Here is a 54,266-nt window from a genome sequence, read left to right on the forward strand (position 1 = left end):
GACCTCGGCGAAGGCGGGCGGCACTTCGGCGGCCGGTTCGACGGGGCCGCCGGCCTTCTCGACGACGCGCTGGCAGAAGCCCTCGATGCGCGCGAAGGCCGACTCCGCCTCGCGCAGCGACTCCTCGCTGTACTCGATCATCGAGCGGTAGTGGGGGGTGCCCAGGTAGTAGCGCAGCACGATCGGACGCCACTGCTTGAGCATCTCCGAGACGAGCACCGAGTTGCCGAGCGACTTGGCCATCTTCTCGCCGGACATGGTGACCCAGGCGTTGTGGACCCAGTACTGCGCGAACTCGTCGCCGAAGGCCTTGGCCTGGGCGATCTCGTTCTCGTGGTGCGGGAAGATCAGGTCCAGGCCGCCGCCGTGGACGTCGAAGACGCGGCCGAGGTACTTGTGCGCCATCGCGGAGCACTCCAGGTGCCAGCCGGGACGGCCGCGGCCCCACGGGGTCTCCCAGTCGGGCTCGCCCGGCTTGGACGCCTTCCACATGGCGAAGTCGCGGGGGTCGCGCTTGCCGGTGATGCCTTCCTCAGTGGGCTGGCGCAGGTCGTCGATGTCCTGGTTGGAAAGCGACAGGTAGCCGGGGAAGGAGCGCACGTCGAAGTAGACGCTGCCGTCCGCTTCGTAGGCGTGACCGCGCTCGATCAGGCCGCGCATCATCTCGATCATCTCCGGCACGTGGCCGGTGGCGCGGGGCTCGTAGGTCGGCGGGAGGCAGCCGAGGGCGTCGTAGCCGTCGTTGAAGGCGCGCTCGTTCTCGTAACCGATGGACCACCAGGGACGGCCCTGCTCGGAGGCCTTCCTGATGATCTTGTCGTCGATGTCCGTGACGTTGCGGATGAAGGTGACGTCGTAGCCGCGGTAGGTGAACCAGCGGCGCATGATGTCGAAGTTCAGGTACGACCGGACGTGCCCGATGTGCGGGGCGGCCTGCACCGTGGCGCCACAGAGGTAGATCGAGACACAGCCCGGTGTGACGGGGTTGAAGTCGCGGATCTGCCGGGCGCTGGTGTCGTACAGGCGAATAGTCACGGCATCCAGAGTAGTGCGCCCGTAGCAGTGCCCCGCGACCCTTCGGCGACGCGGGGCCCTGTTTGCTGCCGGAGCGGCTCTGTTCGTGGCCGAAGTGGTGTCGGCGCGGGTGGCTCTAGGACGGGTCCACCCGGTAGACGAGGGCCGTTGCGATGGCGGCGAGGCCCTCGGCGCGGCCGGTGAGACCGAGACCGTCGGTGGTGGTGCCCGAGACCGACACGGGGGCGCCCGCGGCGGCCGCCAGCGCCTTCTGCGCCTCTTCGCGCCGCTTGCCGATCTTCGGTCGTACGCCGATCACCTGGATCGCGATGTTGCCGATCTCGAAGCCCTCGGCCCGGACGATGCGGGCGGCCTCCGCGAGGAGCGTGACGCCGGCGGCGCCGGACCACTCGGGGCGGGAGGTACCGAAGTGCGCGCCGAGGTCTCCGGCTCCGGCGGCCGAGAAGAGCGCGTCGCAGGCGGCGTGCGCGGCGACGTCGCCGTCGGAGTGTCCGGCGAGGCCGTCCTCGCCCTCCCACAGCAGGCCGGCGCACCACAGTTCGCGGCCCGCCTCGAAGGCGTGCACGTCGGTGCCGATGCCGACGAGCGGGAGCAGCGGGAGCGGGGCCGCGGGGGCTCCGGCGTCGGGGCTAGTAGGCATCGGTGGCCCTCCTGCGGGCGAGTACGGCCTCGGCGAGGACCAGGTCGAGCGGGCGGGTGACCTTGAAGGCCTCTTCGTGGCCGGGGACCGCCACGACGGTGACGCCGAGGCGTTCCACCATGCCGGCGTCGTCCGTGGCGCCCTCGCCCTCGACGCCGGGGCCGGGGCCGGCGGCGGAGGCACCGGCCGAGGTGAGGGCGAACTTCTCGTGGGCGCGGAGCAGCGTGGCGAGGTCGAAGCCCTGCGGGGTCTGGACGGCGCGCAGCCGGGCCCGCTCCGGGGTCGCGACGACGGGCTCCGGCTCGCCGGGCTTGCCGGGCTCGACCTCCTTGACGGTGTCGGCCAGCGCCAGGGCGGGGACCACGGCGGGCGCGCCGTCGCGGACGGCCTCGATGACGGCGTCGACGGTCTCGACGGGGACCAGCGGGCGGGCCGCGTCGTGGACGAGTACGGAGGTGACGTCCGCCGGGAGCGCCTCCAGGCCGGCGCGCACGGACCCCTGGCGGGTCTCGCGGCCCGGTACGACCAGCACCTCGGTCCGCTCCGGCAGCGGATGCTCGTCCAGCAGGCGGCGCACCTCGGGCGCGCCGTCCGACGGGGCGACCACCACCACGAGGGACACCGCGCGGGAGCGGGCCATGGCGCGGACGGCGTGGATCAGCATCGGCGTTCCGCCGAGGGTCCGCAGGGCCTTGGGGGCGCCGGGGCCGAGGCGTACCCCGCGCCCGGCGGCCGGGATCACTGCGGCGGTGCGGTGGGGGCGCGATTCGTCAGACATCAGTAGCTCCGAGCCAGGTTTGTGACTTCGGCCGACATGGGTATGGCGTTGGGGTGACTGCGGGTACGACACCTTCGCCCCTTCCGTGACGACCGGGCGAGCCGGTTGAGCGGGACGGGGGGGAGAGGCAGGGGTAGGGGCATACGGGTACAGACATGCCGCAGCGCCCGGCAACAAGTTTCCTTGTCATCGGGCACCGCGGCACAACTGTCTGCGAAGGGCCTGTACGACGGGATCCGTGGAGCTGGATCCGTCCGGCTCGTCGCGTACGGGTTCTCGCGTCAGGACGCGAGGACCTCGTCGAGGAGGGCCTCGGCCTTGTCCTCGTTGGTGTTTTCGGCGAGCGCGAGCTCGCTCACCAGGATCTGGCGCGCCTTCGCGAGCATGCGCTTCTCGCCCGCGGAAAGCCCGCGCTCACGCTCACGGCGCCACAGGTCGCGCACCACTTCTGCGACCTTGATGACGTCGCCAGAAGCGAGCTTCTCCAGATTTGCCTTGTAGCGCCGGGACCAGTTCGTCGGTTCTTCTGCATACGGTGCGCGGAGCACCTCGAAGACCCGGTCCAGCCCGTCCTGGCCGACTACGTCGCGAACACCGACGAACTCCGCATTGTCCGCAGGCACACGAACCGTCAGGTCGCCCTGGGCGACCTTGAGCACCAAGTAGGTCTTGTCCACGCCTTTGATCTGACGAGTCTCAATGGCCTCGATCAGCGCGGCCCCGTGATGGGGATAGACCACGGTGTCGCCAACCTTGAACGTCATGTGACAGGTACCCCTTCCGTGGCTATCCAGGGTAACACGAGAACTGACCGTTATGAATGGCGTTTTCGCAGGTCAGGGCACATCTCGGGGCTTGACAACAGCGACACGTACGTGCTGCGGAGGGCTTCCGGAAGGGGGTATTCGCAGGTCGGAGGCGCTGTGCGGACCGGACGAAACGACCACGGTACACCTGAGGGACGGGCCGTTCGATGTGATGTACGTCCCGTTTTGCCGGGTTCGAAGGCTGGAAACCGAACTACTCCGTTCGACTGGCGGGCACCCGTACGGAGCGGTTCCGGCCCAATCCGCGAATTGATCACCGGAGCAGCCCTCGGGGAATCCGGAAATTGATCAACGGGCGGCAGGCCGAGGGTCCGCGAACCGCGCACCGGTGATCTCCGCGCGATATGGGGAATTGGTGATCGCGCAGACCCGCACGGGGCAGGTCGGGCACTGCGGAGGGTCGGGTGCGGGGGCGGGGCGGCGGCTCGGTAACCTAAGCGCGCTGACACACCCTTAGGGCGGCTTTACCTCAGCCGTCCGACGGGGCACCTCCCCCAGCGCGAGCTGGGGTCGTCCACCTTCCGTCCGTACGTCCAAGGAGTTGCCGCCGCCGTGAGCCGCAGCCTTCGACGCGGCGCTCTCGCCGCTACCGCCATCGTGTTCTCGATCGCTTCGCTCTCCGCATGCGCTGCGGGCAACGACGCGCAGACTCTGGAGATCAAGCCGGACAACGCCGCCGTCACCAAGGGCAACATCAAGATCCAGAACGCACTGGTGATCACCCCGAGCTCGAAGGAGAAGAAGGGCCCGGCCGCCGTCTCGGCGACCGTCTTCAACTCCGGCGACACCCCGCAGACCCTTGACGGCATCACCCTCGCGGGTGGCAAGACCAAGGTGACGCTCAAGCCGGCCGAGGGCTCCGGCAAGATCACCGTCCCGGCCGGCGGCTCCGTGGTGCTGGGCGGCAAGGGCAACGCCTCCGCCGTGGTCGAGGGCGGCCGCGAGGCGGTCCAGGACGGCAACGTGCAGCAGGTCGTCTTCCAGCTGAGCAGCACGGGCGACGTGAAGCTCGACGCGTACGTCGTCCCCGGCGCCGGCATGTACGCCGCCTTCGGCCCGACCGAGGCCCCGGCCCCCGCCCCCGGCGCGGCCGGCGCGAGCCCCTCGGGCAGCCCGTCCGGGAGCCCCTCGGGCGCGCCGTCGGGCAGCCCGTCCGGCGCCGCGTCGGGCACGCCGTCCGGCGCCCCCTCCGGTTCGGCTTCGCACGCCGCCGGGCACTGAGCCCCGTAGGCAGACACACGCCGAAGGCCCCCGTCCGCTGCGGACGGGGGCCTTCGGCGTGTGTGCGACGCCCACGGCTGCGGCTTACGGCTCGAACTTGTAGCCCAGGCCGCGGACGGTGACCAGGTAGCGCGGCGCGCCCGGGTCCGGCTCGATCTTGGCGCGCAGGCGCTTGACGTGGACGTCGAGGGTCTTGGTGTCACCGACGTAGTCGGCGCCCCAGACCCGGTCGATCAGCTGCATACGGGTCAGGACCCGGCCCGCGTTGCGCAGGAGCATCTCCAGCAGGTCGAACTCCTTGAGCGGGAGGTCCACCTTCCCCCCGGCGACGGTGACCACGTGCCGGTCGACGTCCATCCGTACGGGCCCGGCCTCCAGGGCCGCCGGGGTGACCTCCTCCGGCTCGCCGCGGCGGCGCAGGACCGCGCGGATGCGGGCGACCAGCTCCCGCGAGGAGAAGGGCTTGGTGACGTAGTCGTCGGCTCCTATCTCCAGGCCGACGACCTTGTCGATCTCGCTGTCCTTGGCGGTCACCATGATCACCGGGACGTTGGAGCGGCCGCGCAGCTGCCGGCAGACCTCCGTGCCGGGCAGGCCGGGGAGCATCAGGTCGAGGAGGACGAGGTCGGCGCCGTTGCGCTCGAACTCGTCAAGCCCGTCGGGGCCGGTCGCGGCGATCGCGACCTCGAAGCCCTCCTTGCGGAGCATGTAGGACAGGGCGTCGCTGAAGGATTCCTCATCCTCGACGACGAGCACTCGGGTCACGGAAGGACCTCCGGGGCAGGGATGGCTGTTTCTGAGTCGAGCAGGGGTCGGGCGGGGACGGCCGGGGTGGCGGAGGGGGCGGGCGCGGCCGCTTCGGGAAGGCGCAGGGTGAAGGTGGAGCCCTGTCCCTCGGAGCTCCAGACCGACACCTCCCCGCCGTGCGAAGCCGCTACGTGCTTCACGATGGCGAGGCCCAGCCCGGTTCCTCCCGTGGCACGGGAGCGGGCGGGGTCGACGCGGTAGAAGCGCTCGAAGATGCGCTCGCGGTCCTTTTCCGGGATGCCGATGCCCTGGTCGGTCACGGCTATCTCGATCAGGTCCCCTCCCGGCGCGGCCACCCGGCGCGCGGCGATGCCCACGCGGGTGCGGGCCGGGCTGTAGTTGACGGCGTTCTCCACGAGGTTGCCGAGGGCCGCCGCGAGCTGGCCGCGGTTGCCCCAGACGCGCAGGTCGGCGGTGCCTCCGGCGGCCATGTGGATCTGCTTGGAGGTCGCGGTGTGTCGGCAGCGGTCGATGGCCTCGGCCACCAGGGTGTCCACGCGGACCGGCTCGGCGTCCTCCAGCGGGTCGTCGTTCTGTACCCGGGAGAGGTCGATGAGTTCCTGTACGAGGTTGATCAGGCGGGTGGCCTCGATCTGCATGCGGCCGGCGAAGCGGCTGACCGCCTCGGGGTCGTCGCTGGCGTCCATGACGGCCTCGGAGAGCAGGGAGATCGCCCCGACCGGGGTTTTCAGCTCGTGCGAGACGTTCGCGACGAAGTCGCGGCGGACCGCCTCGATCCGGCGGGCCTCCGTCAGGTCCTCGACCAGCAGCAGCACCAGGCGGGAGCCGAGCGGTGCGACGCGGGCGGAGACGGCGAGGGCCTCGCCGCGGCCGGTGCCGCGGCGGGGCAGGTCGAGCTCGATCTGGCGTATCTCCCCGTCCCGGCGGGTGTCGCGCGCCATGTGGAGCATCGGCTCCACGGCGAGCTTGCCGCCGCGGACCAGGCCGAGGGCGTAAGCCGCCGAGCTGGCCTTGACGACCGCGTCCCCCTCGTCGAGCACGACGGCGGAGGAGCGGAGCACGGAGAGGACGGTGTCCACTCCGGGCGGGAGCACCGCGTTGATGTCGGGGCGCATGGAGCTCCTAGTGGGGCGGGCTTGGTCGCGCTCGCTCCAGCGGAACGCCAGCATCGCGATCACACCGGTGCACAGCCCGGCGATCGCTGCAGCTGCGGCGACCGCCGCGTTCACGTCCATGCATCCAGGTTAAGCAGGCGTGACGACACTTCCACAGCCGTTCGGGTGGCAGCTCGAACACTCGTCGCCCAGAGTTCACCCTGACGACCGTGCTGATTCACTTGTGGTGCCGGAGTCGGACGCGTTCGCGGCCCACCGTGTCAACGTGGGGCCGGACGGCCACGCGGCCGCCGGAGCGTCTCACGGCTCCTGACAGCTCCTGATGAGCGAGCGGTGACGAGCGGTAAGCAGTAGCAGTAAGCGAGCAGGCAAGAGAGGGACACAATGCGCGACGCGTACCACGAGGAACTGGACTCGATCGGAGAAAGCCTGGTCGAGATGGCCCGGCTCGTCGGTTCCGCGATCGGGCGGGCCACGACGTCCATGCTCGACGCCGACCTCAAGCTGGCGGAGAGCGTCATCGCCGCCGACCAGAAGGTCGACGACCTCCAGCACGACCTGGAAGCCCGCGCCATCGCGCTGCTCGCCCGGCAGCAGCCGGTCGCGACCGACCTGCGCATCGTCGTGACCTCGCTGCGCATGAGCGCCGACCTGGAGCGCTCCGGCGACCTGGCGCAGCACGTGGCGAAGCTGGCGCGGCTGCGCTTCCCGGACACGGCGGTGCCGCGGGACCTGCACGCCACCATCCTGGAGATGGGGCAGCTGGCGCAGCGGCTGATGGCGAAGGCCGCCGAGGTCATCATCACGAAGGACGTCGACCTGGCGCTCCAGCTGGAGCAGGACGACGACGAGATGGACCAGCTGCACCGCACGCTGTTCCAGCACCTGATGGACGACCGCTGGAAGCACGGCATCGAGACGGCGGTCGACGTGACGCTGCTGGGCCGCTACTACGAGCGCTTCGCGGACCACGCGGTGTCGGTCGCGAAGCGGGTCGTCTACCTGGTGACGGGCGAGCACGCTGACGAGCTCCAGCCGCCGACCCAGGTCGAGGGCGTCTGAGCACGACGGGCACGGCGGTCACGTCGAACCCGCCGGCACGACGGGCACGGCGGCACGGCGGTCACGTCGAACCCGCCGGCACGTCGCGCGCGTCGGCACGGGCGCGCGCGTCGAGCTCCAATGCGCCGTTGACGCGCCGGAGTCACTAGGCGTGAATGGGGACGAAGGCACACCGCCCGCGCACCGCCTGCGAGGAGGATCCATGCCCGATTCCCCCGTCCCCGTCACCCCGGAGCACGAGCGGCCGCAGCCACCGCCGTCGCGGGAGCCGCTGCGCCTGCCACTGCTGGCAGCCTGCGGCTGCGGCTCGGGCTGCGGCTGCGGCTGCCAGGCCGGCGCGCCCTGCCAGTGCGGCGGCTGACCCGCCCCGTCCCACACGAAGGCCCCCCGGCCGCGGATCCCTCCGCGGCCGGGGGGCCGTTCCGTGCGTGGGGTTACTTCTTGCCCTGGTTCTTGACGGCCTCGATGGCGGCCGCGGCGGCGGTCGGGTCGAGGTAGGTGCCGCCCGGGGTGAGGGGCTTGAAGTCGGCGTCCAGCTCGTAGGAGAGCGGGATGCCGGTCGGGATGTTGAGGCCCGCGATGTCGGCGTCGGAGATGCCGTCCAGGTGCTTGACCAGGGCGCGCAGCGAGTTGCCGTGGGCGGCGACCAGGACGGTGCGGCCGGTCAGCAGGTCCGGGACGATGGCGTCGTACCAGTACGGGAGCATCCGCACGACGACGTCCTTGAGGCACTCCGTGCGCGGGCGCAGCTCCGGCGGGATCGTCGCGTAGCGCGGGTCGTCGGACTGCGAGAACTCCGTGCCGTCCTCGAGGGGCGGCGGCGGGGTGTCGTACGAGCGGCGCCACAGCATGAACTGCTCCTCGCCGAACTCGGCGAGCGTCTGGGCCTTGTCCTTGCCCTGGAGCGCACCGTAGTGGCGCTCGTTCAGGCGCCAGGAGCGGTGGACCGGGATCCAGTGGCGGTCGGCGGCCTCCAGCGCCAGCTGCGCGGTGCGGATCGCGCGCTTCTGGAGCGAGGTGTGCACGACATCGGGGAGCAGGCCGGCGTCCTTGAGCAGCTCACCGCCGCGGACCGCCTCCTTCTCGCCCTTCTCGTTGAGGTTGACGTCCACCCAGCCGGTGAACAGGTTCTTCGCGTTCCACTCGCTCTCGCCGTGGCGGAGGAGGATCAGCTTGTACGGTGCGTCGGCCATGCGTACGAGCCTAATGGACGGCCCGGGGCGCCTGCGCGCGGTGTCCACGGCCGCCTCGGGGTCCTCCCACACCTGACTTGATCCCCGCCGGATTGACGCTCGGCGTCAATTGGGTGGCGGCTCGACGGCGTGCGCTCGTAGGGTGCGGAGCGCTGGAGAGGCACTTACTTCCTGGGGGGAACCGCATGTCGGTGGGCCGTTTGACACGGGGGGCACGGGAGAGCGTGTCAGGGCTGCCGCGCGCCTTCTGGTGGCTGTGGACGAGCACGCTCGTCAACCGGCTCGGTGCCTTCGTGGCCACGTTCATGACCCTGTACCTGACCATCGACCGGGGCTACTCGGCCTCGTTCGCCGGTCTCGTGCTCGCCCTGCACGGACTCGGCGGCGTGCTGTCCTCGCTGGTCGCGGGCGTGCTGACGGACCGGCTGGGGCGCCGGCCGACGCTGCTCGGGGCCCAGCTGTCGACCGCGTTCTCGGTGGCGCTGCTCGGGTTCATGGAGCACCCGGCGGCGATCGCGGCGGTCGCGCTGCTCGTCGGCATGACCTCGAACGCCTCGCGCCCGGCGGTCACGGCGATGATGGCGGACATCGTCCGTCCCGAGGACCGGGTACGTGCCTTCGCGCTGAACTACTGGGCCATCAACCTCGGCTTCGGCGTCAGCGCGATGGCGGCCGGGCTGGTGGCGGAGTACAGCTACCTGGCCGGGTTCCTGGGCGAGGCGACGCTGACCCTGCTGTGCGCGGTGCTGGTGTTCGTGAAGCTCCCCGAGTCCCGGCCGGTGAGGGACGCGGCCGCGGGCGGGGACGAGGGTCCGGCGATCGGGCTCGGGACGGTGCTGCGCGACGGGCGGTTCATGGGGGTCGTCGGGCTGTCGTTCCTGATCTCGCTGATCTTCACGCAGGGGTCGGTGGGGCTGCCGGTGGCCATGGGCGCGGCCGGATTCTCGGCCGGGGACTACGGGCTGGTCATCGCGGCGAACGGGCTGCTGATCGTGCTGCTCCAGATCCCGGTCACGCGGTTCATCGAGCACCGGGACCCGCAGCGGCTGCTGGTGGTCTCGGCGCTGCTCGCCGGGTACGGGTTCGCGATGACGGCCTTCGCCGGGTCGCTGTGGGCGTACGCGGCCACGGTGTGCGTGTGGACGCTGGCGGAGATCGTGAACTCGCCGACGCAGATGGGGCTCGTGGCGCGGCTGTCGCCGGTGCACGGGCGGGGGCGCTACCAGGGGATGTACACGCTGTCCTGGGCGGTGGCCTCGCTGGTGGCGCCGCTGATGGCCGGTTACGTGATCGACCACCTGGGGGCCGGGTGGCTGTGGGGGGCGACCGGGGTGCTGGGGACGGTGGCCGGGCTGGGGTACTGGCTGCTGATGCGCAGGCTCCCCGAGGGTTCCCCGGCCCCCGTCCCGCCGGCCCGGCCGACGGACGAGGGCCCGGGTGCCGTGGTGCCGGGTGCCGTGGTCCCGGGTGCCGTGGTCCCGGCTCCCCCCGCCGCCGCCCCTGCTGCGCCGGACCCGGCCGTCGTCTGAACCGTCGCGGCTGGGGCCGGGCCGGGCGCGTCAGGCGGGCCGCGTCAGGTGCCGGAAGGCGTCCAGGTTGCGGGTGGACTCGCCGCGCGAGACGCGCCACTCGTACTCGCGCCGGATCGCGCTCGCGAAGCCCAGCTCCAGCAGCGTGTTGAACGCCCCGTCCGCCGCCTCCAGGACCGTGCCGAGCAGGCGGTCCAGGTCGGCGGGGGTGACCACGCTCAGCGGGAGCCGCGCCGTCAGGTAGACGTCACCGAGGCCGTCGACCGCGTACGCCATCCCGTACAGCTTGAGGTTGCGCTCCAGCAGCCAGCGGTGGACGCCCGCCTCGTTCTCGTCGGGGTGGCGGATGACGAAGGCGTTGACCGACAGGGAGTGCTTGCCGACCCGCAGCGAGCAGGTGGTGCTCAGCTTGCGCGTGCCGGGCAGCTGGACGACGTACGAGCCCGGTGACGGGCTCTCCCAGTCCAGTCCGGCGTCGGACAGGGTGCTCTCGACGATCGCGGCGGTGTCAGCGTCAGCCATGGTGGGAGCGTACGCGACGGCGATGATCATGCATCGCCGCGGTGTACACGTCCGCCGTGCCGCTCGCTGCCGTGTCCCAGCCGAAGAACTGCGCGTGCCGCGCGGCCTCGGCGCCCATCCGGTCCGTGAGCGAGGGTTCGTCCAGGAAGCGGCGCAGCTCCCTCGCGTAGTCCACCGGGTCGTGTCCGGGTACGAGGATGCCCGTCACGCCGTCGTTGACGGCGACCGGCAGGCCTCCGACCTCCGCCGCGAGCACCGGGGTACCGGTCGCCTGCGCTTCGATCGCGACGAGCCCGAAGGATTCGTTGTACGAGGGCATGACCAGCACCGACGCCGCCCGGAACCAGTCGGCGAGCCGGTCCTGCGCGACCGGCGGGTGGAAGTGGACGACGTCCGCGATGCCGAGTTTCGCGGCGAGCTTCTGCAACCCCTCGGGCTTGGCGAGGCCGCTGCCGCTGGGGCCTCCGACGACGGGCACGAAGAGCCGCGCGCGCAGCGACGGATCGCGGTCGACCAGCTCCGCGACCGCCCGCAGCAGGATGTCGGGGGCCTTGAGCGGCTGGATCCGGCCCGCGAAGAGGGGGATCACGGCGTCCTGCGGGAGCCCGAGGCGGGCGCGGGCGGCGGCCCGGCCGTCGCCGACCGTGAAGCGGTCGAGGTTGACGCCGGGGTGGACGACGGCGACCTTGCCGGGGTCGGCCTCGTAGTGCCGCACGAGCTCGTCGGCCTCCTCGGCGGTGTTGGCGATGAGCCGGTCGGCGGCCCTGACGATCTGGGTCTCGCCGATGACGCGGGCGGCGGGCTCGGGGGTGTCGCCCTCGGCGAGCGCCGCGTTCTTGACCTTGGCCATGGTGTGCATGGCGTGCACGAGCGGCACGCCCCAGCGTTCGGCGGCGAGCCAGCCGACGTGCCCGGAGAGCCAGTAGTGGGAGTGGACGAGGTCGTAGTAGCCGGGGCGGTGCCCGGCCCAGGCCTGCATCACGCCGTGGGTGAATGCGCACAGCTGGGCCGGCAGCTCCTCCTTGGCCAGGCCTTCGTACGGACCCGCGTCCACGTGCCGCACGAGGACCCCCGGGGCCAGCTCGACCCGGGGCGGCAGGCCACCGGTGGTGGCGCGGGTGAAGATCTCGACCTCGATGTTGATCGCGGCCAGGCGCTTGGCGAGCTCGACGATGTACACGTTCATGCCGCCGGCGTCACCCGTGCCGGGCTGGTGCAGGGGCGAGGTGTGCACGCTGAGCATGGCGACGCGGCGGGGCTTGCGGGAGTGGCCCACGGCCGGCAGGCGCAGGCGGGGCGGCTCGTGCCGGGTCGAGCGGGCGGCGGCGATGCGGCCGCTGATGCTGCCGCCGAGGCGGGACACGTACTGGCTCAAGGGAGCAGTTCCTCTCGCTCGGACGGCGCGCCGGAGCAGGCGCAGGGCATGACTCGCGGAGCGCGGAGGGCGCCCTGCAAGGAGTGCAACCCGGACGGGCGCGTCCCGCATTCCGGGGTGGACGGATTTCCCTCTCCCCAATCTCTTCGGGGACGCCTTTTCGGGACGTTCCGTCCCGGGGACGCTCGTCTCGGGGTCGCTCGTCGGGGCCGCTCGTCTCGGCGGGGCGGGGGCGCCCGGCGGGTTTTCCGCTCCCCCGCCTGCCCGCATACGCTCGGCGCATGGCTTCCCGCAGCACCCCACCGCCCCCCAGACGCCCCGTGGGCACGGTCACGCGCGGGACCACGAACCCGAACCGCCTGCGCCGCATGGACCGCTGGATCGCGGCCACGCACGGGGCCGCCCTGCGGCGCGCGGAGGCCCCGGTGGCGGTGGACCTCGGCTACGGGGCGGCACCCTGGACGGCGGTCGAGCTGCTGACCCGGCTGCGGGAGGCGGCGCCCGGGGTGCGGGTGGTCGGCATCGAGATCGAGCCGGCCCGGGTGGCGGGGGCGAAGCCGTACGAACGGGACGGGCTCAGCTTCCGGCACGGCGGCTTCGAGGTCCCGCTGGACGGCGGGGCGGCGCCGATGCTGATCCGCGCGGCGAACGTCCTGCGCCAGTACGACGAGGAGCAGGTCGAGGCGGTGTGGCGGCGGCTGTGCGCACGGCTGGCCCCGGGCGGGCTGCTCGTCGAGGGGACGTGCGACGAAATCGGGCGGCGGCACGTGTGGGTCGCACTCGGTCCGGAGGGGGCGCGCACGGTGACCTTCGCGACCCGGCTGGGCAACCTGGAGCGCCCCTCGGACCTGGCGGAGCGGCTGCCGAAGGCGCTGATCCACCGGAACGTGCCGGGTGAGCCGGTGCACGCGTTCCTGCGCGACTTCGACCGGGCGTGGGCGGCGGCGGCCCCGTACGCCTCGTACGGGGCGCGGCAGCGCTGGATCCGGACGGCGCGGGCGCTGGCCGTCGACTGGCCGCTGGCGGACGGGCCGGCGCGGTGGCGACAGGGGGAACTGACCGTGCGCTGGGAGGCGTTGCGCCCGACGGGGTGAACGCCGCGTATCCGGCGGTAAGGGGGTTATCCACAGAGGGTGTCGGAATTCACCGACTCGTGGCACCATCCCGAAAGCAGCAACAAGTTACTGATGAATAGTCAGATGTGATGTCGGGTGATGTCCCTTCTGACTGCAGGGGCATGGGGGGAACCATGGGGACCGTGAAGCGAGCGCGGCGGCGCGGCGCGTCCGCTCTCACTCTGCTGTGCGCGATGGCGGTACTGGCGGCCGCGCCGGCCCTCGGACTTCCGTCGACCGCGTACGCGGCGCCGGTCGCTCCGGGTGCGCCGGGTGCGCCCGTGGCGCCGGAGCCGCAGACCAAGTCCCTGGAGCAGGTCCACAAGGAGATAGAGGACCTGTACCGGCAGGCCGGGACGGCCACCGACGCGTACAACCAGGCGGAGAGCGAGACCAAGGCGCAGTCCGAACGGGTCGTGGAGCTCGCCAAGCTGATAGCGGCCGGCCGGGAGCGGATCACCTCGCTGAAGGACCGCGCGGGCGCCGCCGCCCGGGCCCAGTACCGCTCGGGAGGCCTTCCGCCGGGCGCGCGGCTGGCGTTGAGCGGCAGCCCGAGCCAGTACCTGGACGGCGCGGACCGGCTGCGGCAGGGCGAGAAGGCCACCGCGGACCTGCTCGCCGAGCTGAACCGCACCCAGAACGACCTCCAGCGGTACGCGAAGGACGCGAGCGAGCTGTGGCAGAAGCTGGAGGCGAACCGGGTCAAGCAGGAGACCTCGAAGAAGCAGATCGAGGAGAAGATCAAGGCGGCGCAGGAGCTTGAGAGCAAGCTGCAGGCCGAGGAGAAGGCCCGGCTGCTCCAGCTGGAACAGGACGCGCAGCGCCAGGCGCAGACGGCCTGGCTGTCGTCGGGCGTGTTGAAGGAGATCAACGGCACGGCGTCCGAGGCGGGCAAGAAGGCGATCCAGTTCGCCACCGCCCAGGTGGGGAAGCCGTACGTGTGGGGCGCGGTGGGGCCGCTCTCGTACGACTGCTCCGGCCTGACCTCGCAAGCCTGGCTGGCGGCGGGCCGGGGCATCCCGCGGACCTCGCAGGAACAGCTGCGGCTGCTGCCGAAGGTGCCGGTCAAGGACATGCGCCCGGGCGATCTGATCATCTACTTCGACGACGCCAGTCACGTCGCCATCTACGTCGGTGACGGCGCGATCATCCACGCCCCCCGCCCGGGCCGCACCGTCACCCTCGCGGGCGCGGGCTCCATGCCGATCAAGGCGGTAGTCCGCCCGGACGCGTAACCCCGGCGGGGCCGCCGCCCCCGGCGGATCACCCCACCCGGCGACCCCCGCCCCGGTATGGCCGATGTCCCGGCGGCCGCCGCGCCGGCGGGGCCGGTGTCTCGGTGGGCGGGACGGTGGGGGCGGGGTGGTGGTGACGTTCGTCATTTCGCGTCCGGGCTTTCCCCGCGATAACGGCATATGACGCGGGCTCTGTCCCGCGCCGCCGTTCCCCCGCCCGCACCGGCCAGCTAGGGTCGACCGCATGAGCGCACCCTCGGGGGGAGCGAAGGAACCGGAGACGATGCCCGCACCCGTACCGCGGCAGCGGGACACCCTTGTCACCACCCAGGTCGGCCAGGCAGCCCTGCCGGCCGCCCCCTCCCTGACCCTGCTGGTCATCGAGGACGACCCCGCCGGCGACCTCACCGTCCCGGAGATACTCCACGCCGACGGCCACCGCATCCGGCTCCGCACCGCCCGCAACCTCACCGAGGCGGCCCGGCTCCTCACCCCGGACGTGCAGTGCGTCCTGCTCGACCTCTCCCTCCCCCACCCCGGCGGCGCCGCCGACGACCCGCTCGCCACCCTCCGCGAGGTCCTGCGCATCGCCCCGCGCCACGCCGTCCTCGTCCTCACCGCCGAGGCGGACGCCGAACGCGCCGCCGAGGCCGTCCGCGTGGGGGCCCAGGACTTCCTCTTCCGCGACGAACTCGACGGCCGCCTCCTCAGCCGCGCCATCCGCTACGCCGTGGAACGCAAGCGCGCCGACGTCGCCCAGTACAAGCTCGCAGAATCGAAACTGCGCGCCCAGGAGAACGCCCGCCTCGAACGCGGGCTGCTGCCCAACCCGCTCCTGGACGGCTCCGACCTCCGCTTCGCGGCCCGCTACCGCCCCGGCCGCAGCCGCGCCCTGCTCGGCGGGGACTTCTACGACACCGTCCGCACCCCCGACGGCACCGTCCACGCCATGATCGGCGATGTCTGCGGACACGGCCCCGACGAAGCCGCCCTCGGCGTCGAGCTGCGCATCGCCTGGCGCGCCCTGACCCTCGCCGGCCTGTGCGGGGACGACCTGCTGGCCACCCTCCAGCAGGTGCTGGAGGTGGAGCGGCCCTGCGACGAGATCTTCGCGACGCTGTGCACGGTGGACATCTCGCCCGACGGCCGCCACGCCGGTCTGTGCCTGGCCGGCCACCCCGCCCCGCTCATCGTCCGGGCGGGCGGCTCGGCACGGCTCCTGCCGTACGAGAGCAGCGGCCCCGCGCTCGGCCTGCTGCCCAAGGCCCGCTGGCCCCGGCGCCAGGTCGAGCTGGGCGGCTCGTGGAGCCTGATGCTCTACACGGACGGCCTGATCGAAGGCCGCGTCGGCGAGGGCAGGGAGCGCCTCGGCCAGGACGGCATGGTCGAGATGATCAATCGCCACCTCGACGCCGGCCTGAGCGGCGAAGGCCTGCTGGAGGCCTCCGTCACCGAGGCCCGCCGGCTCAACGGCGGCGAGCTCACCGACGACGTCGCCGTGGTGCTGCTCTCGCGCGCCGAAGGCTGACCCGGCCGCTGCCGGTCGCTACCGCCCGCCGTTGTACGGTCCGTACGGCCCGTCGCTGCTGCTGCCGCCCCGGCGCCGGCCGTCGCCCGAGACCTGCTTGAGGGCCGGCCGGACGTCGACGAAGAAGACGATGGTGGCCACCAGGCCGGCGATCTGCAGGAACAGCATCCCGAGGAAGAAGTCCACGAGGACCGTGGCGCCGAGGATGACCAGCCAGAAGGTCTTGGTCTGCTTGTCCGCGGCCCGGTACGCGTCCTCGCGCGCGATCAGCGCGAGTACGAAGGCGGCGACGGCGAGCGCCAGCATGGCGTAGCCGAGCAGGGGGAGCACCCCGTTGTCGAAACCGTTCATCAACATCGCCCGACCGCCTCTTCCCGCGTACGCCGCCTGATACCGCCGATACCGCCTGCCTCCACGCTACTGGCAGAGCCGCCTTCACCCACGACAACGGACCGGACACCTTCCAGGTGCCCGGTCCGTCATCACCTCACCCGGTCCCGCGATCAGCTCTCGTCGGCGGGCGCGGTGGCGGGCTTCTTCGCCGGCGTCTTGCGGGCTGCGGGCTTCTTCCCGGCCGTCTTCTCCTCGTCGGCGGAGAAGCCCGCCGAGGAGGAGGACGCCGACGAGGCCTCGGGCCCGGACTGGGCCGGGACGTCCGGCTCCACCGCGGCGGCGATGTCGACGATCTCCTCGGAGACTTCGCCGCGCCAGGCCCGTACGGCCTGCTCACCGTGCTCGGCGACCTTGTCGTAGGTCTCCTTCGCCCGCACGGCGTACTCGGCGGCCACGCCGACGCCGCGCAGCGCCAGGTCCTGGGCGGTCTCGCCCAGCTTCTTCGGGTCGATCGCGCCGAAGACCTCGGCGACCTTGGCGGCGACGGCCTCCTGCGCCTCCCTGGCCTTGTCCTGCACGATCTTCGCGTCGGTGTTGCGCACCGCCTCGATGCGCGCGGGGGCCTCGGCGCGCAGCTGCTCGATCAGCCCGGGGACCTTCTTCGCCTGCTGCACGGCGAGGTCGGCGGTGCCGGCGGCGAAGTAGAGGGGGGTCGGGTCGGTGAGGGTCTTCTTCAGGTCATCGGCGATGGCCATGTGCTGGTCCTCCCGGATCACAGTCAGTTCGTGTGGGGCTTCTCGTCGTCGGCACCGGCCGGATCGGCCTCTTGAGCGTTCTCCTTGCGGAACGACTCGTAGATCTGGAGCAGCACCTGCTTCTGCCGCTCGTTTATGGACGGGTCGGCGAGGATGACGGCCCGCGTCTCCACCTCGTCGCGGTCCCGCTCGTCCAGGATCCCGGCCTGCACGTACAGCGTCTCCGCGGAGATCCGCAGCGCCTTGGCCAGCTGCTGGAGGATGTCCGCGCTCGGCTTGCGCAGCCCGCGCTCGATCTGGCTCAGGTACGGATTCGACACCCCCGCGGCGTCGGCCAGCTGCCGCAGCGAAAGCTGGGCCTGCCGCCGTTGCTCACGGAGGTACTCGCCGAGATTTCCGACGTTGAGCGATGCCATGCCCCCATGCTGCCGCACTGCGCTAACTATTGCAAGCAGCCGCTTGCAATAGCTCCCACTCAGCCGGCCCCGCCCGCCAGCCGCTGCGCCGCCCGCTCCCCGCGCCGGCCCACGGGCTCGACTCCCCAGGCCGCGCCGAGACCGGCCGCGGGCATGTCGACGTAGACCGACTCGTACGACCCGGCCGGGACGACGTACGTCTCGTGCCAGATCCCCACGGCACCCCGGCCGGCCCTCGCGCGGCGGTTGAACGCACTCCACGCGGGGCGGTGTTCGCCGCCTTGGTCCGAGGCGTAGGCGAGCAGCTTCTCGCGCGACTCCCAGTACTGCACCACGCCGAACACGCGGGGTCCGCCGGCCAGTCTCCGCAGGCCCAGCAGGCCGCTGCCGCCGTCGCGCGAGAGCTCCTTGAGCATGCGCGGCATCGCGGTCAGGACCGGCAGCCAGTGGCGGACGGCCCGCAGGCGGTTGATCCGCATCCCGATGAGGAAGACGACCACGTCGCCCTCCGCGGCGGCCGTGACCCGCCCGGATACCGGTGCAATAGCCATCAGATTCCCCGTCCCGTCTTGGATAGCGGCGCTACCCATGCTTGGATAGTGACACTGTCCGATGAAGGGTGCAAGAGCATGCGGCTGGCGGAGCTGAGCGAGCGCAGCGGTGTGTCCACCGCCACGATCAAGTACTACCTCCGCGAAGGGCTGCTCCAGCCCGGGCGCCGCGTCTCCGCCACCCAGGCCGAGTACGGGGAGGACCACCTGCGGCGACTGCGCCTGGTGCGGGCGCTGATCCAGATCGGCGGGGTTCCGGTCGCCTCCGCACGCGAGGTGATCGCCGCCGCGGAGGACGAGTCGCTGGACCACCACCTGCGGCTGGGCGCGGCGACCCGGGCGCTGCCCAGCGCCGGGGCCCTCGCCGAGGATGACCCGGCGGTGGAGACCGCGCGCCGCTCGGTGGGAGCGCTGCTGGAGCGGCTGGGCTGGTCCTGCGGGCCCGGCCCGGACGTGCTCGGCCCCGCCCACCGGCGGCTCATCGACTCGGTCGCCGCGCTGGTCCGGCTCGGCTACCCCTGCGACACCGAGCAACTGCTCCCGTACGGGCGTCTGGCAGCCCAACTGGCGGTCACCGACCTGGACATGGTCGAGGAGCAGCCGACCCCGGCCGGCCAGATCGAGGCGGCCGTCGCCCTCACGGTGCTCTACGAACCGGTATTGCTCAGCCTGCGCCGCATGGCCCACGCGCAGGAGTCGGCCCGCCGGTTCTGAGACGCCTGCGCGAGGGCCTGGGCCCGGACCGTGACCCCGGCGGCCGGCGAGGGGCCGGTGGTACCGTCGGGGCATGGATCCGCAGGAACTCGCCAACCTCGCGCATCTGCGCCGGGCGCGGGACCTGATCGACCGGGAGTACGCGCGGCCGCTCGACGTGCCCACCATGGCGCAGCACGCGCTGATGTCGCCGGCGCACTTCTCCAGGCGGTTCCGGGCCGTCTACGGCGAGACCCCCTACAGCTACCTCATGACCCGCCGGATCGAGCGGGCCATGGCGCTGCTGCGCGGCGGTGTGAGCGTGACCGACGCGTGCATGACCGTCGGCTGTACCTCCCTCGGCTCGTTCAGCTCGCGCTTCACCGAGATCGTGGGCGAGACCCCCAGCGCGTACCGCAACCGGGAGCACCCCGCGGTGACGGCGATGCCCGCCTGCGTGGCCAAGGTGTACACCCGCCCGAGCCGCTGAACGCCGGACCGCTGAACGCCGGACCGCTGAACCCCGGGCCCCCGAACGCGAGCAGGATCCGAGAAGCGCGCGCCACGGCCGCCGCCTAGCGTTGGCGCCATGAACATCTCACTCCAGTACTGCCACATCACCGTCAACGACGTGGACGAGGCGCTCGGCTTCTACCGCGACGCCCTCGGCCTCGAAGTCCGCAACGACGTCGCCTCGGGTGACCACCGCTGGGTCACCCTCGGCAGCCCGGCCCAGCCCGGCCTCGAAATCGTCATCTCAGAGCCGCACGCGGGCCGTTCCCAGGCCGACGGCGACGCCCTCCAGGAGCTGCTCACCAAGGGCGTCCTGCCGATGGTCGTCTTCCGCACCGACGACCTCGACTCGACGTTCGAGAAGGTGCGCGCGTCCGGCGCCGAGGTGCTCCAGGAACCCATCGACCAGCCGTGGGGCCCGCGCGACTGCGCCTTCCGCGACCCCTCCGGCAACCTCGTGCGGATCAACCAGGCGCCCGCCGCCTGACGCCCGCTGCCCCCGAGGAGGCGCTCAGACGCTGCCGATCAGGACCGTGGTGCCGAACTCGTCCGAGGTGACCGCGCGCACCGCGAGGCCGCCCGACGTCAGGGCCGACGCCGTCAGCGGGGACTGGCGGGCGCTCGTCTCGATCAGCAGGTGGCCGCCCGGCGCCAGCCACCGGGCGGCCTCCGCCCCCACCCGGCGGTGGACGGCCACGCCGTCCGGGCCGCCGTCCAGCGACACCGGGGGCTCGTGGTCGCGGGCCTCCGCCGGGAGGAAGGCGATCTCCCCGGTCGGCACGTACGGGGCGTTGACCACGAGCACGTCCACCCGCCCCCGCAGCGAGCCGGGCAGCGCCGCGTACAGGTCGCCCTCGTGGACCCGGCCACCGTACGGAGCCACGTTGCGCCGCGCGTACACCAGCGCCCCCGCGTCGATGTCCGCCGCGTGCAGCTCGACGCCCGGGACCCGCGAGGCCACCGCCGCCCCCAGCGCCCCCACCCCGCAGCACAGGTCCACGACGACCGCGCCCGGACCGGCCTGCGCCACCGCCTGCTGCGCAAGGAACTCGCTGCGCCGGCGCGGCACGAAGACCCCCTCGCCCACCTCCATGCGCAGTCCGCAGAACTCCGCCCAGCCCACCACCACTTCCAGTGGTTCGCCGGCCACCCGCCGCGCCAGCAGCTCCGCCAGGTGCCCCTCGTCCCGGGCGGCCGCCGTCAGCAGCTCCGCCTCCTCCTCCGCGAACACGCAGCCTGCCGCGCGCAGGGCCTCCACCAGTGCCGCCACGTTCCTCAGTCCTCGCTCCCGTCCCGGCCGGCTACCCGCCACGCACTCCCAGGGCCGTCAGAAGACGTCCGGGCACCACGGCCGGCGCGCCGTGCGGAACACCGCGTCCGCCAGCGCCACCGCCCCCGGCCGCTCCTCCGCGACCAGGCCGAGCGCCGCCAGCCGGACCGCCGACTCGTCACCGAGGTACAGCGACCCGAGCGAGCCTACGTCGAGCCGCAGATCGGCCGGCTCCCGCGTACGGGTGCACTCCCCCGTGCCCGCGTCCAGCCGGTAGCGACCGCCGGCCAGTCCCGCCGCGTCGCTCACCTCCAGGACCAGGACCCCCGGCACGGCGTACGTCCGCGCGCCCAGCGCCCGCACCACGTCCAGCAGCCGCACCCACAGGAAGTCGGCGCAGGTCACGAGACGGGCGGCGCGCGGGTCCGGCAGGAACCGCGGGAGCAGGTCGTCGGGGGCGCGGTAGCCGGTGCGCACCTTCTGCACCCAGTCGATGGAGCACAGGTAGTGCCACAGGGCGCGCTCCGCGGCCGGGGTCACCGCGATCAGGTCCGTCACCTCGACGGTGTTCTGCGGGATCTTCGCGTCCGACCAGTGGTCGTCGGCGCGGTAGGCGGCCAGCCCGGCCACCTCGCCGTCCGCGTCGCGGTACACGGCGAAGAACTTCTCCCGGTAGGGCTGGGCCGACACCTCCTGGAGGCCGGTGACCAGGTCCCACCGGTACGCGCTCCGGTCGACCGTGCCGTGCGTCATCGCGCGCCGCCGCTCGTGCAGCGCGGGCCCCACCCGCCGCGCCTCGGCGGCGTCCACGAGGTCGATCCGGCCGCCGTCGGCGGGCACGGGCCGGTGCCGGTCGAGGCCCGTGCGCGGTACGTCGATCTCCCACTCCGCGGTGTGGGACCCCGGCCCGAACCCGTAGCGCCCGTAGATCGGGAACTCCGCCGCGATCAGGGTCGACACGACGTCGCCGCGGTCCCGGGCGGCCGCCAGGTCGGCGGCCATCATCCGGGTGAGCAGGCCCTGGCGGCGGTGCGTGGGCAGCACGGTGACGTTCGTGACCGCGCTGGAGGGCACGGCCGCCCCGCCGGGCACCGTCAGCCGCTGGGCGAAGGAGCGGAACGTCGCCACGCAACGCCCGGTGGCGGTATCGAACGCGCCCTGGGTGCGGGCGAGTTCGCCGTTCTTGGCCCGCAGGTCGACATCCGAGTCGGTGACCCGGGCCGCGGTCAGGAAGCCGGTGTTCACGGTCTGGATCCACTCGCGGATCTCTGCTTCGGCTATCGGCCGGACGTCAGCGCTCATAGCCGCCCACGCTAACCGTGAGCCCCGGCCGGGTCGCCTGGTTTTCCGCGCGGGCGCGCGGCCCGCCGCTACGCCAGCAGGTCGTCCACCTGCGCCTCGCCCTCCCGGTAGCGCCGGGTGATCTCCGCGCTGGAGTCGTCCGCCATGCGCTGCAACTGCTGCCTGCGCCGCGAGACCTGCTGCTCGTAGCGGATCAGCCGGGCCATCGCCTCGTGCAGTTCGGCGTCCGTCCGGGCGCCCAGGTCCGACAGTTCCACGTCCGACAGCATCTCGGCCGCCAGCAGCCGGGACTCCTCGCTCTGCGGGGTGCCGAGCGTGACGTGCCGGGCGGAGGCGCTGCGGCTGGACGGGGCGTCCGCGAGGATCTCCGAGAGCCGGTCCACCACCGGTGCCTCGGGGTCCGTACGCCGCGCCAGCTCGGCGCGCAGGATGTCGATGCGGCCGTGCAGGAGTCTGCGTACGTAGCTCAGGTCGGCCTCGTCGCGCTGCGCGTCGCGGCGCAGGGCGCGCAGCTCCGGCAGCCCGAGCGCGGTGGCCGGGATGGTCGTTCCCGGGCCGTCGCCGTTGCGCTGGGCGGGCGGCCGGCCCGCCGATGACGCGGCTGACGTGACTGACGTGACTGACGTGGCTGACGCGGTTACAGGTACGGAGGTACCAGAGGTTGAGGTGTTCATGCGTTCGTGTCCGTCCCCTCGACCGGTGCTGGGGGCACCGCCTTCTTGCATCGTGCCACTGACCGTGGTGCCGACGCAGTCCCACGCCACCCGATCGGCCCCGGACGGGTGCACGCCTGGTACACAGGTGGTATGAGAGCAGTGGTGCAGAGGGTGGACGGCGCGAGCGTCGTGGTGGCCGGCGAGACCGTCGGGGAGATCGTCGGCGAGGGGCTCTGCGTCCTGGTGGGGGTCACCCACGACGACACGCCGGAGAAGGCTGCGCTGCTGGCCCGCAAGCTGTGGTCGGTGCGGATCCTGGAGGCGGAGAAGTCCTGCAGCGACGTGAACGCGCCGCTGCTGGTGATCTCCCAGTTCACGCTCTACGGGGACGCCCGCAAGGGCCGGCGCCCCACCTGGAACGCGGCGGCGCCCGGCCCGGTGGCCGAGCCCCTGGTCGACGAGGTGGTGGCGCAGCTGCGGGCGCTGGGCGCGACGGTGGAGACGGGCCGGTTCGGGGCGGACATGCGCGTCTCGCTCACCAACCACGGCCCGTTCACCATCGTCGTCGACGTCTGAGTCACCGCCGCCGCCGACGGCAGCCCGGCCGCCCGCGGCGGCCCGGCCGCCCGCGGCACCTCGGCCGTCAGGGCGCGACCACGACCTCCTGCGCGGCGGCCGTCGTGCCGACCAGCAGCGGCGCGTCCACGGGAACGTTCCGCTTGACCAGCGCCAGCGCGATCGGCCCCAGCTCGTGGTGGCGCACGGCGGTGGTCACGAAGCCGAGCTGCCGGCCCTCCTCCCCGTCCGCGGCGAGCCGTACGGGCGTCCCGTGCGCCGGGAGCAGCACCTCGGAGCCGTCCAGGTGCAGGAAGACCAGGCGGCGCGGGGGCTTGCCCAGGTTGTGGACGCGGGCCACCGTCTCCTGACCCCGGTAGCACCCCTTCTGGAGGTGCACGGCGGTGCCGATCCACCCCAGCTCGTGCGGGATCGTACGGTGGTCGGTCTCCTGCCCGAGCCGCGGTCGGTGCGCCTCCACGCGCAGCGCCTCGTACGCCAGCAGACCCGCGGCGGGGCCGTGGGACGCGGCGAAGGCCTCCAGGTCCCCGCGCGGGACGAACACGTCGCGGCCGTAGGGGGTCTCGCGGACGGCGAGTTCCTTGGCGACCTCGGCGATGGAACCGGCCGGAAGGTGCACCACCGCGAAGTCGGCGGTGCGGTCCGCCACCTCGACGCGGTAGAAGAACTTCATCGACTCCAGGTAGGCGATCAGCGCCTCCTGCGTGCCGGGCTCGACGTGCGCCCAGACCGTCTCCCCGTCGTCCACGAGGTACAGCGCGTGCTCGATGTGCCCGTTGGCCGAGAGGATCAGCGCCTCGGTGGCCTGGCCCGGCGGCAGGTCGGTGACGTGCTGGGTGAGCAGCAGGTGCAGCCAGCTCAGCCGGTCGGGTCCGGTGACGGTGACGACTCCGCGGTGGGAGAGGTCGACGAAACCCCGGCCGTCCGCGAGGGCACGCTGTTCGCCGTACAGCTCTCCGTAGTGGGCGGCGACGCCCTCGTCGCGGCCTTCGGCCGGTACGGCGCCGGGGAGATGGAGCAAGGGGCTGCTGGTCATGGCTCCAAGCGTACGGCCCTGCCGGACGGAGCCTCAGGCGGAGCCGGAGCGGTGTTCGGCGGCGCAGCCGGCACACAGCCCGAAGATCGCGAAGTGCTTCATGTCGGTCTCGAACCCGAAGGCGGTACGGAGCTTCGCGGTGAACTCGGAGGCGATGTCCACATCGGCCTCGATCACCTCGGTGCAGTCGCGGCAGACCAGGTGGATGTGGTGGTGCCGGTCCGCGAGGTGGTAGGTGGGGGCGCCGTGACCGAGGTGGGCGTGCGAGACCAGACCCAGCTCTTCGAGCAGCTCCAGCGTCCGGTAGACGGTGGAGATGTTGACCCCGGAGGCCGTCTTGCGCACCTGGGCGAGGATCTCGTCCGGGGTGGCGTGCTCCAGGGCGTCGACCGCTTCCAGCACGAGCTGGCGCTGCGGCGTCAGCCGGTAGCCGCGCCGCCGCAGGTCGGTCTTCCAGTCGGTGCCTTCGGTGCTCTCGGTGCTCACCACCCGGCCAGTGTAAGCGCGCGAAGGGGACCTGCGGGCGGTCCCGCGGTCCCCTTCCGCACAGGCTGTGGACGTCGGCTCAGCGGAAGAACGCGATGCCGTCGTCCGGCATGTCCGGGAGGTTGCGCGCCATCTCGGCGACCTCCTCGGGCGTGACGACCTTCTTGAGCTGGGCCGACATGTACGGGCGCAGCTCGATCTCCGGCGTGGCCTTCTCGCCGACCCACATCAGGTCGCTCTTGACGTAGCCGTAGAGCCGCTTGCCGCCGCTGTAGGGGCCGGAGGCCGCGGTGCGCGCGACGGCGTCCGTCACCAGGTCGATCTGCGGCTTCTGGTCGGCGAGCTCGCCGTACCAGACCTCGACGACGCCCTGGTCGCGGACCATGACGATCTCGACCTTGCGGTCCTTGTCGATGCGCCAGTAGCCGGACTCGGACTCCAGCGGCCGCACCTTGTTGCCGTCGGCGTCGAGGACCCAGCTGTGGGAGGTGTACTCCAGGAAGTCCCGGCCGTCGTGGCTGAAGACGACTTCCTGGCCGAAGTTGCACTTCTCCTCACCGGGGAAGTCGAAGACGCCCGCGCCCTCCCAGGTACCGAGGAGGAAGGCGAGGGGCACGAGGCCCGGGTTCAGGTCGGACGGGATCTGGATCATGGGTGGCTGCTCAGACGATCTGTGTGAGGGGTTCCGGGGCGGTCGGCGCGGCGGATGCTCAGCGCTGACCCTGGTACAGCTTCTTCACGGCCAGGCCGGTGAAGGCGAGGACGCCGACGCAGACCAGGATCAGCAGGGAAGTGAAGACTGCCTCAAGCACGGGGTGCTCCTCGGAGGATTCGGTGCGGTGTACGGGCCGGTCCCCAAGCCTACTGGCCCGGAGACCGGCGCACTCTGTGAGGTAGGCCGTACCCGCCCTCAGCCCAGCAGCTGGCTCTGCAGGACCAGTGCCTGGTGCAGGGGCATCAGCGGTGACGCGCCCTTGCGGGACTGGACGATCACGCTCTGGACGTCACCCGCCTGGAGGCAGCCCAGCCGCGTCTGTTCCCCGGCGTACGGCCTGCCCTCCTCGTACGCGCTGATGTTGACGTTGCGAGGGGCGACCGTCTCCTCATCGCGTTCGCCCTTGCCCCACTCCAGGTCCGGTACGAGGGTCTCGGCGTCCTTCAGGGAGGAGTTGACGGAGCACCCGGTGAAGGTGCCGACGGCCGCGGAGGAGGCGAAGCGCAGCAGGTAGACGCGCGAGCGCGTACCGTCCGGCATCGTCCAGGCACGGACGACGATCTGGATCAGGCCCTCGTACTCCAGGACGGGCCTCAGCGTATCCCGGTCCCTGGGGGTGTACTCCTCCAGGAAGGCGTCGACGGACACGGCCCCGTCCTTGTCCGCCTTGACGGTGGTGTCGGGCCTGGAGCCGGCCGGGGCGGGCAGCAGGAGACTGCGCAGCGGGGCGTAGTGCCGGCCGTCTTCGTTGTCCGGGGCCGCCGGAAGGGGGGCGCCGGCCGGGAGGGTGGGCTTGGCCAGCACCGGGTAGTCCCAGCGGCCGTCGCCGAGGGTGGAGAGCCCGGGGACGTCGGTGCGGTCGAGGCGCGTCAACCCGTACGCGGTCCCCGTGCCGGCGACGGCGAAGGCGAGGAGGGCGGCGCCCCAGCGCACGGCGGCCCGCAGCCCGCGGCGGTCCTTGCTCGGGGCCTCGGCGGTCTTCTGCTCGCTCACACGGACTCCCCGGGGGACCTCAGGTGGTTCAGCTGCTTCTGGAAGAGTTCGACGGCGGTGGCCACGGGCAGCAGGCCGGACCCGTACATCCGGAAGGTCACGAACAGGTCCCCTTCGCTCGCGACGCACTGGATGGTGTCGACCTTGTCGCCCTCCTTGTGCTCCGCGAACCCCTCCCGGCGCAGCCCGCAGGCGGCGCCGGGGAACCCTTCGACCTTCGGGGTTTCACGGTCGTCGGAGATCAGCTTCAAGAACTTCTCGGAGTCTTCGGCGATCCCGGACACGGCCTTGGGGTCGGCCTGCGTCAGCTGCACCTCGATGACGTCCTCCTCCTGGACCCGCTGGTAACTGCGGCCCGCCACGCCCTTGAGCTTGAGGCCGGCGAGCGCCTTGTCCCGCTCGGCGCGCTGCACGGCGGACAGGCCCGTCCAGGAGTCCTTCAACGTCTGCAGGGCGCGGTCGCCGGAGACGTAGAAGTCGTTGCCCTCCGACGAGTCGACGTCCGGGCCCAGCCGGAGGCGGAACGAGTCGACCGGCAGCAGCTTGGCCGTCAGGTCGTTCGGGGGCACCTCGGGAATCGACGGCGCCGAACGCGAGGGATGCGGGTCCGGCAGCCAGTAGCGGGTCGGGGCGGTCCGGTCGGCCTCGTCCACCCGGCCGGAGGCCCACGAGCCCCCGCCCGCGAGGACGGCGACGGCCAGCCCGCCCGCGACGAGCGCCACGGTCCTGCGGCGGCCCGTGCGCCGGCCGGACGGCGCGGGCGCCACGTCGACCTCTGCGTCGGGTGCGGCGGGGGCGGCGCCCTGTTCCTCGTTCACAGTCGCTCCCACTGCCGCTTGGCCAGGTCGAGGAGGGCGCCCTCGTCGACCCTGCCGTCGGCGTTCGTGTAGATGATGTCCATCACGATGTCCCCGCGCCGGGCGACGACACGGGCGTGCCCCGGCTTCGAGTAGATCCACATGTGGCCGAAGTCCTTCGGGACGCCCGGCAGGTCCTTGCCGTTGTTGCCCGCCATGTCGGCCTTCGACATGTAGCCCATGCCGCGCTGGAAGCTCGCCGCGCCCGTACGGTCCCGGTACTGGCTCAGCCGGATCTCGACGTACGTCCCCCGGCCTTCCTTCCACTGGTTGGAGGCGTTGCGCCGTACCCGGTCCCTGATCAGGGCGCCGATGCCGGCGGACGGCTTGTCGTAGTAGTCGGCCGCGTATTCGTCCGTGCTCTGCGCTCCCGAGAAGGCGACGTCGGCGCCGGACGGGGCGTCGACCAGCATCTTGTCGATGTCCTCCTCCGCCTTGGTCCAGCGGTTCGCGTTGATCGAGCGCCGGGTGGTCCCGGCGTTCGGGGCGACGGGGGGCGGGGTGTCGATCGACTGCTGTGCCAGCGGCGGGAGCGGGGTGGGCTCGCGGTCGTACTGCACGGCGTAGCCCGTGACCGTGCCGGCGACGGCACCGAGGACGAGGCCGGCGGCGATCAGGAGTGCGGTGCGGCCCCGGCGGCGCGGCCCCGGCTCGGGTGCCGCTGCGGTGACCGGTGTTCCGGAATGTGCCGCGGGAATTTCCGGAGTGTCCGACTCCGTCGCATTCTCCGTGCCTTTCACCAGCTCGGGAACGCTTTGTTCTGCTTGCAAGGAGGTCCCTCCACAGGGGCTGGAGGCGCAGGTGCGTTTGCCCGCGCACACCCAAGACCCGCTGCGGGGGGAAGCCGTTGTATTCGTTCTTATTACATTCTTATTGCGGTGGATTTGGGTCGCCGTTTCCGTCGTACCGGCGCCGCTTTCCGTCCAGTTCGTCCCACCATTCGTCGGACTTGGGATCGCCCGAAGGGTCGTCCCACCAGCGGTCGTCCGGGCCGCGCCGGTTCGCGATCATCGCGGCCACCGGGGGGATGACCATGGCGACGACGCACAGCGCGACGGCGGCCTCCACCGACCACAGGCGCACGAAGGCCCAGGCGGAGACGAAGAGGAACAGGCAACCGCCCATCATCAGGAAATAGACGCGGCGCCTCCTGGCGTACATACCTCCAGAGTAGGGCGGATCCCGCACGGCACGAAGGGCCGCACCCCGTTCCAGTGGCGTCCAACCCCCTGGGGTGCGGCCCTTCGGCCGGTCGTACGTGGAGCGGCGGTCAGACCGCGATCGCCACGTCCGTCACTCCGCCGGCCTCGGCGACGACGACGGCACGGTCCGCCTGGGCACCCGGGACGAGCGCCCGCAGCGTCCAGGAGCCGGTGGCGGCGTAGAAGCGGAACTGGCCGGTGGCCGAGGTCGGGACCTCGGCGGTGAACTCGCCGGTCGAGTCCAGCAGCCGTACGTAACCGCTGACGGGCTCGCCGTCCTTGGTCACCTGGCCCTGGATGGCGGTCTCACCGGGCTTGAGCGTGGCGAGGTCGGGCCCGCCGATCTGTGCTCCACACATGTTTCTCTGTCCTGTCCTGGAGAGGGCTTGTGCTGGTTACTTGTTCGGGCCGAGCTCGATCGGCACGCCGACCAGCGAGCCGTACTCGGTCCAGGAGCCGTCGTAGTTCTTGACGTTCTCCTGGCCCAGGAGCTCGTGCAGCACGAACCACGTGAGCGCGGAGCGCTCGCCGATGCGGCAGTAGGCGATGGTGTCCTTGGACAGGTCGACCTGCTCGGCCTCGTAGAGGGCGGTCAGCTCTTCGTCGGACTTGAAGGTGCCGTCGTCGTTGGCGTTCTTCGACCACGGGATGTTGCGGGCGCTCGGCACGTGGCCGGGGCGCTGCGACTGCTCCTGCGGGAGGTGCGCCGGGGCGAGCAGCTTGCCGGAGAACTCGTCGGGCGAGCGCACGTCGACCAGGTTCTGGCTGCCGATCGCCTCCACGACGTCGTCGCGGAAGGCGCGGATCGAGGCGTCCTGGGGCTTGGCCTTGTACTGGGTGGCCGGGCGGTTCGGGACGTCATTGCCGTCGACCAGGTCGCGGGAGTCGAGCTCCCACTTCTTGCGGCCGCCGTCGAGGAGGCGGACGTCCTGGTGGCCGTACAGCTTGAAGTACCAGTAGGCGTAGGACGCGAACCAGTTGTTGTTGCCGCCGTAGAGGACGACCGTGTCGTCGTTGGAGATGCCCTTGGCGGAGAGGAGCTTCTCGAAGCCCTCCTGGTCCACGAAGTCACGGCGGACCGGGTCCTGGAGGTCCTTCTTCCAGTCGATCCGGACGGCGTTGGTGATGTGGTTCTTGTCGTAGGCGGACGTGTCCTCGTCCACCTCGACGATGACGACGTTGGCGTCGTTCAGGTGGGCCTCGACCCAGTCGGCGTCGACGAGGACGTCGCTGCGGCTCATGGTGTTCTCCTCCGGGGCAGTGTGCGGCGGGACGGTGCGGATGCTGCTGCGGGGTGGTGCGCTTGCGCGGCGCTCCGGGCGACCGCCGTCGATCCCTGCGCGGGGAGGCGTCAGGGGGCAGCCGGGCGGGTCGCGGATTCACTCACGCGGGAAAGGCCGTCGACGGCCGGTGGAGCGGAAGGGCTCACACCGCTAGATGGAGCGACAGAGCATGGCGGCGACGCGACACAGGTCTACTGCCCGCCGCTTCGTGAGGTCCGCCTGCTGATGCTTCATAGGTAGGGATCGTAGGGACGAATCGGCCGCCCTGTCACCGGTGTGTCATATTCCGAGACAGGATCGTCCGAATGGCGGGATGCGAAGAGCCCCGGAGGCCGTCTTACGGCCTCCGGGGCTCTTCGCGCCGGCCCGTCCTCCTGCGGATCGGACCAGCCGTCTCACGATCCGGCCACGACCCCGTCCGGGCGGGCCAGGATGCCCTACTGACCTGCCAGGACCACGTCAGTGCCCGTCAGTGAGAGGTGGACGCCCTGCTCGTCGGAGGTCAGCGTCGAGAGCTGGAGCCCGGACGGCAGGCCACCGTCGATGCTGCGGTCGAAGTCGGTCTTCTTGCGGACGACCCGCTCGATGCCCGGGATCCCCTCGCCCGGCACCTCGTCGGCGTGGACCCGGACGATCTTGCCCTTCCCGGACGGGCCGTCCGCGAGGGCAATGGTCGACACGACACTGCGCGTCAGGCCCTGGCCGAGGAACTCCAGCCGGGCGGTGACCTTCACCTTCCCCGGAGTCCCGCCGTAGGCGACGGTGACGCCGTTCTGCGACGCCTCGGTGAGGTCCGCGTACGAGACGAAGGCGGTGCCCTCGGCGCGCCGGGCCGTGCCGCCGCTGTAACCGTCGTTGAGCTTCACCTCGTGGAAGGCCGCGTCGAGCCGGGTGAGGCGGGTCTTGCGGCCGTCGGCGGAGGCCTCGACGCCCTTGAGGGTGACGTCGACCCGGTCGAGCTCGTGGCCCAGCGCCTGCGTCAGGAACGGGAACCCGTGGATGTCCACCTCCGCACTGCCGGCCGGCCCCTGCCGGGCCTGTATCCGCTCGGCGATCCGGTTCTCGGCGTAGCCGACCGCCCAGCGGTCGGCACCCACGAAGAGCCCGCCCAGGATCACTGCGATGATGACGACGGCGCGTAGAAAACGCACGTTCCCCTCCCCCTACTGATCGGTACGTGCGCTCTAGTTGACCATGTCCGGACATGTGGCCGCCGTCAGCACGGCGGTCAGCCGACCACCCGGCCCATCAGGTAGACGGCGGGGGCGGCGGCCGCGAGCGGCAGCGCCACTCCGGCCGTCATGTGGACGAACTTCGACGGGTAGTCGTACGCGGCCACCCGCAGCCCCACCAGCGCGCACACACCGGCGGCCAGTCCGACCAGTGCACCGCCTGCCCCGAGACCGTTCAACGAACCGACCGCGATGCCCGCGCCGGCCGCGGCGGCCAGCGAGACGGCGACGGAAGCCGGGGTCGGGAGCGGCAGCGCACGGGCGAAGACGGCCACCGCCACGGCTGCGGCGCCGACGCTGACGGCCTGCGAGCCGGAAGCCAGGTACCCGGCGCAGACGACGGCGAGTGCGGCGGAGGCCACCGAGGCCATCAACCCGTACATCCGCTCGTCGGGATCGGCGTGGCTGCGGAGCTGGAGGACCAGCGTGAGCAGCACCCAGGCGCCGAGGGTGCCGATGATCGCGCCGGGGCCGTACGCGTCGTCCACCGCGAGCACCGCCGCGTCGGCGACGACGGCTCCGGCGAAGGCGAGGGCGATCCCCTGGCGGGCGGGCCACATGCCGTTGAGGCGGAACCAGCCTGCGGCGGTGAGCCCCTGGAGGGCGATCAGCGGCACGAGCAGCGCCAGGTCTCCGAGCGCGGCCGCGCCGGCCAGCAGCAGCCCGAGGGCGGCGGTCAGTACGGCCGACTGCGGGCCGGGGTCGATGATCGGTGACCGGCCCTCGGCGCGGGCCTGCGCGGGGTCGACGGCGCGCAGCGTGTTCCCCGCCAGGGTGGGCGGCGAGTACTCGGGCTCCTCGCCGGGCGCGGCGGGCGTGGCGGCCGCACCGCGCGCGGCCGGTGCGGGCGGGGCCGTCGCATCGGTGACCGGCGGCAGGTACGCGGTGGCCCCGGCGTCGTCGTTCCGGACCGGGGGCAGGTACGCGGTCGCGGCGGCGTCGTCGTTCCGGACCGGCGGCAGGTACGCGGTCGCGGCGGCGTCCGGGGTCTGGGGAGCGGCCGCCTGGGGCGGGAGGTAGGCCGTGGTCTCGGCCCAGTTCCCGCCGGGGGCGGGTGCCGGGGCGGCCGGGGCCTCCTCGCGGTACCAGCCCTGCTGAGCGGCGTCCTCCCGCACCGGCGGCAGGTAAGCGGTCTCGGCGGCCCACTCGGACGACGGCGGCGCCTGGCCCGGGCCCGCCGGGGCCTCCTCGCGGAACCAGCCCTCCGGCGCGAAGGGCTGCGCCTGCTGCGGCTGCGGCTGCGGCTGCGGCTGCTGTACCGGAGCCTGCTCCTGGTACGGCGGCAGGTAAGCGGTCTCGGCGGCCCACTCGGACGACGGCGGCGCCTGGCCGGGGCCCGCCGGGGCCTCGTCGCGGAACCACCCTTCGGGCGCGACGGGCTGCTGCTGCCCGGGCACCCCGCCCAGCGGCGCGGCGGGCGACTGCGGAACCTGCTGGACCGGCTGGTAGCCGGTCTCCCAGGTTTCGGACTGCCAGGTCTGGGTCCCGTACGGGTCCTGCTCGGGCCCGGGCCGCCCGTGCCTCCCCCGAGACTGCCGCTGGGGCTGCGGCTGCGGCTGTTGTTCGTCGGAGTTGCTCATCGGCTCCCGCTCACCCGCCCGCGAACGGCGGGAGCACCTCGACGGTGCCCCCTTCCGTCAACAGGACGGCATCGTGCGGGCGCTTGCCCACAGGCTCGTCGTTCACGAGGAAGGAGCAGCGCAGCAGGACCCGGGTCAGTTCCCCCGGGTGGCGTTCCCGCACGGCGTCCAGCGCCTCGGCCAGCGTGCGCGCCGAGTACGGCTCCTCCGCCGTCTCGGCCGCGGCCTTGGCCGCCGCCCAGTAGCGGATGGTCCCGGTTGCCACTGCTGCTCCCATCGTCGGCTCTACCGTCGGCTCTGTGCCGTCGGCCTCCATGATGACGCCTCCCACCGGATGCCCGGCGTGGCGGGAACCACAGAAGAGGGATCAGATGGAACCTCGGCCCCGAAAGGGCCGGTGGGCTATCCTGACGGAGCAGAGGATCCGGGCAACGTAGCCCCCGGGTCCTTTTGTGCTTTCAGCACGTTGAACGGACCGAGAACAGGTGCCGTCCGGGCCTCAGGGCGCGGGGACCGGGCAGGCACCACACGAAGTCGTACGAAGCAGTGCCGCGAAAGTCCTCGACGGGACCGAGGAGGAACCGAGTGATGGACCAGCGAACCGTGCACGCGCACACGGGCGTGCACGAACACCCGACCCGGGCAGGTGGTCGGGCATGAGCTCGCTCCTGCTCCTCACCAACGCCCTGCAGCCGTCCACCGAGGTGCTGCCCGCCCTCGGCCTGCTGCTGCACAACGTCCGGGTGGCCCCCGCCGAGGGCCCGGCCCTCGTGGACACGCCCGGCGCCGACGTGATCCTCATCGACGGCCGCCGCGACCTCCCGCAGGTGCGGTCGCTGTGCCAGCTGCTGCGCTCCACCGGGCCCGGCTGCCCGCTGGTCCTCGTCGTCACCGAGGGCGGCCTCGCGGCCGTCACCGCCGACTGGGGCATCGACGACGTCCTCCTCGACACCGCCGGACCCGCCGAGGTCGAGGCGCGGCTGCGGCTGGCCACCGGCCGTCAGCAGCTCGGCTCCGACGACTCCCCGATGGAGATCCGCAACGGTGACCTGTCGGTCGACGAGGCGACGTACTCCGCGAAGCTCAAGGGGCGGGTCCTGGACCTCACCTTCAAGGAGTTCGAGCTGCTCAAGTACCTCGCCCAGCACCCGGGCCGGGTCTTCACGCGCGCCCAGCTCCTCCAGGAGGTGTGGGGGTACGACTACTTCGGCGGCACCCGGACGGTGGACGTCCACGTACGGCGACTGCGCGCCAAGCTCGGCCCCGAGCACGAGTCGCTGATCGGGACGGTGCGCAACGTCGGCTACCGCTTCGTCACGCCGGAGAAGGTGGAACGGGCGGCTGCGGAAGCGGCTGCCCAGGCCGCCGCGGCGCTCCCCCGTATGGAGGAAGCACCGGTGACGGTCCAGTCGGCAGGACGCCCTGCCCAGAGGTAGGTCACCCCGCGTAGACTGCCGCGCGTGGCCAAGGTGACGCGGGATGACGTGGCGCGACTTGCGGGTACTTCTACCGCCGTCGTGAGCTACGTCATCAATAACGGACCCCGGCCGGTCGCCCCGGCCACGCGCGAGCGTGTACTCGCCGCGATCAAGGACCTGGGCTACCGGCCAGACCGGGTGGCCCAGGCCATGGCCTCGCGGCGCACCGACCTCATAGGCATGATCGTGCCGGACGCGCGGCAGCCGTTCTTCGCGGAGATGGCGCACGCGGTCGAACAGGCCGCCGCCGAGCGCGGGAAGATGGTGCTGGTCGGCAACTCCGACTACCGCGACGAGCGCGAGGTCCACTACCTGCGGGCCTTCCTCGGGATGCGGGTGTCGGGCCTGATCCTGGTCAGCCAGGGCATGAGCGAGCGCGCGGCGTCGGAGATCGAGGCGTGGGACGCGCGGATCGTGCTGCTGCACGAGCGGCCCGAGGCGATCGACGACGTCGCGGTCATCACCGACGACATCGGCGGCGCGCAGCTCGCGACGCGGCACCTGCTGGAACACGGGCACCCGTACGTGGCCTGCATCGGCGGCGTCGAGAACACCCCGTCGGTGGGCGACCCCGTCGCGGACCACGTCGAGGGCTGGCGCCGGGCGATGCTGGAGGCCGGGCGGTCGGTGGAGGGCCGGCTGTTCGAGGCCCCGTACAACCGCTACGACGCGTACAAGGTGGCCCTTGAGGTCCTGTCGGGGCCGGACCGGCCCCCGGCGATCTTCTGCGCGACGGACGACCAGGCGATCGGTGTGCTGCGGGCGGCGCGGGAGCTGCGGATCGACGTGCCGGGGGAGCTGGCGGTGGCCGGCTTCGACGACGTCAAGGAAGCGGCCCTGACGGACCCGCCACTGACGACGATCGCGTCGGACCGCCCGGCGATGGCGCGGGCGGCGGTGGATCTGGTCCTGGACGACGCCCTGCGCGTGGCGGGCTCCCGCCGCGAGCGGCTGAAGCAGTTCCCGTCGGCCCTGGTGATCCGCCGCTCCTGCGGCTGCCGCCCGTCCTGACGCGCCCCTCGCACCGCTCGGCCCTTGCGGGCCACCCCTCTCGACGCGCCCCTCGCACCGCTCGGCGCCGGCGCGCCTATCGGGCTTCGCGCCGCTGCGCCGGACTCCGTCCGTCGACGGCCGGGCGGTGCATCCCCCCTGCCGTCCTTCGGCCATCGGCCGGTGGGGGGGGTGCCCTGCGGGGCTGTCCCCTACCCACCCTTCCACCGTTCCCCGGGGCTCCGCCCCGGCCCCGCAATCCCAGCCCCGCCGGCGATTGAGGCGCGGGGGTTCGGGGGCTGGCCCCCGCCACTCCAGCCTCGCCGGCGATTGAGGCGCGGGGGTTCGGGGGCCGGTCCCCGCAGCGGCGCCGCACACGAAACGGCCCCCCAGGCCCGGAGCCCCGCGTTTCCAGCCCCGCCGGCGATTGAGGCGCGAGGGCCCGGGGGCCGGCCCCCGCAGCGGCGCCGCGCGCGAAACGGCACCCCGGCCATCGCGGCAGCAAGGGGGGACCTTATATCGGGCATACGCGGTTCTGTCGGGCTTCTCAGACGGGACTCAGAATGCTCTCATCATCCGGGGACACAGTCTGAGACATGACCGACAGCTTCCGCCGCGAAGGCGAGTACCCCCCGCCCCCCGCGTACCCGCCGGCGGCCCCGGCCCCGGCCCCGGCCGCCGCCGCCCCGAGGCCCCGCCGTCCCGTCGCGCTGCTCGCCGCCGTCGCCCTCGCCGCAGCCCTCGTCGGCGGCGGGACCGCCGCCGCCGTGGAGGAGCTGCTCGGCCAGCACGGCACCGGCCCCGGCGCCTTCACCGGCACCAACGTCTCGCAGTCCAGCAGCGGCACCGTCGCCGGCGTAGCCGAACAGGTCAGCCCCTCCGTCGTCCGCATCGACACCCGCACCGGCTCCGGCCAGGGCACCGGCTCCGGCATCGTCGTCACCGCCGACGGCGAGATCGTCACCAACAACCACGTCGTCGCCGGCGCCTCCGAGATCCAGGTGACGATGAGCGACGGCAAGAAGTACGCCGCCAAGACCCTCGGCACCGACCCCGCGAAGGACCTGGCCCTCATCAAGCTCCAGGGCGCCTCCGGCCTCAAGCCCGCCCACCTCGGCAACTCCGACAACCTGCGCGTCGGCGACCAGGTCGTCGCCATCGGCTCCCCCGACCGCCTCACCGGCACCGTCACCAGCGGCATCGTCTCGGCGCTGAACCGGGAGGTGAGCGTCCCGAAGTCCGAGGAGCAGCAGTTGCCGCAACGCCGCCAAGGCGGTGACGGCTGGCCGTTCTCCTTCGACGGCCGGCAGTTCAACGGCGACACCGGCAAGGACAGCACCTCGTACAAGGCGATCCAGACCGACGCCTCCCTCAATCCGGGCAACTCCGGCGGCGCCCTCGTCAACATGAACGGCGAGATCGTCGGAATGCCCTCCGCGATCTACTCCCCCTCGGCGGACAGCTCCAGCGCCGGCAGCGTCGGCCTCGGCTTCGCCATCCCGGTCAACACGGTCAAGGCCGAGCTGTCCTCCCTCCGCCAGGGCGGTACCGGCGGCAGCGGCGACAACGGCCCGAACTCCTACTGACGCCCTAGCCTGGAGGAGCCGCCGATCACCGACCGACCACCACCCTGGGGGACCCCACCATGGCTGCAACGACTGCCGGGAGCGCCGAAGGCGACCCCCAGCGCGTCCTCGTCGTCGACGACGAGCCGGCCGTCCGCGAGGCCCTGCGCCGCAGCCTCGCCTTCGAGGGGTACGCGACGCAGACCGCCGTCGACGGGCTCGACGCCCTCGACAAGGCGGCCTCGTACGCCCCCGACCTGATCGTCCTGGACATCCAGATGCCCCGCATGGACGGCCTGACCGCGGCCCGGCGCCTGCGGGCCTCGGGCAGCACCACACCGATCCTGATGCTGACGGCCCGCGACACCGTCGGCGACCGCGTCACGGGCCTCGACGCGGGGGCCGACGACTACCTCGTCAAGCCCTTCGAGCTCGACGAGCTCTTCGCCCGGGTCCGCGCCCTGCTGCGCCGCAGCGCCTACGCCGCCCCCGCACCGGGCGGCGCCCAACCCGAACACACCCTCGTCTTCGGTGACCTGCGGATGGACCTCACCACCCGCGAGGTCACCCGTGCCGGCCGGCCCGTGGAGCTGACCCGTACCGAGTTCACGCTGCTGGAGACGTTCCTCTCCCACCCCCGCCAGGTCTTGACCCGCGAGCAGATCCTGAAGACCGTCTGGGGCTTCGACTTCGAGCCGAGCTCCAACTCCCTCGACGTGTACGTGATGTACCTGCGCCGCAAGACCGAGGCGGGCGGCGAGCCCCGCCTCGTACACACCGTGCGCGGGGTGGGGTACGTCCTGCGCGCCGGTGAGAGCGGACCCGAATGAGCCCGGTCAACCGGTTCCGCGCCCTGCCCCTGCGCTCCCGGCTGGCCCTGCTGGTGACCGTGGCCGTGGCGGTCGCCGTCGCGGCCGTCGCCGTCGTCAGCTGGTTCATGGTCCGTACGCAGCTGCGGGACCAGCTCGACAGTTCGCTGCGCTCCACCAACGCCAGCGCTCAGGCCAACCAGACGCTGTCGGAGGTCGGCTGCCGCGAGAAGGTGCCCGGCGCCATCGTCAACAACCTGAGCGCGCAGGTGCAGATCGTCCTGCCCGCGGGCGGGCGGTGCTGGGTGGACGGCAAGAACACCCTCCCGGTCACCGCGTACGACCTCCAGGTCGCCCAGGGCCGGCGCGGGCCGGTGCTGTACGACGGCCGCACCACCGAGGGCACGCCGGTACGCGTCTACACCCAGCCGGTGAACGTCAGCGGACCGGTGGGCGGCACCGTCGCCATCTCCGTGGCCAAGCCGCTCGCCGACGTCGACAGGCCGCTGTCCACCCTGGCCTGGGTGCTGCTGTTCGTCTCGGGCGTCGGCGTCGTCGGCGCGGGTGTGGCCGGGCTGTGGGTGGCCCGGACGGGTCTGCGGCCCGTCGACGAACTCACCGGCGCCGTCGAGCACATCGCGCGCACCGAGGACCTCACCGTACGGATCCCCGACGAGGGCGACGACGAGATCGCCCGCCTGTCGCGGTCGTTCAACTCGATGACGGCGGCCCTGGCCTCCTCCCGCGACCGGCAGGCCCAGCTGATCGCGGACGCCGGGCACGAGCTGCGCACCCCGCTGACCTCGCTGCGGACCAACATCGAACTGCTGGCGCGCAGCGAGGAGACCGGCCGGGCCATCCCACCGCAGGACCGCAAGGAGCTGCTGGCCTCGGTCAAGGCGCAGATGACGGAACTGGCGGCGCTGATCGGGGACCTCCAGGAGCTGTCCCGGCCCGATGCCGCAGCCCACGTACGGCTGGAGGTGGTGGCCCTGCACGACATCGCGGAGACCGCGCTGTCCCGGGCCCGCCTGCGCGGCCCCGAGCTGGTCTTCGGCTCGGACCTGCGGCCCTGGTACGTACGGGGTGAGGCGGCCGCGCTGGAGCGGGCGGTGGTCAACCTGCTGGACAACGCCGTGAAATTCAGCCCGCCGGGCGGCACGGTGGAAGTGGCCCTGCGGAACGGGGAGCTGACCGTACGGGACCACGGGCCCGGCGTCCCGGCCGATGACCTCCCCCACGTCTTCGAGCGGTTCTGGCGCTCCCCGTCGGCCCGCGCGCTGCCCGGCAGCGGGCTCGGCCTGTCGATCGTGGCCCGTACGGCGCAGCGCGCGGGCGGGAGCGCCCAGCTGCGGGCGCCGGCGGACGGCGGCCCGGGCACGGAGGCGGTGCTCAGCATCCCGGGGGCACCGACCCCGCCGCCCGCACCGCCCCTCGTTCCCCCGCCGCCCTCGTCAGTTGTGCCGGATCAGTGAGGCGACCAGGCCGGAGCGGGTGTTCGGGAAGTCCATGGGGACGATGCCGAGCCCGGTCCGGCCGGCCAGCTCGCCGCCGTCGACGAAGCCGTGGACCTGCGGATCGAGCCGGTCGGAGTTCCAGCGCGGCGGCATGTACGCGGCGGTGCTGGTGTAGTTCACGAAGAGCTTGCCGGGCTGCGCGACGGCCCGGCGGAACTGGTCCTCGATCTTGCCGCGCTTGGCGAACGGCTCCGCGTTGTAGTCGTCCTGGATGTCGAAGACGTTGCCGTCGCCGTAGCGCAGGCCCGGCAGTCCCCCGTTGTCGGCGAGCAGCACCACCTTCCCGCGCGCCTGGCCGAGCGAGGCCGGCAGGGCGTCGGCGATCCGGAACAGCGGTCGCCAGCCGCGGTTGTCGAGGTAGTCGTCGAAGACGGCGCGGAACGTCGCGTCGCTCTCGCCGGAGTACTCCTGCTTGACCCGCATCAGGACGGTCTCGGAAGGGTGTGCGGCGAGGAAGTTCCAGCAGGCCACGAGGACGTCGCCGAACATCAGGTCCTGGAAGAACGCCGCGTGGTGGATGGCGAAGGAGCCGCCGGTGACGCGGCAGCGGACGTCGAGGAACCGGATGCCGGAGTCGAGCTGCTGGGCGATGGAGGTGTTCTGACAGGCGACGTAGAGGCCGCCCTTGGTGGCGCCGGAGTCGTGGGTACCGGGAATGGTCATCCGCTGGAGCGGGGTGGAGTCGGCGAGTCCGGCCATCCAGTCCTGGGTGCCGAGCGCGGCGCGCGCGGCGGGGGCCGTCCCGGCGGAGGCCCGGGCCGCGGAGGCAGGGGCCGCTGAGCCCAGTGCCATCGCGGTTCCCGCGCCCGCCGCCAGTGCCCCGGTGAGGAATCCACGCCGATCCAGTGCCATGCCCGCCCCTTTTTCCGGTCCGGTGGTCGGACCGGAGTATGGCGTGCGGCAGCGGGCTTTACTACCCGTCGGTACGGGTCAGCTTTCGAGCAACTCGGCCATGGCGCGCAGGCCTTGGGCGAGTTCCCGCCCGTTCGGCGCCTGCCCGGGATCGGTGAGGCACTGGACCATCACCCCGGTCAGCAGCGCGAGGTGCACCGACCCGAGGCCCCGTACGTCCTCCTCCGCCACCTCCTCCTGGGGCACGCCCCGCCACTGGGCGGCGACCATCCGGCGGGAGCGGCGCTGGTCGTCGGCGAGGACCGACAGCAGTGCGGGCGAGGTCTGCGCGTGCACGAAGGCCTCGACGGAGGCCGTCCACAGCCAGCGCATCTCGCCGAAGTCGGCGATCTTGCGGTCCCACATGTCGGCGTAGCGCTCCGCGGCGGTCTCCCCCTGCCCGGCAAGCCGGCCGGCCGACGCCGCCCATTCCTCCATGGCCCGGGACAGCGCCTGGTTGAGCAGGGCCTCGCGCGATCCGAAGTGGTAGCCGATCGCGGCCATGCTCACCTGCGCGGCCGAGGCGATGTCGCGCACGGTGGTGCGCAGGTACCCCTTCTCCTCCAGGCAGCGGCGCGCTCCGGCCAGCAGGTCCTCGCGATTTCCCATGGCGGGATCGTATCCGCGCACACTTTTAGGCAACCGCCCAATACAAACGTATTGCGCGGTTGCCCAACTACTGGCAGGGTCATGGTCATACCGTCACCGCAGGCCACCCAGGGGAGAGCGAAACCATGCGCCACACGCTGACGATCGACGACCGCGCCTTGTCCTACCTCGACTTCGGCGGCCCCGGCCGCCCACTGCTCGCGCTGCACGGGGGCATGTCCGAGGGCCTCGCCTTCACCGGCCTCGCCGAAGCCCTCGGCGACGGATGGCGGGTCATCGCCCCCGACCAGCGCGGGCACGGCGACTCCGACCGCGCCCCCGACTACGGCCGCGCCGGGTACATCGACGACGCCGTCGCCCTCCTCGACCACCTCGGCCTGGACGAGCCCGTCGCCGTACTCGGCTACTCCCTCGGCGGGATCACCGCCTACCAGCTGGCCGCCGCCCACCCCGGCCGGGTCCGCGCCCTGGTCAACGTGGACGCCACCGTGCAGATCGCCCCCGACACGACGGGAGGGCTCTTCACCTTCCTCAGGGGCATGCGGTACACAGCCCCCACCCGCGAGGAACTCCTCGCCGCGGCCGGCCCGGTCGGCTCCCGGTTCGTCGAACAGGCGCTGCGCCCGCTCCCCGGCGGCGAGGGCTGGCGGCTGCCGTTCCACCCGCAGGACATGACCGACTCCGCCGAAGCCTGCCGCGGCGACCACTGGGACAACTGGCTCGCGAGCACCTGCCCGGCCCTGCTGGTCCACGGCACCCGCAGCCAGACGCTCGCGCAGGACACCGCCGACGCGATGGTCGCCCGGCGGCCCGGGACCTCGTACACACCCCTCGACGGGGACCACTTCGTGCCGTTCACCGACCCGGACGGCTTCCACGAGGCCGTCCGGAAGTTCCTCGCCGGACTCTGAAACGCCGCGGAGAACGCCGCAGGGGCGGCGGCCCGTCCGGGCCGCCGCCCCTGGTCGTACGGTTGTTGCTCGTACTACTTGACGACCGTGATCCGGTCCGCCGCCGGCGGGGCGATCGGAGCCGCCGCCGAGGACTTGTTCAGGTACGCGTTGAAGCAGTCCAGGTCGGACGCGCCGACCAGCTTGTTCTTGTGCTCCTTGAGGACGGTGAAGCCGTCGCCGCCACCCGCGAGGAACTCGTTCATCGCGACCCGGTAGGTCTTGGCGGGGTCGATCGCCGCACCGTTCAGCCTCACCGAGTCCACGACGACGCGGTCCGCGCCCGCCTTCGTCATGTCCAGCGTGTACGTGAAGCCCTTCGAGACCTGCAGGATCTTCGGGTTGGGCCCGTTGACCGGCCCGGTCACCTGCTGCTGGAGCGCGGTGATCAGCTGGGCGCCGGTCAGGTCGACCACGTTCATCATGTTGGTGAACGGCTGGACGGTGTACGCCTCCCCGTACGTCACCACCCCGTCGCCCTCGCCACCGGCGGCCTTGTAGGCCAAGTCCGCGCGGATACCGCCCGGGTTCATGATCGCCAGCTGCGCCCCGCCCTTGTCGGCCGGCGCGAGCGCCTCCAGCTGGGCGTCGGCGATCAGGTCACCGAGCGGCTTCTCCGGCGCCTCCGAGCCACGGCCCGGCACGTCCGCCGAGATGTAGCCCTCGGGGCGGCTCGCGATGGGCGCGGCGAGCGCGTTCCAGCGCTGGATCAGCTCGGTCATGTCCCCGGCCTTCGGGAAGTCACGGCTGACGACCTTCTGGACCGGCTTGGGCGAGCTGAGCGGCGTACGGACGATGTCCTTGGTCTGCCGGTCGTAGGTGAGCGTGGTGTCCGTGAACAACCGGCCGTAGGAGGCCGCCGAGGTCACCATGCGCGGGTTGCCCGCCGGGTCCGGGATGTTGCAGGCGTACGCCTGGTGCGTGTGGCCCGTCACCAGCGCGTCGACCTTCGGGTCGACGTTCTTCGCGATGTCGACGATGGCACCCGAGATGCCCGCGCCCGCGCCGGGCACGTCGCAGTCGTAGTTGTACGCGCCGCTCGCGGGCAGACCGCCCTCGTGGATCAGCGCGACGATCGACTTCACGCCCTGCTTGTTCAGCTCGTTGGCGTACTTGTTGATCGTCTCGACCTCGTCACCGAACTTGAGGCCCTTGACCCCTTCGGCGGTCACGACGTCCGGGGTGCCCTCCAGGGTCACACCGATGAAGCCGATCTTCACGTCCCCCTTCTTCCAGATGAAGGTGGGCGACATCATCGGGCGCTTGGTCTTCTCGTCCGTCACATTGGCCGCGAGGTACTGGAACTGCGATCCACCGAAGGTCTTGCCGTACTCGAAACAGCCGTCGACGGGGTGACAACCGCCGTACGCCATGCGGCGGAGCTCGGTCTTGCCCTCGTCGAACTCGTGGTTGCCGACGCTGGTGACGTCCAGCCCCAGCTTGTTCAGCGCCTCGATGGTCGGTTCGTCGTGGAACATCCCGGACAGCATCGGGCTCGCGCCGATCATGTCACCGGCCGCGGCGGTGACGGAGTACTCGTGGCCCTTGCGGGCCTCGCGCAGGGCGGACGCCATGTACTCGACGCCGCCTGCGGGTATGGCCTTGGTGGTGCCGTCGGCCTGCCGTTCGCTCACGGTGCCGGACGAGCCCTGCGGGGGCTCCAGCGTGCCGTGGAAGTCGTTGAACGACAGCATCTGCACGTCGACGGTGCGGCTCTTGGCCGCACCGCCACCACTCGCGGCACCGGCCGGAAGTGCGGCGGCGACCATCGCGCCGGCCCCGGCCGTGAGGGCGAGGGCGGTGAAGGTCAACCGGCGGGCGCGGCGGTGCCGTTGTGGCTTCGCTGACATTTGTTCCCCTTTGTGGACAGCGAGACAACTTGGGAGGTCCGCCGAAGCCTAAGGTCAACGCGCGTAGCGTGTCAGGCCCTAATCGGTTACGGGCAGGTTGCGGTCGTACCGTGGAGTCATGACTGACGCAGCAGCGGCCCTTGAGCCGGGACGGCAGATTGACATCCTCGACCAGCTGACGGAGGAACAGGCCGAGGCGGTACTGGCCCTGATCGCGGACGCCGCGCGGAGCGACGGCACCACCGCCGTCTCCGAGCAGGGCCGGCTCCAACTCCGCGGCGGCCGCCGCGAGGGCATCCGGCACTTCCTCCTCACCGACAAGGGACGGCTCGCCGGATACGGGCAACTGGAGGACACCGACCCGGTGGAGGCCCCCGCCGCCGAACTCGTCGTGGATCCCTCACTGCGCGGCCGCGGCCACGGCCGGGCCCTCGGCTCGGCCCTGCTCGCCGCCTCCGGCAAGCGGATCCGGGTGTGGGCGCACGGCGGCAAGTCCGCCGCCCGCCACCTCGCGCAGGTACTCGGCCTGACCCTCTTCCGTGAACTTCGCCAGCTGCGCCGCCCCCTCGGCCCCGAGGCGCCGCCGCTTCCCGAACCGGTCCTGCCGCCCGGCGTCACCGTCCGCACCTTCGTCCCCGGCGCCGACGACGCGGCCTGGCTCGCCGCGAACGCCGCGGCCTTCGCCCACCACCCCGAGCAGGGCGCCCTGACCCAGCGCGACCTGGACGACCGGATGAGCCAGCCCTGGTTCGACCCCAAGGGCTTCTTCCTCGCCGAACGCGACGGCGAGCTGATCGGCTTCCACTGGACGAAGGTCCACGCCGACGAGCGGCTCGGCGAGGTCTACGTCGTCGGCGTCCGCCCCGGCGCCCAGGGCGGCGGCCTCGGCAAGGCACTCACCGCGATCGGCCTGCGCCACCTCGCCGAGGCGGGCCTGCCCACCGCCATGCTGTACGTCGACGCCGACAACCCGGCGGCTCTGGCCGTCTACGAGGGTCTGGGCTTCAGCACCTACGAGGTGGACCTCATGTACCGCACGGAGAGCTGAGCCCGCGCAGGCGGTACGGTTCCCCGCCCACAAGGCCCCGTACCGCCCGCCCGGCACCCCGCACCCGCACCGCCCGCCGCACGGCCCGCGCCGCCCGGCGTACACCTCCCGGCGCCCTGCCCGGGCCGCGAACCCCCCGTACGCCCGCGGCCGCGGAACCGCAACCCGCGACGTAGTCGTGCGCCAGGCGGAGCCTGGAAGCCATGCGCCATTCACCGCGCATTAAGCAGCGCTTGCCAGTCTCCCACCATGCATCCGCGACTCCGGCTGACGGCCGACACGTCCGACGCGCCTGTCCTTCCGCTTGCGCGGAAGAATGGAGTCATGAGCCACCAGCCCAGCGCAGACCCCACCGAGGTCCCCGCCCAGCACCCGTCTCACACGTCCCCCACGGCGAAGGCGCGCATCGGCTCCATAGCCGCGCACCGCCCCCACGTCGATCTCGCGCCGGATCTCGCGCCCGACCTCGACTCCGATCCGGACGCCTACGACGGCAAGGACGGCGACGAGCTGCCCGCCGGGCGGTTCCTCGACCGGGAACGCAGCTGGCTCGCCTTCAACGAACGCGTCCTGGAGCTCGCCGAGGACCCGGCCACCCCGCTGCTGGAACGCGCGAACTTCCTCGCGATCTTCGCCAGCAACCTGGACGAGTTCTTCATGGTCCGCGTCGCCGGCCTCAAGCGCCGCATCGCGACCGGCGTCGCCACCCGTTCGGCCTCGGGCCTCCAGCCCCGCGAAGTGCTGGACCAGATATGGACCCGTTCGCGCGAGCTCATGGCCCGGCACGCCGCCTGCTACCAGCAGGACATCGCCCCGCAGCTCGCCGAGGAGGGCATCCACCTCATCCGGTGGCCCGATCTCACCGAGAAGGAGCAGGCCCGGCTCTTCACCCTGTTCCGCAACCAGATCTTCCCGGTGCTGACCCCGCTGGCCGTGGACCCCGCGCACCCGTTCCCGTACATCTCCGGCCTCTCCCTGAACCTGGCCGTCGTCGTACGCAACCCGGTCAGCGGCCACCGCCACTTCGCGCGCGTCAAGGTCCCGCCGCTCCTCTCCCGCTTCCTGGAGGCCTCGCCGCAGCGCTACGTCCCGCTGGAGGACGTCATCGCCGCGCACCTGGAGGAGCTCTTCCCCGGCATGGAGGTGCTGGCGCACCACATGTTCCGCGTCACCCGCAACGAGGACCTCGAAGTCGAGGAGGACGACGCCGAGAACCTCCTCCAGGCCCTGGAGAAGGAACTCATGCGGCGCCGCTTCGGCCCGCCCGTGCGCCTGGAGGTCGAGGAGTCCATCGACCCCGGCGTACTGGACCTCCTCGTCCAGGAGCTCAACGTCAGCGCCGCCGAGGTGTACCCGCTGCCCGGCCCGCTGGACCTGACCGCCCTCTTCGGGATCTCCTCCCTGGACCGGCCGGAGCTCAAGTACCCGAAGTTCATCGCCGGCACCCACCGCGACCTCGCCGAGGTGGAGTCCGCGTCCGCGCCCGACATCTTCGCGGCGCTGCGCGAACGGGACGTGCTGCTGCACCACCCGTACGACTCCTTCTCGACCTCCGTCCAGGCCTTCCTGGAACAGGCCGCCGCGGACCCGGACGTCCTCGCGATCAAGCAGACGCTGTACCGGACCTCCGGCGACTCCCCCATCGTGGACGCCCTGATAGACGCCGCCGAATCCGGCAAGCAGGTCCTCGTCCTCGTCGAGATCAAGGCCCGTTTCGACGAACAGGCCAACATCAAGTGGGCGCGCAAGCTGGAGGAGTCCGGCTGCCACGTCGTCTACGGACTCGTCGGCCTCAAGACCCACTGCAAGCTGTCGCTCGTCGTCCGCCAGGAAGGCGACCAGCTGCGCCGCTACTCGCACGTCGGCACCGGCAACTACCACCCCAAGACCGCCCGGCTCTACGAGGACCTCGGCCTGCTCACCGCCGACCCGCAGGTCGGCGCGGACCTCTCCGACCTCTTCAACCGGCTGTCCGGGTACTCGCGGCGCGAGACCTACCGCCGGCTGCTGACGGCGCCGAAGTCGCTGCGCGACGGGCTCATCGCCCGCATCGACAAGGAGGCCGACCACCACCGGGCCGGCCGCCCCGCGTACGTCCGGCTCAAGATGAACTCGATCGTCGACGAGGCCCTCATCGACGCCCTCTACCGGGCCGCCCAGGCGGGCGTCCCGGTGGACATCTGGGTCCGCGGCATCTGCGCCGTACGGCCCGGGGTCCCGGGGCTGTCGGAGAACATCCGGGTCCGCTCGATCCTCGGCCGCTTCCTCGAACACTCCCGGGTCTTCGCCTTCGGCAACGGCGGCGAACCCGAGGTGTGGATCGGCAGCGCCGACATGATGCACCGCAACCTCGACCGCCGCATCGAGGCACTGGTCAGGGTCGCCGACCCGGCCCACCGCACGGCACTGGACCGGCTGCTGGAAACCGGGATGTCCGACGACACCGCCTCCTGGCACCTGGGCCCGGACGGCGAATGGACCCGGCACAGCACGGACTCCGAAGGCCAGCCGCTGCGGCACGTACAGGAGATGCTCATAGACGCCCGGAGGCGCCGGCGTGGCTCAGCCAAACCATGACCATGACCTTATGACGGGGGCCACGACGGGGGCCACGACGGCGGGCGACGTGCTCGGCACGTACCTGCGCTCCCAGGCCACCACGTTCCTGCGGGCACTGCGCGTGCACGAGGAGAGCGCGGCCGGCGCCGCCGGTCCCGCGGAAGGAGGCGACGCGGCGCGCAGCCTGCGGGGGGCTGCGCGCCGCATCGCCTCCTCCTTGACCACCTTCCGCGCCGTGGCGGAGTCCTCCTGGGCGGACGGGCTGCGCACCGAGCTGGTCTGGCTGTCCTCGACCCTGGCCGACGAGCACGCGTACGCCGCCCGGCTGTCACGGCTGATGGACGCCCTGCACCGGCTCTCCGGCGCGTGCGGCGCCGGATCGCTGACGGTGGGCTCGGCGCGGGCGGGCGCGCTGCTGGAGCGCCAGCTGACCCTGGCCCGCACGCGGGCCCACTCGGCGACCCTGTCCGCGCTGGGCTCCTCCCGCTTCCACGCGGTCGCGGACGCGGTGGCGGTCCTCGCCTCGGAGGTGCCGCTGGACCCGGTCGCGGCCCGGGGGCGGGTCGAGGACGTACTCGTCCCGCTGGCGGAGGTGGCGCGGACCCGGCTGGACGCGGCGGTGGAGGCACTGCCGCCGCGGCACTCGCCGTACTCCGCACAGGACGACGGGGCCTGGCACGAGGTGCGGCGGCTGCTGCGGGTGCACCGGTACGCGCGGGAGGCGCTGGGCGGGGAGGTCGCCCGCCTGGCGGCGGCCGGCGAGGCCCTGGACCGCCACCGCGACGCGTCCGAAGCCGCGGCCGCCTCGGCGACGGCGGCCCGCACCCCCCGCATCGCCCCGACGACGGCCTACGCCCTGGGCGTCCTCCACGCGGACCAACGCCACGCGGTAGAGGCGGCCCGCCACAGCTTCGAGTCAATGGTCCCCCTGGCCCCCTCCTGACGCGCCCCTCGCACCGCTCGGCGCTGGCGCGCCACCCCTCTCGACGCGCCCCTCGCACCGCTCGGCGCTGGCGCGCCTATCGGGCTTCGCGCCGCTGCGCCGGACTCCGTCCGTCGACGGCCGGGCGGTGCATCCCCCCTGCCGTCCTTCGACCATCGGCCGGTGAGGGGGTGCCCTGCGGGGCTGTCCCCTACCCACCCTTCCACCGTTCCCCGGGGCTCCGCCCCGGCCCCGCATTTCCAGCCCCGCCGGCGATTGAGGCGCGAGGCCCCGGGGCCCGGCCCCGCATTTCCAGCCTCGCCGGCGTTTGAGGCGCGAGGGCCCGGGGCCCGGACCCCGCAATCCCAGCCCCGCCGGCGTTTGAGGCGCGGGGGTTCAGGGCCCGGACCCCGCCACTCCAGCCCCGCCGGCGTTTGAGGCGCGAGGGCCCGGGGCCCGGACCCCGCCATTCCAGCCCCGCCGGCGTTTGAGGCGCGGGGGTTCGGGGGCAGGCCCCCGCAGCGGCGCCGCACACGAAACGGCACCCCGGCCCCCGCAGCGGCGCCGCACACGAAACGGCACCCCGGCCCCGCAGCGGCGCCGCGCGCGAAACGGCCCCCGGGCCCCCGCACGCGACCCCGTACACCCACCGGCGGAATCCGGCCAACCCCACCCCCACCCCGACGGCCAGGACAAGGTCACGGCGGCATAACGTGCGGGTAACGTCCCGTTACGCCCAGGTACAAACCCCCCCATCCGCACCAGGCCGTCCGCCATGGTTCACCCCCCGTTCACCAACCCCCGTCGACCGCTTCACCTGATCTGCCTAATTTCAGTACCGCAAGGTGCGAGCCGATCCCCGATCCCCGGCGACCACCGCCCCACCCCCGTAGTCCTCTTCGCACGCCGCCCCGATACAGAAAGCGGCCGGCGGCTTCTGGAAGGAACACCCGAAAGTGAAGCTTCAGCGCAAGAGCATGCTTCGTGCCTCCGCCCTCGGGGCGCTCGTCGTGTCCGGCGCCCTGGTCCTCACGGCGTGCGGCTCGGACAACAACACCAAGGCCGACTCGACCGCGAGCGGCAAGGCCTCCGCCCCCGCCGCCGGCGACATCAAGTGCGACGACGCCAAGGGCAAGCTGCTCGCCTCCGGCTCCTCCGCGCAGAAGAACGCCGTCGACCTGTGGGTCAAGGCCTACATGGCCGCCTGCTCCGGCGTCGAGGTCAACTACAAGTCGTCCTCCTCCGGTGAGGGCATCGTCGCCTTCAACCAGGGCACCGTCGGCTTCGCCGGCTCGGACTCCGCGCTGAAGCCCGAGCAGGTCGAGGAGTCGAAGAAGGTCTGCACCGGCGGCCAGGGCATCAACCTGCCCATGGTCGGCGGCCCGATCGCCATCGGCTTCAACGTCGCCGGCGTGGACAAGCTGAACCTGGACGCCCCGACCCTCGCCGCGATCTTCAACGACAAGATCAAGAAGTGGGACGACGAGGCGATCAAGAAGCTGAACCCGGGCGTCACCCTCCCCTCCACCGCCATCCAGGCCTTCCACCGCTCCGAGGACTCCGGCACCACCGAGAACCTCGGCAAGTACCTCAAGGCCACCGCCCCCGACGCGTGGACCTACGAGGCCGCGAAGAAGTGGCCGGCCCCCGGTGGCCAGGCCGCGTCCGGCTCCGCCGGTGTCGCCTCCCAGGTCAAGGCCGTGGACGGCGCGATCGGCTACTTCGAGCTCTCCTACGCCACCTCGCAGAACATCAAGACCGTCGACATCAACACCGGCGCCTCCGCCCCGGTGAAGGCGTCCGCCGAGAGCGCCTCCAAGGCCATCGCCGCCGCCAAGATCGCCGGGACCGGCTCCGACCTGGCGCTTAAGCTCGATTACACGACCAAGGCCGAGGGTGCGTACCCGATCGTCCTGGTCACGTACGAGGTCGTCTGCGACAAGGGCAACAAGGCGGAGACCCTGCCCACCGTCAAGTCCTTCCTGAACTACACCGCCTCGGACGCCGGCCAGAAGGTCCTGTCCGACAACGGTTACGCGCCGATCCCGGCCGAGATCAACACCAAGGTCCGCGAAGTCATCAAGTCGCTGTCCTAGTCGCTGAACAAGTGAGCCCCGGGGTGCGGTGTCCGGTCCCCGTCCGGACCGGACCCGCCCCCGAGGACCCTCCCCCTTCCACCCCGGGGGATCCGGTGCACCGCCGCCAGGGGGCTCGCCCCCGTCCAGACCGGAAAGACCATGGCTTCCACCACACCCACCCCGCTCGACACGGCTCCGCCGGTCACCACGAGCGCAGGATCCACCGGCCGCGCCGGTGACAAGATCTTCGCCGGGCTCTCCAAGGGCTCCGGCATCCTGCTCCTGGTGATCATGGCGTCGATCGCCGTCTTCCTCACCTACCGCGCCACGCTCGCGCTGTCGAAGAACGAGGGCAACTTCCTCACCACCTTCGACTGGAACGCGTCGGCCAACCCGCCCGTCTTCGGCATAGCCGTCCTGCTCTTCGGCACCGTCGTCAGCTCGATCATCGCGATGGTCATCGCGGTTCCGATCGCCGTCGGCATCGCCCTCTTCATCTCGCACTACGCGCCGCGCAAGCTGGCCGCCCCCCTCGCCTACGTGGTCGACCTCCTGGCCGCCGTGCCGTCGATCATCTACGGCATCTGGGGCGCCCTCTTCCTCGTCCCGTACCTCGGCGGCCTCAACCTCTGGCTCGACGAGTACATGGGCTGGACCTACGTCTTCGACAAGACCCAGGTCGGCGTCGCCCGCTCGCTCTTCACCGTCGGCATCCTGCTCGCGATCATGATCCTGCCGATCGTGACCAGCGTCAGCCGCGAGGTCTTCCTCCAGGTCCCGCGCATGAACGAGGAGGCCGCCCTGGCCCTCGGCGCGACCCGCTGGGAGGTCATCCGCATGTCGGTGCTGCCCTTCGGCCGCTCCGGCGTCATCTCCGCCTCCATGCTCGGCCTCGGCCGCGCGCTCGGCGAGACCATGGCGGTCGCCACCGTCCTGTCCCCGAGCTTCCTGATCTCCGGCCACATCCTGAACCCGGGTGGCGGCACCTTCGCGCAGAACATCGCCGCGAAGTTCGACGAGGCCAACGAGTTCGGCCGGGACGCCCTGATCGCCTCCGGCCTGGTCCTCTTCCTCCTCACCCTGCTGGTCAACGGAGCGGCTCGCATGATCATCGCCCGCCGCAAGGAGTACTCGGGGGCGAACGCCTGATGAGCCACACGATCCAGGACCAGCGGCCCGCCCGGGCTCCCAAGTCCGTCGCACCCTCCCGGCTGACCCGCGGCGGTCTGCCCCGCTGGGCGCCGGCCGGCATAGCCGTCGTCTCGATCGCCCTCGGCTGCGGCATCGGAGCCGCCTTCGGCCTCCAGAGCAAGATCCAGTGGGGCCTGATCTCCGCTCTGCTGTTCGTCACCATCACCTACGTCGCCAGCGCGGTCGTCGAAAACCGCCGCCAGGCCAAGGACCGCGTCGCGACCTCCGTCGTCTGGGTCTGCTTCGTCCTCGCGGTCATCCCGCTGCTCTCGCTGATCTGGACCACCGTCAGCCGCGGCATGAACGCCCTCGACGGCGACTTCCTCAGTCACTCGATGAACGGCATCACCAGCTTCGAGAAGGGCGGCGGCGTCTACCACGCGCTGCTCGGCACCATCGAGCAGGTGGCCCTGGCCACCGCGATCGCCGCGCCCGTCGGCCTGCTGACCGCCGTCTACCTGGTCGAGTACGGCCGGGGCTCGCTCGCCAAGGCCGTGACCTTCTTCGTCGACGTCATGACCGGCATCCCCTCCATCGTCGCGGGCCTGTTCATCCTCACGACCTGGAACCTGATGCTCGGCTTCGGCCCCTCCGGCTTCGCCGGTTCGATGGCCCTGTCGATCCTGATGATGCCCGTCGTGGTGCGCTCCACCGAGGAGATGCTCAAGCTCGTCCCGAACGAGCTGCGCGAGGCCGCGCTCGCCCTCGGCGTGCCGAAGTGGCGCATGATCCTCAAGGTCGTGCTCCCCACCGCCATCGGCGGCATCGCCACCGGCGTGACGCTGGCCGTCGCCCGCATCGCCGGTGAGACCGCGCCGATCATGCTGCTGGTCTTCGGCACGCAGCTGATCAACGGAAACCCCTTCGAAGGTGCTCAGTCCTCGCTCCCCCTGTACATCTGGGAGCAGTACAAGGTCGGCAGTGAAGCCTCCTACGACCGGGCATGGGCCGCAGCCCTCGTCCTGATCGCCTTCGTCATGATCCTCAATCTGGTGGCCCGCGGCATCGCCCGCTGGAAGGCCCCGAAGACCGGTCGCTGACGCGCGACTGTATGAAAGCGAAGTGACCCCTCATGGCCAAGCGAATCGACGTCAGCGGCCTGTCCGCCTTCTACGGCAACCACAAGGCCATCGATGACATCTCGATGACCGTGGAGCCCCGCTCCGTGACCGCCTTCATCGGGCCGTCCGGCTGCGGCAAGTCCACCTTCCTGCGCACCCTCAACCGCATGCACGAGGTCACCCCCGGCGGCCGTGTCGAGGGCAAGGTCCTGCTGGACGACGAGAACCTGTACGGCCCGGGCGTCGACCCGGTCGCCGTCCGCCGCACCGTCGGCATGGTCTTCCAGCGCCCGAACCCCTTCCCCACCATGTCGATCTTCGACAACGTGGCGGCCGGTCTGCGCCTGAACGGCAACTTCAAGAAGTCGCAGCTGTCCGACATCGTGGAGCGGTCCCTCCAGGGAGCCAACCTCTGGAACGAGGTCAAGGACCGGCTGAACAAGCCCGGCTCCGGCCTCTCCGGCGGCCAGCAGCAGCGTCTGTGCATCGCCCGCGCCATCGCGGTCGAGCCCCAGGTCCTGCTGATGGACGAGCCGTGCTCGGCGCTCGACCCGATCTCCACCCTCGCCATCGAGGACCTGATCGGCGAGCTCAAGGAGCGCTTCACGATCGTCATCGTGACGCACAACATGCAGCAGGCGGCCCGCGTCTCGGACCGCACCGCCTTCTTCAACCTCGCCGCGGTCGGCCAGCCCGGCAAGCTCGTCGAGATCGACGACACGGACCGGATCTTCTCCAACCCGTCCGTCCAGGCCACCGAGGACTACATCTCGGGCCGCTTCGGCTAGATCCGGACCCCGCGGATGTACTGAGCGTCCTGCGGTGCTGCATGGCGGTGCCACCGCAAGGCGAAAGGGCCGGCTCCCCCTGGGTGGGGGGAGCCGGCCCGCTTTCGTACCGCCGCCCGCTGCCGCGTACCGGTCGTCCCGGTCAGCCGACGAAGGCCAGGTCGACGATCCAGAAGCACAGCGCGGCGACCATGGCCGCGGCCGGCATGGTGATGAACCAGCCGAGGATGATGTTCTTGGCGACACCCCAGCGGACCGCGTTCACCCGCTTGGTCGCGCCCACACCCATGATCGCGGAGGTGATCACGTGGGTGGTGGAGATCGGCGCCTGGTACAGGTACGAAGCCGTGTACATGATCGACGCGCCCGTCGTCTCGGCGGCGAAGCCCTGCGGCGGGTCCAGCTCGATGATCTTGCGGCCGAGCGTGCGCATGATGCGCCAGCCACCCGCGTACGTACCGAGCGACAGCATCACGGCGCATGCGATCTTCACCCAGATCGGGATGGGATCGCCCGAACCCTGCACGTCGGCGATGACCAGGGCCATCACCACGATGCCCATGGTCTTCTGGGCGTCCTGCAGACCGTGGCCGAGGGCCATGGCGGCCGCCGAGACGGTCTGCGCGATCCGGAAGCCGCGCTTTGCCTTGTGCGGGTTGGAGCGGCGGAACATCCACATGATCGCGACCATCACCAGGTAGCCCACGATGAGGCCGACCACGGGCGACAGGAACATCGGGATGACGACCTTCTCCAGCACCCCGTGCCAGATGACGCCGATACCGCCCGCGAGCGCCGCCCCGACCATGCCGCCGAAGAGGGCGTGCGAGGAGGACGACGGCAGCCCGAAGTACCAGGTGACCAGGTTCCAGACGATCGCCCCGACCAGCGCGGCGAACAGGATCCACATGCCCCGGTTGCCCTGCGGCGTCTCGATGAGCCCCTTGCTGACGGTCTTGGCCACTCCGCTGCCCAGGAAGGCACCGGCGAGGTTCATCACGGCGGCCATGGCGAGCGCGGCACGCGGCGTCAGCGCCCGCGTCGAGACCGAGGTCGCGATCGCGTTCGCCGAGTCGTGGAAGCCGTTGGTGTACGTGAAGCCGAGCGCGACACCGATGGTCACGATCAGCGCGAAGGTGTCCACGAGGTTCAGGACTCCTTGACCGCGATGGTCTCCACCGTGTTCGCGACGTGCTCGAACGCGTCGGCGGCCTCTTCCAGCACGTCGACGATCTGCTTGAGCTTCAGCACCTCGATGGCGTCGTACTTGCCGTTGAAGAGCTGGGCGAGCAGCTTGCGGTGGATCTGGTCGGCCTGGTTCTCGAGGCGGTTGACCTCGATCCAGTACTCGGTCAGGTTCTCCATGGTGCGCAGGTGCGGCATGGCCTCGGCGGTCAGCTCGGCGGCCCGGGCCAGGACCTCGATCTGCTGCTCGACGCCCTTGGGCAGCTCCTCCACGTTGTAGAGGACGACCAGGTCGACCGCCTCCTCCATGAAGTCCATGATGTCGTCGAGGCAGGACGCCAGGCTGTAGATGTCCTCGCGGTCGAACGGCGTGATGAAGGAGG

Annotated in this window: 58 protein-coding genes (2 of these 58 cut by a window edge); 24 read left to right on the plus strand and 34 right to left on the minus strand. The window is 71.8% G+C overall.

Annotation, left to right across the window (positions count from 1 at the left end):
• The 4 genes from cysS to IE207_RS28575 form a co-directional block, all read right to left on the minus strand.
• Positions 1 to 1,035 carry the 5' portion of a cysteine--tRNA ligase gene (cysS, locus tag IE207_RS28560; protein WP_190187201.1) on the minus strand. 366 nt of this gene lie to the left of the window's left edge, so 1,035 of the gene's 1,401 nt are visible here — the first part of the coding sequence; the start codon lies at positions 1,033 to 1,035; its stop codon lies beyond the left edge, outside the window.
• Positions 1,036 to 1,150: 115 nt separating this feature from the next.
• Positions 1,151 to 1,675 (minus strand): 2-C-methyl-D-erythritol 2,4-cyclodiphosphate synthase, encoded by a 525-nt coding sequence (ispF, locus tag IE207_RS28565; protein WP_190187202.1) that lies wholly within the window; start codon positions 1,673 to 1,675, stop codon positions 1,151 to 1,153.
• The gene (gene ispD / locus IE207_RS28570; protein ID WP_190187203.1) at positions 1,665 to 2,453 is read right to left on the minus strand and encodes a 2-C-methyl-D-erythritol 4-phosphate cytidylyltransferase; all 789 of its coding nucleotides are present in this window, start codon (positions 2,451 to 2,453) and stop codon (positions 1,665 to 1,667) included. The genes ispF and ispD overlap by 11 nt, the downstream gene beginning before the upstream one ends.
• A gap of 281 nt (positions 2,454 to 2,734) precedes the next feature.
• On the minus strand, positions 2,735 to 3,217 hold the full coding sequence (locus tag IE207_RS28575) for a CarD family transcriptional regulator (RefSeq protein WP_003953493.1): 483 nt from the start codon (positions 3,215 to 3,217) through the stop codon (positions 2,735 to 2,737).
• Positions 3,218 to 3,832: 615 nt separating this feature from the next.
• Here IE207_RS28575 and IE207_RS28580 point away from each other — a divergent pair.
• Positions 3,833 to 4,501 (plus strand): copper chaperone PCu(A)C domain-containing protein, encoded by a 669-nt coding sequence (locus IE207_RS28580; protein WP_190187204.1) that lies wholly within the window; start codon positions 3,833 to 3,835, stop codon positions 4,499 to 4,501.
• An 84-nt stretch (positions 4,502 to 4,585) separates the two neighbouring features.
• Here IE207_RS28580 and phoP read toward each other — a convergent pair whose 3' ends face one another.
• Both phoP and phoR read right to left on the minus strand, forming a co-directional pair.
• Positions 4,586 to 5,257, minus strand: a complete 672-nt coding sequence (gene phoP / locus IE207_RS28585) for a two-component system response regulator PhoP (RefSeq protein ID WP_465270294.1) — start codon at positions 5,255 to 5,257, stop codon at positions 4,586 to 4,588.
• 5 nt (positions 5,258 to 5,262) lie between these two features.
• Complete coding sequence (gene phoR / locus IE207_RS28590) at positions 5,263 to 6,504, minus strand: two-component system sensor histidine kinase PhoR (RefSeq protein ID WP_190187205.1); 1,242 nt, start codon at positions 6,502 to 6,504, stop codon at positions 5,263 to 5,265.
• Between the two features lie 264 nt (positions 6,505 to 6,768).
• Here phoR and phoU point away from each other — a divergent pair, with 264 nt between their 5' ends.
• Positions 6,769 to 7,446, plus strand: a complete 678-nt coding sequence (phoU, locus tag IE207_RS28595) for a phosphate signaling complex protein PhoU (RefSeq protein ID WP_190187206.1) — start codon at positions 6,769 to 6,771, stop codon at positions 7,444 to 7,446.
• Positions 7,447 to 7,648: 202 nt separating this feature from the next.
• Positions 7,649 to 7,807 carry a hypothetical protein gene (locus IE207_RS28600; protein ID WP_190187207.1) on the plus strand — a complete coding sequence of 53 codons (159 nt, stop codon included), beginning with the start codon at positions 7,649 to 7,651 and terminating at the stop codon, positions 7,805 to 7,807.
• A gap of 73 nt (positions 7,808 to 7,880) precedes the next feature.
• Here the strand turns inward: IE207_RS28600 and IE207_RS28605 are convergent, their stop codons facing one another.
• On the minus strand, positions 7,881 to 8,639 hold the full coding sequence (locus tag IE207_RS28605) for a phosphoglyceromutase (RefSeq protein ID WP_190187208.1): 759 nt from the start codon (positions 8,637 to 8,639) through the stop codon (positions 7,881 to 7,883).
• Between the two features lie 185 nt (positions 8,640 to 8,824).
• On the opposite strand from IE207_RS28605, the gene IE207_RS28610 reads away from it, so the two are divergent.
• On the plus strand, positions 8,825 to 10,168 hold the full coding sequence (locus tag IE207_RS28610; RefSeq protein WP_190187209.1) for an MDR family MFS transporter: 1,344 nt from the start codon (positions 8,825 to 8,827) through the stop codon (positions 10,166 to 10,168).
• A 30-nt stretch (positions 10,169 to 10,198) separates the two neighbouring features.
• Here IE207_RS28610 and IE207_RS28615 read toward each other — a convergent pair whose 3' ends face one another.
• A complete protein-coding gene (locus IE207_RS28615; RefSeq protein ID WP_190187210.1) occupies positions 10,199 to 10,690 on the minus strand; it encodes a type III secretion system chaperone family protein in 492 nt (163 codons plus the stop codon).
• Positions 10,683 to 12,065, minus strand: a complete 1,383-nt coding sequence (gene mshA / locus IE207_RS28620; RefSeq protein WP_190187211.1) for a D-inositol-3-phosphate glycosyltransferase — start codon at positions 12,063 to 12,065, stop codon at positions 10,683 to 10,685. Before mshA ends, IE207_RS28615 begins: the two co-directional genes overlap by 8 nt.
• Before the next feature lie 281 nt (positions 12,066 to 12,346).
• On the opposite strand from mshA, the gene IE207_RS28625 reads away from it, so the two are divergent.
• The 3 genes from IE207_RS28625 (at position 12,347) to IE207_RS28635 (ending at position 15,943) form a co-directional block, all read left to right on the plus strand.
• Positions 12,347 to 13,159: a class I SAM-dependent methyltransferase gene (locus tag IE207_RS28625; protein ID WP_190187212.1), complete on the plus strand. Its 813-nt coding sequence runs from the start codon at positions 12,347 to 12,349 to the stop codon at positions 13,157 to 13,159.
• Between the two features lie 155 nt (positions 13,160 to 13,314).
• The gene (locus IE207_RS28630) at positions 13,315 to 14,415 is read left to right on the plus strand and encodes a C40 family peptidase (protein ID WP_190187213.1); all 1,101 of its coding nucleotides are present in this window, start codon (positions 13,315 to 13,317) and stop codon (positions 14,413 to 14,415) included.
• A gap of 244 nt (positions 14,416 to 14,659) precedes the next feature.
• On the plus strand, positions 14,660 to 15,943 hold the full coding sequence (locus IE207_RS28635; RefSeq protein WP_190187214.1) for a PP2C family protein-serine/threonine phosphatase: 1,284 nt from the start codon (positions 14,660 to 14,662) through the stop codon (positions 15,941 to 15,943).
• An 18-nt stretch (positions 15,944 to 15,961) separates the two neighbouring features.
• On the opposite strand, the gene IE207_RS28640 is transcribed toward IE207_RS28635, so the two are convergent.
• The 4 genes from IE207_RS28640 to IE207_RS28655 all read right to left on the minus strand — a co-directional run bounded on the left by IE207_RS28640 (position 15,962) and on the right by IE207_RS28655 (position 17,998).
• Positions 15,962 to 16,300 (minus strand): DUF2516 family protein, encoded by a 339-nt coding sequence (locus IE207_RS28640; protein ID WP_190187215.1) that lies wholly within the window; start codon positions 16,298 to 16,300, stop codon positions 15,962 to 15,964.
• Between the two features lie 146 nt (positions 16,301 to 16,446).
• The gene (locus IE207_RS28645) at positions 16,447 to 17,031 is read right to left on the minus strand and encodes a hypothetical protein (protein WP_190187216.1); all 585 of its coding nucleotides are present in this window, start codon (positions 17,029 to 17,031) and stop codon (positions 16,447 to 16,449) included.
• A gap of 23 nt (positions 17,032 to 17,054) precedes the next feature.
• Positions 17,055 to 17,447 (minus strand): helix-turn-helix domain-containing protein, encoded by a 393-nt coding sequence (locus tag IE207_RS28650; RefSeq protein WP_190187217.1) that lies wholly within the window; start codon positions 17,445 to 17,447, stop codon positions 17,055 to 17,057.
• 59 nt (positions 17,448 to 17,506) lie between these two features.
• A complete protein-coding gene (locus IE207_RS28655; RefSeq protein WP_190187218.1) occupies positions 17,507 to 17,998 on the minus strand; it encodes a DUF4188 domain-containing protein in 492 nt (163 codons plus the stop codon).
• A 78-nt stretch (positions 17,999 to 18,076) separates the two neighbouring features.
• On the opposite strand from IE207_RS28655, the gene IE207_RS28660 reads away from it, so the two are divergent.
• From IE207_RS28660 to IE207_RS28670, 3 genes are all read left to right on the plus strand, one after another.
• Positions 18,077 to 18,712 carry a MerR family transcriptional regulator gene (locus IE207_RS28660; protein ID WP_190187272.1) on the plus strand — a complete coding sequence of 212 codons (636 nt, stop codon included), beginning with the start codon at positions 18,077 to 18,079 and terminating at the stop codon, positions 18,710 to 18,712.
• A gap of 73 nt (positions 18,713 to 18,785) precedes the next feature.
• Complete coding sequence (locus IE207_RS28665) at positions 18,786 to 19,181, plus strand: helix-turn-helix transcriptional regulator (RefSeq protein ID WP_190187219.1); 396 nt, start codon at positions 18,786 to 18,788, stop codon at positions 19,179 to 19,181.
• 99 nt (positions 19,182 to 19,280) lie between these two features.
• Complete coding sequence (locus tag IE207_RS28670) at positions 19,281 to 19,691, plus strand: VOC family protein (RefSeq protein WP_190187220.1); 411 nt, start codon at positions 19,281 to 19,283, stop codon at positions 19,689 to 19,691.
• Positions 19,692 to 19,715: 24 nt separating this feature from the next.
• Here IE207_RS28670 and IE207_RS28675 read toward each other — a convergent pair whose 3' ends face one another.
• The 3 genes from IE207_RS28675 to IE207_RS28685 form a co-directional block, all read right to left on the minus strand.
• Entirely contained in the window at positions 19,716 to 20,474 is a 759-nt protein-coding gene (locus tag IE207_RS28675; protein ID WP_373304782.1) for a putative protein N(5)-glutamine methyltransferase, read from the minus strand.
• Between the two features lie 57 nt (positions 20,475 to 20,531).
• Complete coding sequence (locus IE207_RS28680; RefSeq protein ID WP_190187221.1) at positions 20,532 to 21,776, minus strand: GNAT family N-acetyltransferase; 1,245 nt, start codon at positions 21,774 to 21,776, stop codon at positions 20,532 to 20,534.
• Positions 21,777 to 21,844: 68 nt separating this feature from the next.
• Complete coding sequence (locus IE207_RS28685) at positions 21,845 to 22,450, minus strand: RsiG family protein (RefSeq protein ID WP_229874107.1); 606 nt, start codon at positions 22,448 to 22,450, stop codon at positions 21,845 to 21,847.
• A 132-nt stretch (positions 22,451 to 22,582) separates the two neighbouring features.
• On the opposite strand from IE207_RS28685, the gene dtd reads away from it, so the two are divergent.
• The gene (dtd, locus tag IE207_RS28690; protein WP_190187223.1) at positions 22,583 to 23,008 is read left to right on the plus strand and encodes a D-aminoacyl-tRNA deacylase; all 426 of its coding nucleotides are present in this window, start codon (positions 22,583 to 22,585) and stop codon (positions 23,006 to 23,008) included.
• Between the two features lie 67 nt (positions 23,009 to 23,075).
• Here the strand turns inward: dtd and ygfZ are convergent, their stop codons facing one another.
• From ygfZ to IE207_RS28750, 13 genes are all read right to left on the minus strand, one after another.
• Positions 23,076 to 24,044, minus strand: coding sequence for a CAF17-like 4Fe-4S cluster assembly/insertion protein YgfZ (gene ygfZ, locus IE207_RS28695; RefSeq protein ID WP_190187224.1), 969 nt, complete (start codon positions 24,042 to 24,044; stop codon positions 23,076 to 23,078).
• Positions 24,045 to 24,077: 33 nt separating this feature from the next.
• On the minus strand, positions 24,078 to 24,533 hold the full coding sequence (locus tag IE207_RS28700) for a Fur family transcriptional regulator (RefSeq protein ID WP_190187225.1): 456 nt from the start codon (positions 24,531 to 24,533) through the stop codon (positions 24,078 to 24,080).
• Between the two features lie 76 nt (positions 24,534 to 24,609).
• Positions 24,610 to 25,182: a heme-binding beta-barrel domain-containing protein gene (locus IE207_RS28705; protein WP_190187226.1), complete on the minus strand. Its 573-nt coding sequence runs from the start codon at positions 25,180 to 25,182 to the stop codon at positions 24,610 to 24,612.
• Positions 25,183 to 25,440: 258 nt separating this feature from the next.
• Positions 25,441 to 26,238, minus strand: a complete 798-nt coding sequence (locus IE207_RS28710) for a hypothetical protein (protein ID WP_190187227.1) — start codon at positions 26,236 to 26,238, stop codon at positions 25,441 to 25,443.
• Complete coding sequence (locus IE207_RS28715; protein ID WP_190187228.1) at positions 26,235 to 27,056, minus strand: hypothetical protein; 822 nt, start codon at positions 27,054 to 27,056, stop codon at positions 26,235 to 26,237. The genes IE207_RS28710 and IE207_RS28715 overlap by 4 nt, the downstream gene beginning before the upstream one ends.
• A complete protein-coding gene (locus tag IE207_RS28720) occupies positions 27,053 to 27,865 on the minus strand; it encodes a hypothetical protein (RefSeq protein ID WP_190187229.1) in 813 nt (270 codons plus the stop codon). Before IE207_RS28720 ends, IE207_RS28715 begins: the two co-directional genes overlap by 4 nt.
• A gap of 100 nt (positions 27,866 to 27,965) precedes the next feature.
• Complete coding sequence (locus tag IE207_RS28725; RefSeq protein WP_229874108.1) at positions 27,966 to 28,256, minus strand: DUF3099 domain-containing protein; 291 nt, start codon at positions 28,254 to 28,256, stop codon at positions 27,966 to 27,968.
• Positions 28,257 to 28,365: 109 nt separating this feature from the next.
• Positions 28,366 to 28,656: a DUF1416 domain-containing protein gene (locus IE207_RS28730; protein WP_030030422.1), complete on the minus strand. Its 291-nt coding sequence runs from the start codon at positions 28,654 to 28,656 to the stop codon at positions 28,366 to 28,368.
• A gap of 36 nt (positions 28,657 to 28,692) precedes the next feature.
• Positions 28,693 to 29,538 (minus strand): sulfurtransferase, encoded by an 846-nt coding sequence (locus tag IE207_RS28735; protein ID WP_190187230.1) that lies wholly within the window; start codon positions 29,536 to 29,538, stop codon positions 28,693 to 28,695.
• A 192-nt stretch (positions 29,539 to 29,730) separates the two neighbouring features.
• On the minus strand, positions 29,731 to 29,814 hold the full coding sequence (locus IE207_RS34210) for a putative leader peptide (RefSeq protein ID WP_359921537.1): 84 nt from the start codon (positions 29,812 to 29,814) through the stop codon (positions 29,731 to 29,733).
• A gap of 203 nt (positions 29,815 to 30,017) precedes the next feature.
• Positions 30,018 to 30,731, minus strand: coding sequence for an LmeA family phospholipid-binding protein (locus IE207_RS28740; RefSeq protein ID WP_190187231.1), 714 nt, complete (start codon positions 30,729 to 30,731; stop codon positions 30,018 to 30,020).
• A gap of 77 nt (positions 30,732 to 30,808) precedes the next feature.
• Positions 30,809 to 32,392 carry a hypothetical protein gene (locus IE207_RS28745; RefSeq protein ID WP_190187232.1) on the minus strand — a complete coding sequence of 528 codons (1,584 nt, stop codon included), beginning with the start codon at positions 32,390 to 32,392 and terminating at the stop codon, positions 30,809 to 30,811.
• Positions 32,393 to 32,402: 10 nt separating this feature from the next.
• Positions 32,403 to 32,657 carry a MoaD/ThiS family protein gene (locus IE207_RS28750; protein ID WP_190187233.1) on the minus strand — a complete coding sequence of 85 codons (255 nt, stop codon included), beginning with the start codon at positions 32,655 to 32,657 and terminating at the stop codon, positions 32,403 to 32,405.
• Positions 32,658 to 33,048: 391 nt separating this feature from the next.
• Here IE207_RS28750 and IE207_RS28755 point away from each other — a divergent pair, with 391 nt between their 5' ends.
• The 5 genes from IE207_RS28755 (at position 33,049) to IE207_RS28775 (ending at position 38,709) form a co-directional block, all read left to right on the plus strand.
• Positions 33,049 to 33,828, plus strand: coding sequence for a winged helix-turn-helix transcriptional regulator (locus tag IE207_RS28755; protein ID WP_190187234.1), 780 nt, complete (start codon positions 33,049 to 33,051; stop codon positions 33,826 to 33,828).
• A gap of 24 nt (positions 33,829 to 33,852) precedes the next feature.
• A complete protein-coding gene (locus tag IE207_RS28760; protein WP_190187235.1) occupies positions 33,853 to 34,881 on the plus strand; it encodes a LacI family DNA-binding transcriptional regulator in 1,029 nt (342 codons plus the stop codon).
• Positions 34,882 to 35,456: 575 nt separating this feature from the next.
• Positions 35,457 to 36,446: a S1C family serine protease gene (locus IE207_RS28765; RefSeq protein ID WP_190187236.1), complete on the plus strand. Its 990-nt coding sequence runs from the start codon at positions 35,457 to 35,459 to the stop codon at positions 36,444 to 36,446.
• Between the two features lie 59 nt (positions 36,447 to 36,505).
• On the plus strand, positions 36,506 to 37,255 hold the full coding sequence (locus IE207_RS28770) for a response regulator transcription factor (protein ID WP_190187237.1): 750 nt from the start codon (positions 36,506 to 36,508) through the stop codon (positions 37,253 to 37,255).
• Complete coding sequence (locus tag IE207_RS28775; RefSeq protein WP_190187238.1) at positions 37,252 to 38,709, plus strand: sensor histidine kinase; 1,458 nt, start codon at positions 37,252 to 37,254, stop codon at positions 38,707 to 38,709. The genes IE207_RS28770 and IE207_RS28775 overlap by 4 nt, the downstream gene beginning before the upstream one ends.
• Here IE207_RS28775 and IE207_RS28780 read toward each other — a convergent pair.
• Entirely contained in the window at positions 38,689 to 39,603 is a 915-nt protein-coding gene (locus IE207_RS28780) for a phosphatidylinositol-specific phospholipase C (RefSeq protein ID WP_190187239.1), read from the minus strand. The genes IE207_RS28775 and IE207_RS28780 overlap by 21 nt on opposite strands.
• 78 nt (positions 39,604 to 39,681) lie before the next feature.
• Positions 39,682 to 40,251 (minus strand): TetR/AcrR family transcriptional regulator, encoded by a 570-nt coding sequence (locus tag IE207_RS28785; protein WP_190187240.1) that lies wholly within the window; start codon positions 40,249 to 40,251, stop codon positions 39,682 to 39,684.
• A gap of 125 nt (positions 40,252 to 40,376) precedes the next feature.
• Here IE207_RS28785 and IE207_RS28790 point away from each other — a divergent pair, with 125 nt between their 5' ends.
• Positions 40,377 to 41,162 carry an alpha/beta fold hydrolase gene (locus IE207_RS28790; RefSeq protein WP_190187241.1) on the plus strand — a complete coding sequence of 262 codons (786 nt, stop codon included), beginning with the start codon at positions 40,377 to 40,379 and terminating at the stop codon, positions 41,160 to 41,162.
• 74 nt (positions 41,163 to 41,236) lie between these two features.
• Here the strand turns inward: IE207_RS28790 and IE207_RS28795 are convergent, their stop codons facing one another.
• On the minus strand, positions 41,237 to 43,051 hold the full coding sequence (locus tag IE207_RS28795) for a bifunctional metallophosphatase/5'-nucleotidase (protein WP_190187242.1): 1,815 nt from the start codon (positions 43,049 to 43,051) through the stop codon (positions 41,237 to 41,239).
• 118 nt (positions 43,052 to 43,169) lie between these two features.
• On the opposite strand from IE207_RS28795, the gene mshD reads away from it, so the two are divergent.
• From mshD to pstB, 7 genes are all read left to right on the plus strand, one after another.
• A complete protein-coding gene (mshD, locus tag IE207_RS28800; protein WP_190187243.1) occupies positions 43,170 to 44,099 on the plus strand; it encodes a mycothiol synthase in 930 nt (309 codons plus the stop codon).
• A gap of 324 nt (positions 44,100 to 44,423) precedes the next feature.
• The gene (locus IE207_RS28805) at positions 44,424 to 46,676 is read left to right on the plus strand and encodes an RNA degradosome polyphosphate kinase (protein WP_190187244.1); all 2,253 of its coding nucleotides are present in this window, start codon (positions 44,424 to 44,426) and stop codon (positions 46,674 to 46,676) included.
• A gap of 10 nt (positions 46,677 to 46,686) precedes the next feature.
• The gene (locus IE207_RS28810) at positions 46,687 to 47,601 is read left to right on the plus strand and encodes a CHAD domain-containing protein (protein ID WP_190187245.1); all 915 of its coding nucleotides are present in this window, start codon (positions 46,687 to 46,689) and stop codon (positions 47,599 to 47,601) included.
• Positions 47,602 to 48,536: 935 nt separating this feature from the next.
• Entirely contained in the window at positions 48,537 to 49,676 is a 1,140-nt protein-coding gene (gene pstS / locus IE207_RS28815; RefSeq protein WP_190187246.1) for a phosphate ABC transporter substrate-binding protein PstS, read from the plus strand.
• 141 nt (positions 49,677 to 49,817) lie between these two features.
• Complete coding sequence (gene pstC, locus IE207_RS28820) at positions 49,818 to 50,807, plus strand: phosphate ABC transporter permease subunit PstC (protein ID WP_190187247.1); 990 nt, start codon at positions 49,818 to 49,820, stop codon at positions 50,805 to 50,807.
• Entirely contained in the window at positions 50,807 to 51,889 is a 1,083-nt protein-coding gene (pstA, locus tag IE207_RS28825; RefSeq protein ID WP_190187248.1) for a phosphate ABC transporter permease PstA, read from the plus strand. Before pstC ends, pstA begins: the two co-directional genes overlap by 1 nt.
• Before the next feature lie 32 nt (positions 51,890 to 51,921).
• On the plus strand, positions 51,922 to 52,698 hold the full coding sequence (gene pstB / locus IE207_RS28830) for a phosphate ABC transporter ATP-binding protein PstB (RefSeq protein ID WP_190187249.1): 777 nt from the start codon (positions 51,922 to 51,924) through the stop codon (positions 52,696 to 52,698).
• 142 nt (positions 52,699 to 52,840) lie between these two features.
• On the opposite strand, the gene IE207_RS28835 is transcribed toward pstB, so the two are convergent.
• Together IE207_RS28835 and IE207_RS28840 are read right to left on the minus strand one after the other, a co-directional pair.
• Positions 52,841 to 53,842, minus strand: a complete 1,002-nt coding sequence (locus tag IE207_RS28835; protein WP_190187250.1) for an inorganic phosphate transporter — start codon at positions 53,840 to 53,842, stop codon at positions 52,841 to 52,843.
• A gap of 5 nt (positions 53,843 to 53,847) precedes the next feature.
• A protein-coding gene (locus IE207_RS28840; RefSeq protein ID WP_190187251.1) for a DUF47 domain-containing protein crosses the window boundary here: on the minus strand, positions 53,848 to 54,266 show its 3' portion. The gene runs 202 nt beyond the window's last position; the window shows 419 of its 621 coding nt (coding positions 203–621); its start codon lies off the right edge, out of view — the gene reads right to left on this strand; its stop codon occupies positions 53,848 to 53,850.

Origin of the sequence: Streptomyces cirratus (assembly GCF_014650775.1) — a bacterium.
Classification (GTDB): Bacteria; Actinomycetota; Actinomycetes; order Streptomycetales; family Streptomycetaceae; genus Streptomyces; species Streptomyces cirratus.

Excerpts from the sequence above, each read along its gene's own strand:
- IE207_RS28575 (WP_003953493.1), bottom strand. The coding sequence starts at position 3,217 with ATGACGTTCAAGGTTGGCGACACCGTGGTCTATCCCCATCACGGGGCC.
- IE207_RS28665 (WP_190187219.1), top strand. The coding sequence starts at position 18,786 with ATGGATCCGCAGGAACTCGCCAACCTCGCGCATCTGCGCCGGGCGCGG.
- phoU (WP_190187206.1), top strand. The coding sequence starts at position 6,769 with ATGCGCGACGCGTACCACGAGGAACTGGACTCGATCGGAGAAAGCCTG.
- IE207_RS28630 (WP_190187213.1), top strand. The coding sequence starts at position 13,315 with ATGGGGACCGTGAAGCGAGCGCGGCGGCGCGGCGCGTCCGCTCTCACT.
- IE207_RS28625 (WP_190187212.1), top strand. The coding sequence starts at position 12,347 with ATGGCTTCCCGCAGCACCCCACCGCCCCCCAGACGCCCCGTGGGCACG.
- IE207_RS28615 (WP_190187210.1), bottom strand. The coding sequence starts at position 10,690 with ATGGCTGACGCTGACACCGCCGCGATCGTCGAGAGCACCCTGTCCGAC.
- IE207_RS28600 (WP_190187207.1), top strand. The coding sequence starts at position 7,649 with ATGCCCGATTCCCCCGTCCCCGTCACCCCGGAGCACGAGCGGCCGCAG.
- IE207_RS28775 (WP_190187238.1), top strand. The coding sequence starts at position 37,252 with ATGAGCCCGGTCAACCGGTTCCGCGCCCTGCCCCTGCGCTCCCGGCTG.
- IE207_RS28780 (WP_190187239.1), bottom strand. The coding sequence starts at position 39,603 with ATGGCACTGGATCGGCGTGGATTCCTCACCGGGGCACTGGCGGCGGGC.
- IE207_RS28645 (WP_190187216.1), bottom strand. The coding sequence starts at position 17,031 with ATGGCCATCGCCGATGACCTGAAGAAGACCCTCACCGACCCGACCCCC.
- IE207_RS28810 (WP_190187245.1), top strand. The coding sequence starts at position 46,687 with ATGACGGGGGCCACGACGGGGGCCACGACGGCGGGCGACGTGCTCGGC.
- IE207_RS28745 (WP_190187232.1), bottom strand. The coding sequence starts at position 32,392 with ATGAGCAACTCCGACGAACAACAGCCGCAGCCGCAGCCCCAGCGGCAG.
- pstA (WP_190187248.1), top strand. The coding sequence starts at position 50,807 with ATGAGCCACACGATCCAGGACCAGCGGCCCGCCCGGGCTCCCAAGTCC.
- IE207_RS28635 (WP_190187214.1), top strand. The coding sequence starts at position 14,660 with ATGAGCGCACCCTCGGGGGGAGCGAAGGAACCGGAGACGATGCCCGCA.
- IE207_RS28705 (WP_190187226.1), bottom strand. The coding sequence starts at position 25,182 with ATGATCCAGATCCCGTCCGACCTGAACCCGGGCCTCGTGCCCCTCGCC.
- IE207_RS28660 (WP_190187272.1), top strand. The coding sequence starts at position 18,077 with ATGCGGCTGGCGGAGCTGAGCGAGCGCAGCGGTGTGTCCACCGCCACG.
- IE207_RS28670 (WP_190187220.1), top strand. The coding sequence starts at position 19,281 with ATGAACATCTCACTCCAGTACTGCCACATCACCGTCAACGACGTGGAC.
- IE207_RS28640 (WP_190187215.1), bottom strand. The coding sequence starts at position 16,300 with ATGTTGATGAACGGTTTCGACAACGGGGTGCTCCCCCTGCTCGGCTAC.
- IE207_RS28790 (WP_190187241.1), top strand. The coding sequence starts at position 40,377 with ATGCGCCACACGCTGACGATCGACGACCGCGCCTTGTCCTACCTCGAC.
- phoR (WP_190187205.1), bottom strand. The coding sequence starts at position 6,504 with ATGGACGTGAACGCGGCGGTCGCCGCAGCTGCAGCGATCGCCGGGCTG.
- pstB (WP_190187249.1), top strand. The coding sequence starts at position 51,922 with ATGGCCAAGCGAATCGACGTCAGCGGCCTGTCCGCCTTCTACGGCAAC.
- IE207_RS28795 (WP_190187242.1), bottom strand. The coding sequence starts at position 43,051 with ATGTCAGCGAAGCCACAACGGCACCGCCGCGCCCGCCGGTTGACCTTC.
- IE207_RS28605 (WP_190187208.1), bottom strand. The coding sequence starts at position 8,639 with ATGGCCGACGCACCGTACAAGCTGATCCTCCTCCGCCACGGCGAGAGC.
- IE207_RS34210 (WP_359921537.1), bottom strand. The coding sequence starts at position 29,814 with ATGAAGCATCAGCAGGCGGACCTCACGAAGCGGCGGGCAGTAGACCTG.
- IE207_RS28655 (WP_190187218.1), bottom strand. The coding sequence starts at position 17,998 with ATGGCTATTGCACCGGTATCCGGGCGGGTCACGGCCGCCGCGGAGGGC.
- IE207_RS28680 (WP_190187221.1), bottom strand. The coding sequence starts at position 21,776 with ATGAGCGCTGACGTCCGGCCGATAGCCGAAGCAGAGATCCGCGAGTGG.
- IE207_RS28610 (WP_190187209.1), top strand. The coding sequence starts at position 8,825 with ATGTCGGTGGGCCGTTTGACACGGGGGGCACGGGAGAGCGTGTCAGGG.
- ygfZ (WP_190187224.1), bottom strand. The coding sequence starts at position 24,044 with ATGACCAGCAGCCCCTTGCTCCATCTCCCCGGCGCCGTACCGGCCGAA.
- IE207_RS28650 (WP_190187217.1), bottom strand. The coding sequence starts at position 17,447 with ATGGCATCGCTCAACGTCGGAAATCTCGGCGAGTACCTCCGTGAGCAA.
- IE207_RS28725 (WP_229874108.1), bottom strand. The coding sequence starts at position 28,256 with ATGTACGCCAGGAGGCGCCGCGTCTATTTCCTGATGATGGGCGGTTGC.
- ispF (WP_190187202.1), bottom strand. The coding sequence starts at position 1,675 with ATGCCTACTAGCCCCGACGCCGGAGCCCCCGCGGCCCCGCTCCCGCTG.
- IE207_RS28735 (WP_190187230.1), bottom strand. The coding sequence starts at position 29,538 with ATGAGCCGCAGCGACGTCCTCGTCGACGCCGACTGGGTCGAGGCCCAC.
- IE207_RS28755 (WP_190187234.1), top strand. The coding sequence starts at position 33,049 with ATGAGCTCGCTCCTGCTCCTCACCAACGCCCTGCAGCCGTCCACCGAG.
- mshD (WP_190187243.1), top strand. The coding sequence starts at position 43,170 with ATGACTGACGCAGCAGCGGCCCTTGAGCCGGGACGGCAGATTGACATC.
- IE207_RS28805 (WP_190187244.1), top strand. The coding sequence starts at position 44,424 with ATGAGCCACCAGCCCAGCGCAGACCCCACCGAGGTCCCCGCCCAGCAC.
- IE207_RS28785 (WP_190187240.1), bottom strand. The coding sequence starts at position 40,251 with ATGGGAAATCGCGAGGACCTGCTGGCCGGAGCGCGCCGCTGCCTGGAG.
- dtd (WP_190187223.1), top strand. The coding sequence starts at position 22,583 with ATGAGAGCAGTGGTGCAGAGGGTGGACGGCGCGAGCGTCGTGGTGGCC.
- IE207_RS28770 (WP_190187237.1), top strand. The coding sequence starts at position 36,506 with ATGGCTGCAACGACTGCCGGGAGCGCCGAAGGCGACCCCCAGCGCGTC.
- IE207_RS28765 (WP_190187236.1), top strand. The coding sequence starts at position 35,457 with ATGACCGACAGCTTCCGCCGCGAAGGCGAGTACCCCCCGCCCCCCGCG.
- pstC (WP_190187247.1), top strand. The coding sequence starts at position 49,818 with ATGGCTTCCACCACACCCACCCCGCTCGACACGGCTCCGCCGGTCACC.
- IE207_RS28685 (WP_229874107.1), bottom strand. The coding sequence starts at position 22,450 with ATGAACACCTCAACCTCTGGTACCTCCGTACCTGTAACCGCGTCAGCC.
- ispD (WP_190187203.1), bottom strand. The coding sequence starts at position 2,453 with ATGTCTGACGAATCGCGCCCCCACCGCACCGCCGCAGTGATCCCGGCC.
- IE207_RS28730 (WP_030030422.1), bottom strand. The coding sequence starts at position 28,656 with ATGTGTGGAGCACAGATCGGCGGGCCCGACCTCGCCACGCTCAAGCCC.